Origin of the sequence: Micromonospora sp. BRA006-A (assembly GCF_033433935.1) — a bacterium.
Taxonomy (GTDB): Bacteria; Actinomycetota; Actinomycetes; order Mycobacteriales; family Micromonosporaceae; genus Micromonospora; species Micromonospora aurantiaca.
Genome location: NZ_JANCLW010000001.1, coordinates 6,322,273 through 6,378,959 on the forward strand (window position 1 = coordinate 6,322,273; position 56,687 = coordinate 6,378,959).

The 56,687-nt window shown below is 74.1% G+C and carries 53 protein-coding genes (2 of these 53 only partly in view); 24 read left to right on the forward strand and 29 right to left on the reverse strand.

The genetic code is table 11. From position 1 onward, the window contains the following. The 3 genes in view from panD to NMK34_RS28995 are tightly spaced (at most 30 nt apart) and all read right to left on the reverse strand, a layout consistent with a single transcriptional unit that may run on beyond the window. Nucleotides 1-238: the 5' portion of an aspartate 1-decarboxylase gene (gene panD / locus NMK34_RS28985; protein WP_318335986.1), read on the reverse strand. It extends 188 nt beyond the left edge of the window; only the first 238 of its 426 coding nucleotides appear in the window; its start codon is at nt 236-238; its stop codon lies beyond the left edge, outside the window. 30 nt (nt 239-268) lie between these two features. Then, the gene (gene panC, locus NMK34_RS28990) at nt 269-1,111 is read right to left on the reverse strand and encodes a pantoate--beta-alanine ligase (protein WP_318335987.1); all 843 of its coding nucleotides are present in this window, start codon (nt 1,109-1,111) and stop codon (nt 269-271) included. Next, on the reverse strand, nt 1,111-2,040 hold the full coding sequence (locus NMK34_RS28995) for a Rossmann-like and DUF2520 domain-containing protein (protein WP_318335988.1): 930 nt from the start codon (nt 2,038-2,040) through the stop codon (nt 1,111-1,113). The genes panC and NMK34_RS28995 overlap by 1 nt, the downstream gene beginning before the upstream one ends. A gap of 193 nt (nt 2,041-2,233) precedes the next feature. Here NMK34_RS28995 and NMK34_RS29000 point away from each other — a divergent pair, with 193 nt between their 5' ends. Together NMK34_RS29000 and NMK34_RS29005 are read left to right on the forward strand one after the other, a co-directional pair. Further along, complete coding sequence (locus NMK34_RS29000) at nt 2,234-3,295, forward strand: SAM-dependent methyltransferase (RefSeq protein WP_318336450.1); 1,062 nt, start codon at nt 2,234-2,236, stop codon at nt 3,293-3,295. Further along, on the forward strand, nt 3,292-4,461 hold the full coding sequence (locus NMK34_RS29005; protein ID WP_013288963.1) for an NADH-quinone oxidoreductase subunit D: 1,170 nt from the start codon (nt 3,292-3,294) through the stop codon (nt 4,459-4,461). Before NMK34_RS29000 ends, NMK34_RS29005 begins: the two co-directional genes overlap by 4 nt. Before the next feature lie 9 nt (nt 4,462-4,470). Here the strand turns inward: NMK34_RS29005 and NMK34_RS29010 are convergent, their stop codons facing one another. The 4 genes from NMK34_RS29010 to NMK34_RS29025 all read right to left on the reverse strand — a co-directional run bounded on the left by NMK34_RS29010 (nt 4,471) and on the right by NMK34_RS29025 (nt 8,979). Beyond that, a complete protein-coding gene (locus tag NMK34_RS29010) occupies nt 4,471-6,288 on the reverse strand; it encodes a hypothetical protein (RefSeq protein WP_318335989.1) in 1,818 nt (605 codons plus the stop codon). 124 nt (nt 6,289-6,412) lie between these two features. Then, complete coding sequence (locus tag NMK34_RS29015; protein WP_318335990.1) at nt 6,413-7,417, reverse strand: glycine betaine ABC transporter substrate-binding protein; 1,005 nt, start codon at nt 7,415-7,417, stop codon at nt 6,413-6,415. Between the two features lie 153 nt (nt 7,418-7,570). Then, nucleotides 7,571-8,293, reverse strand: a complete 723-nt coding sequence (locus tag NMK34_RS29020; RefSeq protein ID WP_318335991.1) for an ABC transporter permease — start codon at nt 8,291-8,293, stop codon at nt 7,571-7,573. Beyond that, nucleotides 8,290-8,979, reverse strand: a complete 690-nt coding sequence (locus NMK34_RS29025; RefSeq protein WP_013288967.1) for an ABC transporter permease — start codon at nt 8,977-8,979, stop codon at nt 8,290-8,292. Before NMK34_RS29025 ends, NMK34_RS29020 begins: the two co-directional genes overlap by 4 nt. A gap of 2 nt (nt 8,980-8,981) precedes the next feature. Between NMK34_RS29025 and NMK34_RS29030 the strand changes: the two genes are divergently transcribed. Further along, nucleotides 8,982-9,974 carry an ABC transporter ATP-binding protein gene (locus tag NMK34_RS29030; RefSeq protein ID WP_318335992.1) on the forward strand — a complete coding sequence of 331 codons (993 nt, stop codon included), beginning with the start codon at nt 8,982-8,984 and terminating at the stop codon, nt 9,972-9,974. A 2-nt stretch (nt 9,975-9,976) separates the two neighbouring features. On the opposite strand, the gene NMK34_RS29035 is transcribed toward NMK34_RS29030, so the two are convergent. The 7 genes from NMK34_RS29035 to folP form a co-directional block, all read right to left on the reverse strand. Next, nucleotides 9,977-10,468, reverse strand: a complete 492-nt coding sequence (locus NMK34_RS29035; protein ID WP_013288969.1) for a hypothetical protein — start codon at nt 10,466-10,468, stop codon at nt 9,977-9,979. Between the two features lie 83 nt (nt 10,469-10,551). Next, nucleotides 10,552-10,854 (reverse strand): hypothetical protein, encoded by a 303-nt coding sequence (locus NMK34_RS29040; protein ID WP_135242344.1) that lies wholly within the window; start codon nt 10,852-10,854, stop codon nt 10,552-10,554. Nucleotides 10,855-10,915: 61 nt separating this feature from the next. Next, a complete protein-coding gene (locus tag NMK34_RS29045) occupies nt 10,916-12,142 on the reverse strand; it encodes an ABC transporter permease (RefSeq protein WP_318335993.1) in 1,227 nt (408 codons plus the stop codon). A gap of 114 nt (nt 12,143-12,256) precedes the next feature. Further along, the gene (locus tag NMK34_RS29050) at nt 12,257-12,745 is read right to left on the reverse strand and encodes a DUF3180 domain-containing protein (RefSeq protein WP_120574102.1); all 489 of its coding nucleotides are present in this window, start codon (nt 12,743-12,745) and stop codon (nt 12,257-12,259) included. 85 nt (nt 12,746-12,830) lie between these two features. Further along, nucleotides 12,831-13,358 carry a 2-amino-4-hydroxy-6-hydroxymethyldihydropteridine diphosphokinase gene (gene folK / locus NMK34_RS29055; protein WP_318335994.1) on the reverse strand — a complete coding sequence of 176 codons (528 nt, stop codon included), beginning with the start codon at nt 13,356-13,358 and terminating at the stop codon, nt 12,831-12,833. Continuing rightward, nucleotides 13,355-13,714, reverse strand: a complete 360-nt coding sequence (gene folB, locus NMK34_RS29060; protein ID WP_013288974.1) for a dihydroneopterin aldolase — start codon at nt 13,712-13,714, stop codon at nt 13,355-13,357. Before folB ends, folK begins: the two co-directional genes overlap by 4 nt. Then, nucleotides 13,711-14,652, reverse strand: coding sequence for a dihydropteroate synthase (folP, locus tag NMK34_RS29065; protein WP_318335995.1), 942 nt, complete (start codon nt 14,650-14,652; stop codon nt 13,711-13,713). The genes folB and folP overlap by 4 nt, the downstream gene beginning before the upstream one ends. 358 nt (nt 14,653-15,010) lie before the next feature. On the opposite strand from folP, the gene NMK34_RS29070 reads away from it, so the two are divergent. From NMK34_RS29070 to NMK34_RS29100, 7 genes are read left to right on the forward strand one after another with little or no spacing between them, the layout of a single operon-like run. After that, a complete protein-coding gene (locus tag NMK34_RS29070; protein ID WP_013288976.1) occupies nt 15,011-15,325 on the forward strand; it encodes a hypothetical protein in 315 nt (104 codons plus the stop codon). 14 nt (nt 15,326-15,339) lie between these two features. After that, nucleotides 15,340-15,702, forward strand: a complete 363-nt coding sequence (locus NMK34_RS29075; RefSeq protein WP_013288977.1) for a hypothetical protein — start codon at nt 15,340-15,342, stop codon at nt 15,700-15,702. A 49-nt stretch (nt 15,703-15,751) separates the two neighbouring features. Continuing rightward, nucleotides 15,752-19,120, forward strand: coding sequence for an ATP-binding protein (locus NMK34_RS29080; protein WP_318335996.1), 3,369 nt, complete (start codon nt 15,752-15,754; stop codon nt 19,118-19,120). A gap of 1 nt (nt 19,121) precedes the next feature. Next, nucleotides 19,122-21,065 (forward strand): MFS transporter, encoded by a 1,944-nt coding sequence (locus NMK34_RS29085; protein WP_318335997.1) that lies wholly within the window; start codon nt 19,122-19,124, stop codon nt 21,063-21,065. Beyond that, the gene (locus NMK34_RS29090; protein WP_318335998.1) at nt 21,062-21,622 is read left to right on the forward strand and encodes a hypothetical protein; all 561 of its coding nucleotides are present in this window, start codon (nt 21,062-21,064) and stop codon (nt 21,620-21,622) included. Before NMK34_RS29085 ends, NMK34_RS29090 begins: the two co-directional genes overlap by 4 nt. Then, complete coding sequence (locus NMK34_RS29095; protein ID WP_318335999.1) at nt 21,619-22,794, forward strand: M23 family metallopeptidase; 1,176 nt, start codon at nt 21,619-21,621, stop codon at nt 22,792-22,794. The genes NMK34_RS29090 and NMK34_RS29095 overlap by 4 nt, the downstream gene beginning before the upstream one ends. Nucleotides 22,795-22,804: 10 nt before the next feature. After that, nucleotides 22,805-23,404 (forward strand): hypothetical protein, encoded by a 600-nt coding sequence (locus NMK34_RS29100; protein ID WP_047892064.1) that lies wholly within the window; start codon nt 22,805-22,807, stop codon nt 23,402-23,404. Between the two features lie 7 nt (nt 23,405-23,411). Here NMK34_RS29100 and NMK34_RS29105 read toward each other — a convergent pair whose 3' ends face one another. Beyond that, the gene (locus NMK34_RS29105; protein WP_318336451.1) at nt 23,412-23,969 is read right to left on the reverse strand and encodes a hypothetical protein; all 558 of its coding nucleotides are present in this window, start codon (nt 23,967-23,969) and stop codon (nt 23,412-23,414) included. A gap of 213 nt (nt 23,970-24,182) precedes the next feature. Between NMK34_RS29105 and NMK34_RS29110 the strand changes: the two genes are divergently transcribed. Together NMK34_RS29110 and NMK34_RS29115 are read left to right on the forward strand one after the other, a co-directional pair. After that, entirely contained in the window at nt 24,183-26,765 is a 2,583-nt protein-coding gene (locus NMK34_RS29110) for an FtsK/SpoIIIE domain-containing protein (protein WP_318336452.1), read from the forward strand. After that, complete coding sequence (locus NMK34_RS29115; RefSeq protein WP_318336000.1) at nt 26,762-27,463, forward strand: hypothetical protein; 702 nt, start codon at nt 26,762-26,764, stop codon at nt 27,461-27,463. The genes NMK34_RS29110 and NMK34_RS29115 overlap by 4 nt, the downstream gene beginning before the upstream one ends. A gap of 52 nt (nt 27,464-27,515) precedes the next feature. Here the strand turns inward: NMK34_RS29115 and folE are convergent, their stop codons facing one another. The 4 genes from folE to NMK34_RS29135 form a co-directional block, all read right to left on the reverse strand. Continuing rightward, a complete protein-coding gene (gene folE, locus NMK34_RS29120; RefSeq protein ID WP_013288986.1) occupies nt 27,516-28,133 on the reverse strand; it encodes a GTP cyclohydrolase I FolE in 618 nt (205 codons plus the stop codon). A gap of 86 nt (nt 28,134-28,219) precedes the next feature. Then, a complete protein-coding gene (gene ftsH, locus NMK34_RS29125; protein WP_135242355.1) occupies nt 28,220-30,232 on the reverse strand; it encodes an ATP-dependent zinc metalloprotease FtsH in 2,013 nt (670 codons plus the stop codon). A gap of 378 nt (nt 30,233-30,610) precedes the next feature. Then, nucleotides 30,611-31,186: a hypoxanthine phosphoribosyltransferase gene (hpt, locus tag NMK34_RS29130; RefSeq protein ID WP_013288988.1), complete on the reverse strand. Its 576-nt coding sequence runs from the start codon at nt 31,184-31,186 to the stop codon at nt 30,611-30,613. 99 nt (nt 31,187-31,285) lie between these two features. Continuing rightward, the gene (locus NMK34_RS29135; RefSeq protein WP_167796943.1) at nt 31,286-31,423 is read right to left on the reverse strand and encodes a hypothetical protein; all 138 of its coding nucleotides are present in this window, start codon (nt 31,421-31,423) and stop codon (nt 31,286-31,288) included. A gap of 150 nt (nt 31,424-31,573) precedes the next feature. On the opposite strand from NMK34_RS29135, the gene NMK34_RS29140 reads away from it, so the two are divergent. Continuing rightward, the gene (locus tag NMK34_RS29140; protein ID WP_318336001.1) at nt 31,574-32,533 is read left to right on the forward strand and encodes a GlxA family transcriptional regulator; all 960 of its coding nucleotides are present in this window, start codon (nt 31,574-31,576) and stop codon (nt 32,531-32,533) included. Nucleotides 32,534-32,769: 236 nt separating this feature from the next. Here the strand turns inward: NMK34_RS29140 and tilS are convergent, their stop codons facing one another. From tilS to dacB, 3 genes are all read right to left on the reverse strand, one after another. After that, entirely contained in the window at nt 32,770-33,699 is a 930-nt protein-coding gene (gene tilS / locus NMK34_RS29145; protein ID WP_318336453.1) for a tRNA lysidine(34) synthetase TilS, read from the reverse strand. Between the two features lie 118 nt (nt 33,700-33,817). Then, nucleotides 33,818-34,885: a zinc-dependent metalloprotease gene (locus NMK34_RS29150; protein ID WP_318336002.1), complete on the reverse strand. Its 1,068-nt coding sequence runs from the start codon at nt 34,883-34,885 to the stop codon at nt 33,818-33,820. Between the two features lie 66 nt (nt 34,886-34,951). Next, on the reverse strand, nt 34,952-36,460 hold the full coding sequence (dacB, locus tag NMK34_RS29155) for a D-alanyl-D-alanine carboxypeptidase/D-alanyl-D-alanine-endopeptidase (RefSeq protein WP_412098932.1): 1,509 nt from the start codon (nt 36,458-36,460) through the stop codon (nt 34,952-34,954). 433 nt (nt 36,461-36,893) lie between these two features. On the opposite strand from dacB, the gene NMK34_RS29160 reads away from it, so the two are divergent. Next, nucleotides 36,894-37,400, forward strand: coding sequence for an inorganic diphosphatase (locus NMK34_RS29160; protein WP_318336003.1), 507 nt, complete (start codon nt 36,894-36,896; stop codon nt 37,398-37,400). A 55-nt stretch (nt 37,401-37,455) separates the two neighbouring features. Here the strand turns inward: NMK34_RS29160 and eccD are convergent, their stop codons facing one another. After that, nucleotides 37,456-38,838, reverse strand: coding sequence for a type VII secretion integral membrane protein EccD (gene eccD / locus NMK34_RS29165; protein ID WP_318336004.1), 1,383 nt, complete (start codon nt 38,836-38,838; stop codon nt 37,456-37,458). A 105-nt stretch (nt 38,839-38,943) separates the two neighbouring features. Here eccD and eccCa point away from each other — a divergent pair, with 105 nt between their 5' ends. The 4 genes from eccCa (at nt 38,944) to NMK34_RS29185 (ending at nt 45,872) form a co-directional block, all read left to right on the forward strand. After that, nucleotides 38,944-42,882, forward strand: coding sequence for a type VII secretion protein EccCa (eccCa, locus tag NMK34_RS29170; protein ID WP_318336005.1), 3,939 nt, complete (start codon nt 38,944-38,946; stop codon nt 42,880-42,882). 88 nt (nt 42,883-42,970) lie between these two features. Further along, nucleotides 42,971-44,284 carry a type VII secretion-associated serine protease mycosin gene (mycP, locus tag NMK34_RS29175; RefSeq protein WP_318336006.1) on the forward strand — a complete coding sequence of 438 codons (1,314 nt, stop codon included), beginning with the start codon at nt 42,971-42,973 and terminating at the stop codon, nt 44,282-44,284. A gap of 40 nt (nt 44,285-44,324) precedes the next feature. Further along, complete coding sequence (locus tag NMK34_RS29180; protein WP_318336007.1) at nt 44,325-45,116, forward strand: phosphatase PAP2 family protein; 792 nt, start codon at nt 44,325-44,327, stop codon at nt 45,114-45,116. 30 nt (nt 45,117-45,146) lie between these two features. Continuing rightward, on the forward strand, nt 45,147-45,872 hold the full coding sequence (locus NMK34_RS29185; RefSeq protein ID WP_194801967.1) for a phosphatase PAP2 family protein: 726 nt from the start codon (nt 45,147-45,149) through the stop codon (nt 45,870-45,872). Nucleotides 45,873-45,887: 15 nt separating this feature from the next. On the opposite strand, the gene NMK34_RS29190 is transcribed toward NMK34_RS29185, so the two are convergent. The 6 genes from NMK34_RS29190 to NMK34_RS29215 all read right to left on the reverse strand — a co-directional run bounded on the left by NMK34_RS29190 (nt 45,888) and on the right by NMK34_RS29215 (nt 51,331). After that, a complete protein-coding gene (locus tag NMK34_RS29190) occupies nt 45,888-47,066 on the reverse strand; it encodes a MarP family serine protease (protein WP_135242364.1) in 1,179 nt (392 codons plus the stop codon). A 76-nt stretch (nt 47,067-47,142) separates the two neighbouring features. Further along, nucleotides 47,143-47,835, reverse strand: coding sequence for a CoA pyrophosphatase (locus NMK34_RS29195; protein WP_318336008.1), 693 nt, complete (start codon nt 47,833-47,835; stop codon nt 47,143-47,145). Then, nucleotides 47,832-48,461 carry a TlpA disulfide reductase family protein gene (locus tag NMK34_RS29200; RefSeq protein ID WP_318336009.1) on the reverse strand — a complete coding sequence of 210 codons (630 nt, stop codon included), beginning with the start codon at nt 48,459-48,461 and terminating at the stop codon, nt 47,832-47,834. The genes NMK34_RS29195 and NMK34_RS29200 overlap by 4 nt, the downstream gene beginning before the upstream one ends. Beyond that, the gene (gene nth / locus NMK34_RS29205) at nt 48,461-49,303 is read right to left on the reverse strand and encodes an endonuclease III (protein ID WP_412098970.1); all 843 of its coding nucleotides are present in this window, start codon (nt 49,301-49,303) and stop codon (nt 48,461-48,463) included. The genes NMK34_RS29200 and nth overlap by 1 nt, the downstream gene beginning before the upstream one ends. Further along, nucleotides 49,300-50,520, reverse strand: coding sequence for a CapA family protein (locus NMK34_RS29210; RefSeq protein ID WP_412098933.1), 1,221 nt, complete (start codon nt 50,518-50,520; stop codon nt 49,300-49,302). The genes nth and NMK34_RS29210 overlap by 4 nt, the downstream gene beginning before the upstream one ends. Nucleotides 50,521-50,626: 106 nt before the next feature. Then, nucleotides 50,627-51,331 (reverse strand): adenosylcobinamide amidohydrolase, encoded by a 705-nt coding sequence (locus NMK34_RS29215; protein WP_318336011.1) that lies wholly within the window; start codon nt 51,329-51,331, stop codon nt 50,627-50,629. A gap of 219 nt (nt 51,332-51,550) precedes the next feature. Between NMK34_RS29215 and NMK34_RS29220 the strand changes: the two genes are divergently transcribed. The 6 genes from NMK34_RS29220 to NMK34_RS29245 form a co-directional block, all read left to right on the forward strand. Next, on the forward strand, nt 51,551-52,228 hold the full coding sequence (locus NMK34_RS29220) for a Crp/Fnr family transcriptional regulator (protein WP_007466162.1): 678 nt from the start codon (nt 51,551-51,553) through the stop codon (nt 52,226-52,228). A 228-nt stretch (nt 52,229-52,456) separates the two neighbouring features. Next, nucleotides 52,457-53,200 carry a metallophosphoesterase family protein gene (locus NMK34_RS29225; protein WP_318336012.1) on the forward strand — a complete coding sequence of 248 codons (744 nt, stop codon included), beginning with the start codon at nt 52,457-52,459 and terminating at the stop codon, nt 53,198-53,200. 105 nt (nt 53,201-53,305) lie between these two features. Continuing rightward, a complete protein-coding gene (locus NMK34_RS29230) occupies nt 53,306-53,917 on the forward strand; it encodes a TetR/AcrR family transcriptional regulator (RefSeq protein ID WP_318336013.1) in 612 nt (203 codons plus the stop codon). 32 nt (nt 53,918-53,949) lie between these two features. After that, nucleotides 53,950-54,744, forward strand: coding sequence for a TIGR03084 family metal-binding protein (locus NMK34_RS29235; RefSeq protein ID WP_318336014.1), 795 nt, complete (start codon nt 53,950-53,952; stop codon nt 54,742-54,744). Beyond that, complete coding sequence (locus NMK34_RS29240; protein ID WP_318336015.1) at nt 54,741-56,417, forward strand: acyclic terpene utilization AtuA family protein; 1,677 nt, start codon at nt 54,741-54,743, stop codon at nt 56,415-56,417. The genes NMK34_RS29235 and NMK34_RS29240 overlap by 4 nt, the downstream gene beginning before the upstream one ends. After that, nucleotides 56,414-56,687, forward strand: partial view of an acyl-CoA dehydrogenase family protein gene (locus NMK34_RS29245; protein ID WP_318336016.1) — the beginning only. 866 nt of this gene lie beyond the right edge of the window; the window shows 274 of its 1,140 coding nt (coding positions 1-274); its start codon is at nt 56,414-56,416; its stop codon lies off the right edge, out of view. The genes NMK34_RS29240 and NMK34_RS29245 overlap by 4 nt, the downstream gene beginning before the upstream one ends.

The window sequence follows — 56,687 nt, forward strand, 5'->3', positions numbered from 1 at the left end:
GCACCAGGTGCGCGGCGGCGCCGTTGATGCCGATCACCCCGCTGCCCCGCTGCCCCGGGATCACGTACGTCTCCAGCCGGGCGCCGTTTGTGATGTCCACGATCGCGACCTGCTCGCCGGGGATCAGGTCCGCCGCGTCGAGCAGGTCCTCGTCCACGGTCACCGAGCCGACGTAGTGCAGGTCGGCCTGGGTCACGGTGGCCCGATGGATCTTCGACTTGAGCATGGTCCGCAGCATCGGGGTGCCTTTCCGCATTCGTGGTGGGGTTCAGGGACGCGGCGCGAGGTGGATCGCCGTGTTGTCGATCAGGCGGGTGGCGCCGACCCAGGCCGCGATCAGCAGCCGGGCCGGACCGGCGACCGGGCCGGGTTCCAGCTCGGTGTCGGTGAGCACCAGGTAGTCCAGGCGGGCGTCCGGCGCGTCGAAGGCCCGGTGCGCGGCGGCCAGCACCGCGCCCGCGTCCTCACCCCGCTCGGCCGCCGTCGCGCCGGCCCGCAACGCGGCGGACAGGCTCAGCGCGGTCTCCCGCTCCTCCGCCGACAGGTACCGGTTGCGGCTGGACATGGCCAGCCCGTCCGGTTCCCGTACGGTCGGCACGCCGACGATCTCGGCCGGCACGTCGAGGTCGCGGACCATCCGGCGGACCAGGGTGAGCTGCTGGTAGTCCTTCTCGCCGAAGAACGCCAGGTCGGGGCGGGTGAGCTGGAGCAGCTTCATGACCACGGTGAGCACGCCGTGGAAGAAGCCGGGACGGCTCAGGCCCTCCAGGTCCTCGCCGAGCGGACCCGGGTCGAGCCGCACCGTCGGGCGGCCCTCCGGGTACATCTCGGTCACCGAGGGCGCGAACACCACGTCCACCCCGGCCCGGCGGCAGATCTCCAGGTCGGTGTCGAGCGTGCGCGGGTAGCGGTCGAAGTCCTCGTTCGGGCCGAACTGCAGCGGGTTCACGAAGATCGTGACGATGACGTGGCCGGCGCGCTCGCGGGCGGCCCGCAGCAGCGCCTCGTGCCCGGCGTGCAGCGCGCCCATGGTCATCACCACGCCGACCGGGCCGGCCATCGCCTCGCGGGCCGCCGCCAGTTCCTTGCGCGTGTGCAGCACCTCGGCCATCAGGCCGCCACCTCGATTCCGTCGAGCACGTTGCGCAGCGCGGCCGCGTCCGCCGGGCGAAGGCGGCCGACCGCGACGGCACGATCAGCCGTCCGTCGTGCCAACGCCAGATAAGCGGGTACGGATTCCGGCGCGGTCCGCGCCAGCCGGTCCAGATGCCGGCGTACGGTGCCCGCGTCGCCCCTCGACACCGGGCCGGTCAACGCGTCGTCGCCCAGCCGCAGCGCGTTCTCCAGCGCGGCCCGCAGCAGCGGGGCGAGCACCTTCTCCGGCCGCTCCACCCCGGCGTCGCGCAGCCGGTCGGCGGCCTCGTTGACGAGCGTCACCAGGTGGTTCGCGCCGTGCGCGAGCGCCGCGTGGTAGAGCGGCCGGTCGTTCTCCCCGACCCACTCCGGCACGCCACCCAGGTCGGCCACCAGCCGGGCCGCGAACGGGCGCAGCTCGGCCGGGGCGGTCACCCCGTAGGAGATGCCGGGCAGGCGGGACAGGTCGTCCGGCGTACCGGTGAAGGTCATCGCCGGGTGTAGCGCGAGCGGCCGGGCGCCCGCCTCGACGGCCGGGGCCAGCGCGGCGAGCCCGTGCGCGCCGGACGTGTGCGCCACCACCTGGCCGGGGCGCAGCGCCCCGCTCGCGGCCAGGCCGGCGATCACGCCCGCGAGCGCGTCGTCCGGGACCGCGACGATCAGCAGGTCGGCGGCGGCGCGCGCCACGGCGGACGCGGAACGGTGCGGGGTCTGCGGCAGCAGCAGCGCCATCCGGGCCCGTGTGGCGCCCGAGGCGCCGGATGCGGCGACCACCCGGTGACCGGCGGCGGCGAGAGCCGCGCCCAGCACGGCGCCGACCCGGCCGGCGCCGAGGACGCCGACGGCGAGGGTACGTGGGAAGACGAGCGGGGCAGCGGTGGCCCGGGGGCGCAGCGGTGCGCTCATGGCGGCGATCCAGTCCTCGAAGGGGGTACCGGTCGATGGCAAGTATGCGCCCGGGTGACAGACCCGGAACAAGGAGGTGTGAAAACCTTCACCGACCGCCGGAAGCGGCTGCTGCGCTGGCGGGCAAACCGCCCGTTCGGGTACGTCCCGTAGGGTCGGCCCGGTGACCTCCCCGCTGCGCTGGCGCGACGCGATGGAGCGGGCGCTGTACGGGCCGGACGGCTTCTTCGTCTCCGGCGCCGGGCCCGCCGCGCACTTCCGCACGAGCGTGCACGCCTCGCCCGTCTTCACCGCCTGCGTGCTGCGGCAGCTCGAGACGGTGGACGCGGCGCTGGGGCACCCGGACCGGCTGGACGTGGTGGACGTGGGCGCGGGCCGGGGCGAACTGCTCCGGGCGCTGCTGGCGCAGGCCGCACCCGAGCTTGCCGCCCGGCTCCACCCGGTGGCTGTGGAACGGGCCGCCCGCCCGCCGGACCTGCCACCGCAGATCGACTGGCGCCCCGACATCCCCGACGGCATCACCGGCCTGCTCGTGGCGACGGAATGGCTGGACAACGTCCCCGTGGACGTGGCAGTCCCCACCCCCGAGGGCTGGCGCCTCCTCCTGGTGAACCCGAAGACCGGCGAGGAGACGGTGGGCCCGCCCCCTACCCCCACCGACACCACCTGGCTGACCACCTGGTGGCCCCCCGCCCTCCCCTCGGCTCCCACCCCGGTGATCAAGGAGTTCGGGGCTGCGGAGGGCCCGGATCGGGACACGAACTCCTTGATCACCGACGCCAGGCAGGGCGGTGGGAGGGTGGAGATCGGGTCGGGACGGGATCTGGCCTGGGCGGAGGCTGTCGGGCGGGTGGCGCGCGGGCTGGCGCTCGCGGTGGACTACGGGCATCTGCGGGACTCGCGTCCCCTGGACGGGACGTTGACCGGGTATCGGGGTGGGCGGCAGGTGCCGCCGGTTCCGGACGGGTCGTGCGACGTGACGGCGCACGTCGCCATGGACTCGGTCGCCTCCGCCGGTGAGCGGGTCGCGCGGTGCGCGTACTCCCTGGTCTCTCAGCGGGAGGCGCTGCGGGCGCTCGGGGCCGACGGCGGGCGACCGCCGCTGAGCCTGGCCTCCCGCGACCCGGCCGCCTACCTGCGGGCGCTCGCAGCGGCGTCGGCGGCGGCCGAGCTGACCGACCCGGCCGGGCTCGGCGGGCACCTGTGGCTGCGGCAGCCGGTCGGCGTCGCGCTCGACGCGGTCGTGGCACGATGACGGGCATGACCACGGACGCCGCCGACCTCCGCGAGCTGACAGTCGGCACCGGCGCCGGCGGCGAGCAGCTCGGCACCGACATGGTGCTCAACATCGGGCCGCAGCACCCCTCGACGCACGGCGTGCTGCGGCTGAAGCTGGTGCTCGACGGGGAGCGGGTGGTCGCCGCCGAACCGATCGTCGGCTATATGCACCGGGGGGCGGAGAAGCTCTTCGAGGTACGCGACTACCGGCAGATCATCGTGCTGGCGAACCGGCACGACTGGCTGTCGGCGTTCTCCAACGAGCTGGGTGTGGTGCTCGCCGTCGAACGGCTGATGGGCATGGAGGTGCCGGAGCGCGCCACCTGGCTGCGGATGGCGCTGGCCGAGCTGAACCGGGTGCTCAACCATCTGATGTTCCTCGGCTCGTACCCGCTGGAGATCGGCGCGATCACGCCGATGTTCTACGCGTTCCGGGAACGGGAGACCATCCAGGCCGTGATGGAGGAGGTCTCCGGCGGCCGGATCCACTACATGTTCAACCGGGTCGGCGGCCTGAAGGAGGAGGTGCCGTCCGGCTGGACCGGGCGCGCCCGCGCCGCCATCGCCGAGGTACGCCGCCGCATGCCCGACCTGGACAACCTGATCCGGCGCAACGAGATCTTCCTGGCCCGTACCGTCGGCGTCGGTGTGCTCTCCGCCGCCGACGCCGCCGCGTTCGGCGCGTCCGGGCCGGTCGCCCGCGCCTCCGGGCTCGACCTCGACCTGCGCCGCGACGAGCCGTACCTGGCCTACGACCAGCTCGACGTGCCGGTGGTGACGAAGACCGCCGGGGACTGTCACGCCCGCTTCGAGGTGCTGCTCGACCAGGTGTACGTCTCGCTCGACCTCGCCGAGCAGTGCCTGGACCGGGTGGACCGGATCAGCGGGCCGGTGAACACCCGCCTGCCGAAGGTGCTGAAGGCGCCGGAGGGGCACACGTACGCCTGGACCGAGAACCCGCTCGGCATCAACGGCTACTACCTGGTCTCCCGGGGCGAGAAGACGCCGTGGCGGATGAAGCTCCGCACCGCCTCGTACGCGAACGTGCAGGCGCTGTCGTCGCTGCTGCCCGGCTGCCTGGTGCCGGACCTGATCGCCATCCTCGGCTCGATGTTCTTCGTGGTGGGCGACATCGACAAGTAGCCGGCGGGGTCAGCGCCAGCGGTCGGCGGTGTCCCGATACGGCCGGGCGTGTGCACCGTGCTCCGGGCTGCGCCACTCCGGTTCCGCCGGCCGCCATTCCGGCTCGGGCCGCCGCCAGTGCGACTCGGTCTGCCGCGGCTCCGGCTGACGCCACTCCGGTTCGGCTTCCGGCTGATTCCACTCCGGTTCGGGCCGGCGCCACTCGGGCGGCGGCTGACGCCATTCCGGCTGGCCGCTGCGCTGCGTCGGCGGCCGCCACTCGTCCGGCACCGGCACCCCGCCGGCCGGCAGCGCCGGGTTGCTCTCCCTCTCCCCGGACCAGCGGTCGCCGGTTCCGTCCGGCCCGCTCGCGTCCGGCCTGCCGCCGCGCACCGACGCCCACCGGTCCTCGATCCGGTACTCGGTACCGCCGCCGTCGGCGTGCACTGCGGCCCGCCGTTCCCCGAGCCGGATCTCCCGGCCGTCACCGTCGTCGCGTACCGCTGCCCACCGATTACCGGCACGCATCTCGGACCACTGGTCGCCGCCGGCGCCCGCCCGGTCCGCCGTTTCGCCCGCCGCCGCCGGCCAGGTGCTCGCCGCCCGGCCTGCCCGGTCCTCACCACCGCCGTACCACTGCCGCTGCTCCTCCGCCGCCGCGCGGCCCTGGTCGGTCGACCATCCACCCCCGGCGGTACGCCCCGACCAGCCCTGTTCTCCGGCAGTGGCCCGGCCGACGCCCGCCCACGGATGCTCGGACCCCGGACGTCCGGGGTCGGTCCACGACGGCCCGCCGTCAGCGGATCCGGCGCCCCAGCCGTCGTCGTCAGGTCCGGCCCGACGGCCTGCCCGGTCGTCCCGGCCCGGTTCGCGATGGCCCGCGCGCCACTGGTCGGCCGGATCCGTGCCCCGGGACCGCTCCTCGTCCGACCAGCCGCCGGGGAATCCGCCGTACCGGCTTCCGGCCGGCTCACCGCCGCCGACGATCGTGTGCCGGGTGGTGACGTGCACCGTCTCGGTGTGGTGGACCACGCCGACCGGGCGGGTCTCCGGCCTGGGCATCGGCTCGGACACCCGCGCCGCGCCGTACACCCCGCTCGCCTGCCGGTCCGGCCGTGCGGTGGCCCGCGCCGGCTCGGCGTCGTGCCGCCCGGCCCGCGCCGGTTCGGCGTCGTAGTGGCCGGTCCGGGACGGCTCGGCCCCGTATCGGCCCGTCCAGGACGGGTCGGCGTCGTGATGCCCGGTCCGAGGCGGGTCCGCGTCGTGGTGGCCCGCCCGGGACGAATCGGCATCGGTTCCGTAGCGGCCGCCGGAGTACGCCGGCCGGGCCGGTTCGTCCTCGTCCCGGCCGGCCGGGTGCGCCCGGCCGACGTCGGGGGTGCCGGCGACCGGCACCCTCGCGGCACCACTCGGGCGCTCCGGCACCGACGCGGAGGGGGACGCCGAGGCGGACACGGGCGCGGAGGCCAGCCCGGCGGCGGCCGCGTCGAGCCGATGCCGTACCGCGCCGGCCACCTCCTCGGCCCGTCGTGCCTGGTCGAGCGCCTGGTTGCCGCGCTGGGCGGCGGCCACAATCTCGGCCCGCAACTCCCGCCGGAGCTGCGCCAGCTCCTCGCGCATCTCCTCGGACGCCGCGCCCTCGGAACCGCTCTCCGGCCGCAGCGCGATGGACAGACCGATGAGCACGACCGCGAGGATCGCCAGGACCGCGCCGAACCGGAGCGAGCCGTTTCCGTCGGCGATCAGCAGGATGAGCGCGGCCAGGGGCGCCAGCCCCACACCGACCCAGAACAGGACGGTGAGCAGGGTGGGCGTGCTCTTGTCGGCGGGCGCGACCGAGGCTGGCATGGCTGAGCAGAGTACCGAGAGTTCCACCTGAGGGGAACGGGTCGGCGCCACTCGATGAGCGGCCCGCCGAACGGGCCGCCCGTGCCGCCGGCCGGCACACGAGGCGCCGGCCGGCGGTGCCGCGTCAGCTCGTGGCCAGCGCCGCGTCGGAGGAGAAGACCAGGCCGACGCTCGCCGAGCCGGTCTTCAGCGCGTTCTTGGTCTGCGGGCCGCCCGCGTCCAGCGAGCTGAACGAGCCGGCCTTGAAGTCGTACACCTCGACCAGACCGGCCTGGCACTTCGGCCGCTGCGGGCACTCCGGCGGCCCGGCCAGCACGGTGGCCTGGCCGGAGCACTTGGCGGCCAGCTCGGAGAGCGTGGACACGCCGTACTTGTCGGCGAACGCCTTGGTCACCGCGAACGCGTTCTGGTCCTGCGCCTGGGACGGCTGGCCGAAGACCAGGCCGGCCTTGTCACCCTCGGTCTTCAGCGCCGCGACGGTCTTGTCCAGCTCCGGCGAGGAGACGGGCTGGGCGTCCTTGCCGTTGGCCTTGGTGTTGAGGAACTCCGCCATGGTGGCGGCGTACTCCGGGACGACCTGGATCTGGCCGTTCTCCAGGGCCGGCTCGTAGAGTTCCCGGTTGCCGATGGTCTGCACCTTGACCTGGTAGCCGGCCGCGGTGAGCGCGATCTTGTACAGCTCGGCGATGGTCTGGCTCTCGCTGAAGTTGCCGGCGCCGACGGTGATCTGACCGCCCGGGCCCTTCTCGATGCCGTCGGTCACGCCGTTTGCGGAGGCGAACTCCTGCGCCGCGACCTGCGGCGTCTTGCGGTCGACGTCGACCGCCCGGTTGAGCTGGATCAGCTTCGGGGTGTCGAGCTTCGCGGAGACCTTGTCCAGCGCGGCGACGAGCTGCGGCGTGGCCGCCTTCGCGTTGATCGCCGGGATGACGTTGTCGGTGTTCTGGAGCTTCTTGTCGTCGGTCAGGACGACGAGCTGGTCACCGGCCACCGGAGCACAGCCCGCCCCCGAGGCGCCCTGCTCGGGCGCGTCGGTGCCGGACGAGCCGGCGTCGCCGCAGCCGGTGAGGAGAACAGCCGCGGTGAGTGCGCCGAGCGCCCCCGCGGCCAGTGTCGTACGCGCGCGCATCAGTGCCCGCCTTCCGTGTCCCGGCGCGACCCCCTCGGGCCGGCCGCGTGTCCGACGGGCGATCCGGACGGCCACCCGCGACTCCAGCCAATATCCTCCGGACCCGACCGACAAACTCGGAGCGGTTTTCGTCATCTGATCGTCACCGACGGCTCAACTGCCGGTCGTCGCCGCCGTCGCGCGGCGGTTCGCCCGCGTACGTTCCCGGCGCAGCGGGCGGGGCGTGACCACCCGCTCCACCAGTGCGAGCACCCCCTCGACGAGCAGCGCCAACCCGGCCACCAGGACCCCGCCGGCGATGATCTGACCCCCGCCGGCGGCGATGTCGAGCCCGAACCCGGCCCGGATGATCTGGCCCAGCCCACCGCCGTTGACGAACGAGGCGAGCGCGGCGGTGGCCACCACCTGCACCGCCGCGGTACGGAAGCCGGCCGCCAGGTAGGGCACCGCGAGCGGCAGCTCCACCCGGCGCAGCACCTGCCCGCCGGACAGGCCCATCCCCCGGGCCGCGTCCCGGGCCTCCGGGTCGGCCTGCCGCACCCCGGTGAACGCGTTCGCCAGCAGCGGCGGAATCGCGAAGACCGCGAGCGCCACCACCACGGCCGGGCGGCCGAAGCCGAGGAACGTCAGCGGCAGGATGGTCAGCAGCGCCAGCGTCGGGATCGCCAGTGTGACGTTGGAGACCAGCAGGACCAGCCCGCCGCCCCGGCCGCTGTGCCCGAGCCAGAGCCCGATCGGCCAGGCCACCAGGCAGCCCAGCAGCACCGCCAGCGCGGACATGCTCAGGTGCTCGCCGAGGCGGTCCAGCACGCCGCCGGGGTTGGTCCAGTTCAGCGGGTCGTTCAGCCAGACCACTGCCTGCTCGACGGGGTTCACCGGGCGGACCTCCCGCGCAGCCAGGGGGTGAGCAGGCGGCCCACACCCGCCAGCACCAGGTCGAGCACCAGCGCCAGCAGCACGCACAGCACGGTGCCGGCCATGATCTGCGCCTTGTAGAAGTTGTTCTGGAAGCCCGCGAAGATGAGCTGCCCGAGCCCGCCCCGGCCGACCACCACCCCGACGGTGACGAGCGCGACAGTGGACACGGTCGCCAGCCGTACGCCGGTGAGGATGCCGGGTAGCGCCAGCGGCAGCTCGATCCGGAACAGCCGGCCCCACCTGCCGTACCCCATGCCCTCGGCGGCCTCGCGGACCTCGGGCGGCACCTGGTTCAGCCCGGCCAGCGCGTTGCGCACGATCACCAGCAGCGCGTACAGCGCGACGACGGTGAGCACGGTGATCGCACCGATGCCCAGGTACGGCGCGAGGAACGCGAACAACGCCAGCGACGGGACGGTGTAGAGCACGCCGGTCACCGCAAGGATCGGCGCCGACAGCGACCGGAACCAGTACGCGAGCACCGCGAGGGGCAGTGCCACCAGCGCGGCGATCACCACGGCGCGGGCGGTCAGCCAGGTGTGCTCCCGCAGCGCGGCGAGGATCGTGTCAGAGTTGTCCCGCACGTACTGCCAGGAGAACCACGGATTACCCGGGTCGGCCCGGTAGCTCAGGTGGAGGGACACACGTGGACGGTACCCCGGGAAGCGCCGCCGGAGGCGGCGCGGCGTCGATCACGCTGGAGCGCATCCGCAAGCGCTACCCGGACGGCACCGAGGCGGTACGCGAGCTGAGCCTGGAGGTCGCGGCCGGCGAACTGGTGGTGCTGATCGGCCCGTCCGGCTGCGGCAAGTCGACGGTGCTGCGCATGATCAACCGGCTGATCGAGCCGACCGACGGGCGGATCCTGCTCGGGGACGACGACGTCACCCGGGTCGACCCGGTGGCGCTGCGCCGCCGCATCGGGTACGTCATCCAGAACGTCGGACTGTTCCCGCACCAGACCGTCGCCGCGAACGTGGCGACCGTGCCGGGGCTGCTGGGCTGGCCGAAGCAGCGCACCCGGGACCGGGTCGGCGAGCTGCTGGAACTCGTCGGTCTGGACCCGGCGCAGTTCGGCAGGCGGTACCCGCACGAGCTGTCCGGCGGGCAGCGGCAGCGGGTCGGCGTGGCCCGGGCGCTCGCCGCCGACCCGGTGGTGCTGCTGATGGACGAGCCGTTCTCGGCGGTGGACCCGATCGTCCGGACCCGCCTGCAGGAGGAGTTCCTGCGGTTGCAGGCCGAGGTACGCAAGACGATCGTGCTGGTCACCCACGACCTCGACGAGGCGGTCCGGCTGGGCGGCCGGATCGCGGTGCTGTCCGAGGGCGGCCGGCTGGAGCAGTACGACACGCCGGCCGCGCTGCTCGGCTCGCCCGCCTCGGACTTCGTCCGCGAGTTCGTCGGCGCCGACCGGGGCATCCGGCGGCTCGCGGTGACTCCGGTGACCCGCGCGGTGCTCGACCCGCTCCCGGCCGACGGCGGCACCGGCCTGCCCACTGTCGCGCTCGGCGACTCGGCGTACGACGCGCTCGGCGCGCTGCTCACCTCCGGTGCCGAGCACGCGGTGGTGACCGAGGAGGGCCGGGCGGTGGGGCTGCTCACGCGCACCCGGGTGCTGGCGCTCGGTGCTGTGGACTGAGGTCAGGCCCGGCCGCCGAGGCTGGCCAGTCCGACGATCCAGCCGGCGAAGAAGCCGTACGTGACCCCGGTGCTGGCGGCCTGGAACGCGGCGAACAGCGAACCGTGCGGGCCGAGGAGCGTGGCGAGCAGGGCACTGAGCCCGCCCGCGAGCGCGTACGCGCCCCAGCCGGAGAGGAACTGGCTGCCCGAGGACGTCACGCGGTCGACCTGCGGGCCGGGCAGCAGGTACAGCAGTGCCGCCGCCAGCACGAGCAACAGGATCGCCCGCAGGTTGGTGGCGAACACGCCCTCGTCGGCCTGCCACCGCCAGGACGGCCAGGCGAGCAGCCGCAGGAACCAGCCACCCGCGCCGGTCGGGTCGGTGCCGCGCTGCGCCCAGTCCACGTACATCGGACTGCCGCCGACGGCGACGAGCAGGAACGCGGCGAGCGTGCCGGTGCCGGCGGCCGTACCGTACCGGGGGACGGTGCGGGGGCGGTTGCTCAGAGCCATGCGGCGGTCAGTTCCCGGCCGGTCCCGCCGGGCAAACCTGCGCAACCGGTCGGCCGCCGTCGGCCGACGGGCGGTCATCGACCTCAGTGCTTCATCAGGTAGTCGATGAAGGCGGCGCGCAGCAGCGGCGCGGACTCGTCGTAGCCGTGCCCGGTCAGCTCACGCCAGAGCGCGTTCGCCTCGTCGATGGTCGGGCCGATCGAGTTCGGCGCGCCGTCCAGCGCGGCGGCCTCGTCGGCGTTGGGCAGGTGCCGCAGGACCGACCAGAAGAAGCCCACGTCGCGGCGGTCGCGCGCCAGGTTGAACGCCTGCTCGCGCAGCTCCTCGGTGGAGAGCTTGTCGAGCTCGTCGAAGGTGCGGCCACCGGGGGCAGGAGTATCGGTCATGCCGCCGAGCCTAACCGGAGAGATCAGTCCGGGCGCGCCGGACGCACGGCCACCGCCGGGGTCAGCGGTCGTCGGCGTCCCAGCGCCGGGGTTCGTTGTCCCAGCGCGGGGCCTCCCATGCCTCGACGGGGGTGTCGTGCTGGCGTACCGGGAGCACCGAGGGCCAGGCGTCGGCCGGTTCGGGCGGCGGGGTCATCGTCCAGCCGCCGCTCAGCGCGCCGTCCCGGGCGGGGCGGACCGGGCCGAGCGGACCCGGCGGTGCCGGGCGGGGACGGCCGAACGTCTCGACCAGCCGGGTGACGAGCAGGCCGGCGCCGAGCACGGCGCCGCCGAGCGCCCACCGGCTGACCGTCCAGCCGTGCGGCACGGTCCAGGCCAGGAACACCACCACCAGGCAGACCGCGAACAGGGTGCCGAAGATGCCGCCGCGCCGCCCGTACGCGCTGGTGCCGGCGAGCATCACCGTGCCGACCGCCAGCACGGTCCAGTCCAGTCCGGTACCGGGCGCGACCTGACCGTCCCCGTTCGCCGCGATCAGCACGCCGCCCAGCATCGCCAGCACGGTGGACCCGACGAGAGCCAGCGCGGTCACCGTGGCGGCCGCCACGCCGCGCCGCCGGGCCGGGTCGGCGACCGGGCGGAAACGGCCGATCAGCCGGCGTACCGGTTTCATCGCGGCGAACAGGCCACCGAGGACGGCGACCGCGGCGAAGCCGACGAAGAAGTACAGCGCGCTGCCGCGCGGGTCGTAGTCGCCCTGCACCGTCACCGGCGCGGTCCGCCGTTCCAGGTAGACGATCACGCCGGCCGCCCCGGCCAGGCTCGCCGCCCATCCGGGCACGTGCAGCACCACCACGGCCAGGGCGAGCGCCAGCCCGGCCGCGGCCGCGATCGCCAGCGCCGGCAGCAGCGCCTCCCGCATGCCCCGGTCGCCCTGCTCGGCGAAGTGCAGCGCGGCGGCCAGCGCGACCGGCCCGATCGCCAGGTTCACCGCGCCGGCCCGCAGGCTCAGGCCGGCGGCGAGGGTGAGCAGGCCGAGCGCCGCCACGTCGACGAGCAGCGTCTTCAGGGAGCCGCCGCGCAGCGCGTCCGAGTCCTCCCGCCAGAGCAGCCAGGCCATCGCGACCAGACCGGCGAGCAGCGCGAACTCCCAGAACACGTGTACCGCGATCCGGTCCCGGCCGGGTTCGCCGTGCGCCGGGTCGTCGAAGACGTTCTCCAGTACGGCAGCGGGCACCCCGGACGACGTCTCCGGCGGCGCTGTCCGGCCCGCATCGTCGTACGCCATTGGCTCGCGCCTCCCCCAGGCGGCCGCGTCCGGCCCACGGGCGGGCGGACCGGTGGCGGCCGTCGCTCTCCGGTCGCCAGGGACGGTACCGCCGGGCCGGGATGGGGGGAACCCTCAGAGACGCCCGCGGGGCGTCTCCCGGTCACCGGGCTCGCGGTCCTCGTCGTCCTCCTGCTCCGGCACCCGGCAGGAGCGTTCCAGCCAGAGCGCGGCCGCGACCAGCGCCAGCGCGGCGATGAGGCCGCCGAGCGCGGCCGGTCGATCGCCCACCGCGGCGTTCGTGCGTTCCACGAACAACCAGCCGGTCAGCCCGGCGTAGAAGCCGGCGAAGATGGCCCCGGCCAGCGCCGACGCCTTGGCCAGTACGACGAACCGGGCGACCAGCAGCGGGTTGACCGGCTCCCGGCCGGGCCGCCGCTCGATCCGGCCCCGGGTGTTGACCGCCGCGTAGCCCTCCAGCACGGCCAGCCCGGCCAGCGTGATCACCGGCAGCCAGGGCAGGTCGGGCGCGAAGTCGTAGTAGAAGCCGCTGATCAGCAGCCAGGCCACCGCGGCGGCGGCCAGGCCGGCCACCACGAGCGTGGAGGCCCGGGTCGGCCCCATCCGGAAGCGGTCGGGCCCCTGCGGGGAGCGGTCGGTGCTCACCGCACCTCCTCAGCTCGCCACTGCCGGGCCACGATCCACCGGGTCATGTGTCCGACTCTAGCGCCAGATCGGGTCGCGGGCTCAGTTCCAGGGCGTCCCCGGCGAGCGGCTCGGCGTTGAGCAAGTCGGTCAGCCAGCCGTGCCCGGGCAGCCGGCCGTGCGGCTCGATGTCGATCCACGGGCGCAGCACGAAGGCGCGCAGGTGGGCCCGGGGGTGCGGCAGGATCAGCTCGGGGTCGTCGCGGAGCACCGGCTCGCCGGCGTCGTCCCAGACCGCGATCACGTCCACGTCCAGCGTGCGCGGCCCGTACCGTCGTTGCGGGTCGCGGTCGCGCCCGGCCGCCGCCTCCGCGGCCCGGGCGCGGGCCAGCCAGTCCTCCGGCGCCGCCGCCGGGTCCGCGGCCATCACCGCGGCGTTCAGGTACGCGGGCTGGTCGGCGTCCCCCCACGGTGGAGTCTCGTAGACGCCGGAGACCACGAGCACCCGGTCGCCGAGCGCGGCCACCGCGCCGCGCAGGTGGCCGAGGCGGTCGCCCAGGTTGCTGCCGATCGACAGCACGGCCCGGGTCATCGGGTACGCCGCATCGTGACGGCGACGTCCCGGAAGGCGTGCGGGATCGGGGCCTCCGGCTTGTGCACGGTCACCGTCGCGGCGGCCACCAGCGGCTCGGCCAGGCAGACCGCGAGCAGCCGGTCGGCGAGTGTCTCGATGAGGTTCACCGGTTCGCCGGTGATCACCGCGACCAGGCGTTCGGCGAGTTCGCCGTAGTGCACGGTGTCGGTCACCTCGTCCGAGCGCGCGGCCGGGCCCAGGTCCAGTTCGAGCACCGCGTCGACCACGAACTCCTGACCCTGGGCGCGCTCGAAGTCGTAGACGCCGTGGCGGCCGTGCGCGCGCAGGCCGGTCAGCTCGATCCGGTCGCTCATCCGTCGCCTCCGCTCGTGCCGGTGGACGCTTCCGCCGGCCGGGTGCCGCCGGTGGCCGCCGCGGTCCGCGGCACGGTCGCCGGTCGTACGCCGGTCGCGCCGGCGAGCCGGGGGCTGCCGGTGGCGCGCCAGACGGCGAGCGCGTCGGCGGTGCCGCGGACGTCGTGCACGCGTACCCCCCAGGCGCCGGCCGCGACGGCGAGCACGCTCGTCGCGACGGTCGCGGCCTCCCGCCCGGCGGTGGGGCGGGGTTCGCCGGCCGGGTCGGCGAGCAGCCGGCCCAGGTAGGACTTGCGGCTGGCCCCGAACAGCACCGGGAAGCCCAGGTCGACCAGTTCGGGCAGGCGGGCGCTCAGCGCCCAGTTGTGCGCGGCGGTCTTCGCGAAGCCCAGGCCCGGGTCCACGATGATCCGGTCGGCGGCCACCCCGGCGGCGAGCGCGGCGTCGACGCGCCGGCTCAGCTCGTCGCGGACCTCGGCCACCACGTCGGTGTACGTGGCCAGCTCCCGCATCCCCCGCGAGTGCCCCCGCCAGTGCATGAGCACCCAGGGGCAGCCGGCGTCGCGGACCACCCGGGCCATGTCCGGGTCGGCGAGGCCGCCGGAGACGTCGTTGACGACGTACGCGCCGGCGGCGAGTACGGCCTCGGCGACCCGGGCGCGGCTGGTGTCGATGCTGACGAGGATGCCGGCGGCGCTCAGTTCGCGGACCACGGGCAGCACCCGGACGGTCTCCGTCTCCGCGTCGACCCGCTCGGCGCCGGGCCGGGTGGACTCGCCACCCACGTCGATCAGGTCGGCGCCGTCGGAGCGCAGTCGCACCCCGTGTGCGACTGCCGCGTCCAGATCGGCGTATCTGCCGCCGTCGGAGAAGGAGTCGGGCGTGACGTTGAGGACGCCCATCACCACCGGGGTCTCCGCCCGTACCAGATCGGTCACGGACCCGACAGTACCGTTCGCCGGCAGGGCTTCCGGCCACCGGGCGAGCGCCCGACGCGGCACCCCTGACGTGCGCATTGGAACAGGTGTACGATCGGTCATCCGGGCCGTCGGAGGTCGACTCTTCACGGCTTGTCGCAAAGGTGGCCGGGCCGTACGCTTTGGAATTGCCCAGCATCGAGATGGCGAAGCCTGGAGGGAGGGCCGAAGCGGGAAGAATCCCCCCAAAACTCACCACTCTGCGTGGTGGGTGACGGACTCAGCGTTGACGGCGCTGTCTCTGACGAGCACCATCCCGCCAGGCTTGCCTACTTGCACCAACGCGGCGCCGCCGGCCGCGACCTTGGGGAGGTTTCCAGTGATCGCCATCGAGCTCATGGCAACGGCGTCCAGTGCCGTGGACCACGCGCTCCACACCCTGGCGTCGACTCCACTCGCCGAGCCGGCCCCGAAGGGCATCGACACCGACAACGTCGTCACCTTCTTCGCCAGCAAGATCGCGCCGATCCTGCTCGCGGTCCTCGGGGTGATCTTCATCGGCCGGGCCAGCCGGGGTGAGATCTCCAAGGTGCTGACCAGCTCGGCCATCGCCATCATCGGCCTGGCCTTCATCGCCGGCGCGGCAACACTCTTCTTCGTCGGCGACTACCTGATCAACCTGATCTTCGAGTAGGGCACTGGGCGACGATGCGGCTGCGCACCGACGACGACATCTACCGGGCACGCCTCGTCTACCTGGGGCCGCCCGGGTACACCCTTCCCGTCCACCTGCCGTACGCCCAGTACGGCCTGTTCATGCTGCTCGTACCCCTCTACATGTTCATCCACTGGTTGTTCACGCTCCAGGTCGAGCTGTTCCCCGCCTGGGAGATCTCGCTGGCGATCGTGACGACCTCGTTCATCTTCCGGTACGTCGACCCGGACCGGCCCGCGCGCATGGTGATCCGGACCGCGCTGACCGACTGGCGACGCACCCGGGAACCGGCCACCGAGCAGCGGGATCCGCGGCTCGTCGCGAGCCGGATCAGGATCCGGGAGGAACTGGCATGACCGGGCGTACGACAACCGTGCAGACGAACGACGCGGGTGAGGCGGTCGCATGAGTCGCTCTTCCACGCCGGGTTCCCCGGCCGGGCGCCCGGCCGGGCCCAACGGTAACCGTGCGCGATCGTTCGACTACCCGCCGGACGAGGATCTGGACGAGGTCGTCCTCGACAGCGCGCTCGTCACCAGCCCCGGGCACAGCCGCGTCGGCGTGTTCCAGCCGCCGCGACCGATGACCCCGCGCGAGCCGGTACGCCCCGACGGCGACATCGACTCCCCGTTCCTCGACCTGTTCGGCGGCGCGCAGCCCCGGCGGCGGCCCGCCGCGTCCACACCGCTCCCTCCGGTCGAGCCGGTGGTGGCGCCGCCACGTCGTGGCGTCGGCCGGGAGCCCCTGCCGATCCCGCACCAGCCCGCCGTGCCGGTCGAGCCGGCGCCCCGGGCCGAACCGGAACCGCCGGTCCGCGAGCAGACCCCTGGGGTACGCGCGGTCGGACACCCCCGGCCCGAGCCCGCGCCGCTGCCGGTCGAGCCCTCCCTGCCCGACCCGCCCGCCGCGCTCGCACCGCCACCGCCACCGCCGTCCCGGAGCCGGGTGCCGCAGCAGGCCGGTGACCGGCTGCCGGCGCTCCGCCCCCCGGCCGAGCCCGAGCCGGCGCTCCCGCCTCCCCCGCCGATCCCCGCGCCCGCGCCCGCCGACCACCGGGAACCGCATGTCAGTCCGGCGGAGCCGATCGCGACCGGCGCGGCACCGTCGCGTGATGTCGGCCGTCCGGCGCACCGCGAGGTGACACCGCCCCGGCAACGCACGCCGGAACGCCGCAACCGGCCGACGAAGCCGGTCCGGGTCCGCGCCCCGAAGATCAAGTTCGGTGACCGGGATCCGTCGGTCGAGCTGGCCATCACCGAGATCGCCGGCCACCTCACCTTCACCCCGAACACCGTCACCGCCTGGTACTGGCTGCCCGAGGTGCGATGGGCGTTCCGGCCGGACGCCGAACGCGAGGCGCTGCTCTCGGCGATCTCCGAGCAGTACGCCGGACTCGCCGGGTTCCGGCTGCACCTGCGCCGCACCACCCGGCCCTTCCCGGCCGACGAGTGGGCCCGCACCATCGACGCGCACACCGCCGCCCCGCTGCCCGACGTACCGGGCACCACCGGCTGGGCCGATCACCTGGTCGCCGCCCAGCGGCACCTGATGGCGGTCAACCACGCCGAGGGCCAGACCTACCTCGGTGTCACCTTCGCCCGCCGGTCGCTCGGCGACTCGCTCACCGAACGACTCCTGCGCACGTTCGGCCGGGGCACCGCCGACGGCGAGCGGCGCCGGCTGAGCCGTACCGTCGAGCAGTTCGACGAGGTCCTCGGCGCGTTCGGCATGCGCGGGCGCCGGGTCACCGCACCCGAACTGGAATGGCTGCTCTACCGCTCGGTGGCACTGTGCATGGCGCCACCCGGCGTCCTGTCCCCGATCACCGACGGCCGGTGGGAACGCGGCGACCTGCTGGCCCTCACCGAGCAGGTCGAGCGCTACCGCACCCCGTACGGCTCGACGGTGAAGCTGGTCAACCGGATGACCGGCGAGGAACGCCACGTCGCCGTGCTCGCGGTCGGCCGGATGGAGCCGCTGGAGATCCCCGAGCGGCACGAGCCCTGGCTGCACTTCCACGAGCGGCTCCCGTGGCCGATGGAGCTGTCCACCCGGGTCGACATCCTCGGCCCCAACGACTCCTTCCGGAACCTCGAACACCGGCTCCGGATGATCCGCTCCCAGCAGCTCGACTACGCCGAGCACGGCATCGACGCACCGCCCGAACTGGAACGACTGGCCAAGCGCGCGCTGGTGATCGGCGACGAGATGACCACCGGCCTGCCCGTCGACTCGGCCCGGGCACACGGCTGGCACCGGATCGCGGTCGGTGGCCGTACCCGGGAGGAGTGCCTGGAACGGGCCCGGCGGCTCATCCAGCTCTACTCCCGCGAACTGCGGATCTCGCTCCAGCACCCGAAGAACCAGGACTGGCTGGCCCGCGAGTTCATCCCCGGCGAGCCGATCGCCAACACCGGCTACGTCCGGCGGATGCCGGTCAACCTGCTCGCCGCCGCGCTGCCGCAGGCCGCGTCCACAGTCGGTGACCGGCGCGGCGACCTGATCGGGCGTACCGCCGGCACCTGCCGCCGGCCGGTCTTCCTCGACCTGCACTTCCCGATGGAGGTACGCGAACGCTCCGGCCTCGCCGTCTTCGTCGCCGAGCCCGGCGGTGGCAAGTCGACGCTGCTCGGCGCGCTCGGCTACCTGGCCGCGCGGCGCGGCGTGCAGGTGACGCTGCTCGACCCGTCCGGCCCGCTGGCCCGGCTCTGCGCCATGCCCGAGCTGGCGCCGTACTCGCGGGTGCTCAACCTGACCGGCTCGGAGCAGGGCACGCTGGCGCCGTACGCGCTGATCCCGACGCCGCTGCGCAGCGAGTTCGGCGCCGGCCCGGCGGGCGACCGCGAGTTCGAGATCGCCGTGTCGAACGCCCGCGCCGAGCGCCGGATGCTGGTGCAGGACATCTGCATGATGCTGGTGCCGCCGCAGGTGGCCCGGGAGGCGTCCACCGCCACGCTGTTCCGGCACGCCGTACGCCAGGTGCCCGCCGAGGAGACCTCCACGCTCGACGACGTGGTGACCTGCCTGCAGGGGCTCGACGACGACGCCGGTCGCGAACTGGCACACCTGCTGCTCGACACCGCCGAGATGCCGCTGGCCATGCTCTTCTTCGGCCGGCCGCCCGAGGGCCTGCTCGGCGCCGACGCCGCGCTCACCGTCATCACCATGGCCGGTCTGCGACTCCCCGACCTCAAGATCGAGCGGGAGTACTGGTCGGCCGAGGAGGCGCTCGCGCTGCCGATGCTGCACACCGCGCACCGGCTCGCCGTCCGCCGCTGCTACGGCGGGTCGATGTCCTCCCGGAAGCTGGTCGGCCTCGACGAGGCGCACTTCATGGAGGGCTGGCGGTCCGGGCGCTCGTTCCTGGTCCGGCTCGCCCGCGACTCCCGCAAGTGGAACCTCGCCGCGCTCGTCGCGTCGCAGAACCCGAAGGACATCCTCGGGCTCGACGTGCAGAACCTCGTCTCCACCGTCTTCGTCGGCCGGATCGCCGAGGACAGCGAGATCGCCTCCGAGGCGCTGCGCCTGCTGCGGGTGCCTGTCGACGACGGTTACGAGGCCACACTCGCCTCGCTCTCCCAGGCGGACAGCGGATCGGCCAACCGGCTCGGCTTCCGCGAGTTCGTCATGCGCGACGTCGACGGGCGCGTGCAGAAGGTCCGGGTCGACGTGTCGTACGTCGACGGGCTGCTGGAGCACCTGGACACCACCCCCGCCGCGGTCGCCCAGGCCGCCGGGATACTGCCGACCGTCCTGGCTGATCTGGAGGCGTGACATGGCGAGGGCCCGGGCACGGATCGCGGCGCTCCTCCTCGCGCTCGGCGTACTCGCCGGGGCCACGATCTCCTGGCCGGTGATCGGGGCGGCCACACCCGCGTACGCCGCCGCGCCAGTCGCCCAGGCGCGCGCCGAGCTGTGCAGCACCAAGGAGTGGCAGGCCGACTTCCGGTCCTGCGTCGGCAAGCTCAAGGCGGTCAGCGAGGACCAGGTCGAGTGCCGCAACGCGCCGGTGCCCGCCGCACCGGACTCGGGCCTGGCCGGCTGGTTCGCGTCCCGGCCCGACTCGGCGAAGGAGCCCGGCCCGAAGGGCCTCTACAGCGACTACGGGTACGCCGGATACAGCTACAACACGTACGACGTGGACGGCGGCTGTGCCTCCTCGGTACTGCATCCGGACTACCGCTTCACCACGATGGTCGCCAACGGCGAGTTCATGTTCGCCAACGCGGTGATCGGCGCCTCGAACGCGCTGCGCGAGCGCGCCTGGGACCCGCGCACGATGTGGAGCTGGGCCGACCCGCTGGTGGAGCAGGCCACGAAGGCCGTCTACCAGAAGGTGTTCAGCGTCTTCGGCATCATCACCGTCTGTGTGGTCGGCCTCTACCTGCTCTGGCGGTCCCGCCAGTCGGACATGAGCAACGCGATGACCACTGCGGGCTGGGCGCTGCTGGTGATGGTGGCGGTGACCGCGCTGGCAGCGTGGCCGGTCAAGTCCGCGAACATCGCCGACAACACGCTGATCAGCACGCTGGGCGTGGTGCACGACGCGGTCGGCCCCTCCTCCAAGACCGTCCCGCCGGACAAGTGCGCGCTGCCGAACCCGAGTGCCTGTGTCGACAAGCGGCCACCCGCCGTGCGTGCCAGCGACACGGCGACCGAGACGATGCTCTACCGGAACTGGCTGCGCGGTGTGCTCGGTTCGGCGGACAGCGAGACCGCGAAGAAGTACGGCCAAGCGCTCTACGACGCGAAGTCGCTCACCTGGGACGAGGCGGCGTCGATCCGGTCCAACCCGGCCACCCGCGACGTGGTCATCAAGGCCAAGCAGCAGCAGTGGGCCAAGGTCGCCGAGCAGATCAAGACCGAGGACCCGGAGGCGTACGAGTACCTCCAGGGCACCCGGGACATGGACCGGATCGGCGCCGGGTTCATCGCGGTGCTTGCCTCGGTGTTGTTCGCCATGTTCGACCTCACCGCGTCGCTGCTGGTGCTGCTCGGCTTCCTGATCTTCCGCTGGGCGGTGATCGCCGCGCCGATCCTCGGCACTGTCGGCCTGATGCGCCCGGCCAGCGCCGGCCTCCGGCGGCTGGCGAACGCGGTGGTCGCCGCCGTCTTCAACATCGCCATCTTCGGCACCGGCGCGGCCATCTACCTCTTCGCCGTCGACCTGATCATGAACACCGCCACGCTGCCCGGCTGGCTCCAGGTGGTCCTGGTCTGGCTCTGCGGTGTGGTCGGCTGGTTGCTGCTGCGGCCGTACCGCCGGATCACCCAGCTCGGCGGCAAGGACAGCAGCGAGGCGGTCAGCTCGGCCGGCTCCTGGCACCGCCGGTTCTTCCGGGACATGCGGATCGCCGCACGGCTGGACGTGGCCGAGCCCGGCGGCACCAACGAACCGGCGATCGGCAAGCGCCGCACCGCCACGGCCGACCAGCGCAGCCTCCGGCCGGAGGCCCGGCACGAGGATCCGGCGCACAGCGCCACACCCGCCGAGCGGGAACGACCGGACGGGCGGGAACGGCCGGAGGAGGCGCCCGCGAGCGGACGACCCGGTGAGCGTCCCGGCGGCACTCCCCGCCCCCGGCGCGCACAGTCGACCTGGACCGAGCCGGACGTGCCGGAGGAGGCGCCCTCCTACGCCGTCTACCGGCCGGACTCGGCGGGCCGCGGCACCGCACCGGCCCGGCCGGCGCCGCGCATCCGCTCCGAGGCCCGGTGAGTCCGGTGCGACGCGCGCTGGAATTCCTCTTCACCCGGATCCTCCGGTCCCGGATCGGGGTCGCCCTCATGATCGCCGTGCTGGTCTTCGGGGTGATCGGCGCGGCCCGCCTCGTCGCCGGCCCCGGCGATCCGGGCCTCGGCCTGACCAGCCGCCCCACCCAGCCGATCAGCACCGCGGACCCGGAGGCCGGTGACGACGGCGTACTCGCCAGCCCGCCGACTGCGGTCGCCCCGAAGACCCGGCCGGGCGAGGACACGCCGGAGCAGGTCGCCGGTCGCTTCACCACCGCGTGGCTGAGCGGCCCGGGCAGCAGCGGCGACGCGTGGCAGGCCCGCCTGCGGCCGCTCTCCACACCGGCGCTGGCCGAGAAGATGACTGACGCCGACCCGGAGACCGTGCCCGCACGGAGGACCACAGGCACCCCGGCGCTCCGGCCCCGAACCGAGTCCTTCGTGGAGGCGGTGGTTCCGCTGGACAACGGCACGCTCCGGCTCGAACTCGTCGCACCGGGCGGACCCTGGCTGGTGGACGCGATCGACTGGGAGCGGTCGTGACCGCCGGCCCGGCCGTCGCCGGACAGGTCCGCCGGAAGCTGCGCCTGGGCGTGGTCGCCACCGCCGTCACGAGCGTGCTCGCCCTGCTCTGCTGCGTCGGCGGGGCCGGCGCCTTCCTCCTCACCGAACTCGGCGGCGACGAGGACGACCCGAAGCTCGCGGCCCTGAACTGCGACCCCACCTACCAGGTGAACCTAACCGGCGACATGCCGCGCTTCGCCGAGTACGGCGAGCGTCAGCTGCGCAACGCCGCGGTCATCATCAAGGTCGGCCAGGACATGAAGCTTCCCGCCCGCGGCTGGGTGATCGCGCTGGCCACCGCGATGCAGGAATCAGCGTTGCGCAACCTCGCCAACAGCACGGTGCCGGCGTCGCTCGCGCTGCCGCACGAGGGGGTCGGCGCCGACCACGACTCGCTGGGCCTGTTCCAGCAGCGGCCCGGGTGGGGCAGCGTCGAGCAGCGGATGACGCCCTCGTACGCGGCCCGCAAGTTCTACCAGAAGATGGAAAAGGTGCCGAACTGGCAGCAGCGCCCGCTCACTGTGGTCGCCCAGAAGGTCCAGGTCAGCGCCTACCCCGACGCCTACGCCAAGCACGAGGAACTGGCCGGAGCCATCGTCGACGCGCTGGCCGGCGGCGCCGCCCGGACCGTGGAGATCGCCGGCAAGGCGGTGTGCGACGCCGCGGCCGGAGACCGGATCGCCGCCTCCGGCTGGACCGCGCCGCTGCCCGGCGGTGTGGTCTCCGGTTTCCGCACCACGGCCCGCCCCAGCCACCACGGCGTGGACCTGGCCGCCTCGAAGGGCACGCCGATCCACGCCGCCTCGGCGGGCCGGGTGCTGGTGGCCCGCTGCGACCCCGACCGCTCCGGGCGGCGGGACTGCGACCGGGACGGCTGGCCGAACAAGGGCGGCTGCGGATGGTTCGTGGACATCCTGCACGCCGGCGGATTCATCACCCGCTACTGCCACATGGTCGAACGACCTCGCGTGGTGCCGGGTCAGGCGGTCGAGGCGGGCGAGGTCATCGGGATCTCCGGCAGCAGCGGCAACTCGTCCGGCCCGCACCTCCACTTCGAGGTGCACAAGAACGGCGACCGGTCCAGCAACGGGGCGGAGAACCCGGTGCCCTTCATGCGCAAGCGGGGCGCGCCCCTCGGCGAGACCGGGTGAGGCCGGGCTGATGAGCAACCCCTTGCCCGACCCGTTCGCCGACCGGCCCGACTGGGCGCCGCTGCCGCCCCGGCCGGTGGAGACAGTGCCCGCCACCGGCGGCACCGAGCTGCGCGGCCGCCGCGTGCTGGTCGGCCTGCCCGGCCTCGGCTGGCGTGGCGACCTGCGGGCCGACGAGCGGGTGGTGCAGGGCAGCCGCACCTACGTACCGGTGATCCCGGAACACGAGTGGTACCGGGCCGAGGCCGAGCAGGTGGAGGTGTTCGCGCCGCTGGTACCTGTGGAACGGGTCTGGGTGGAGACCATCGGCGAGCGGCGGCCGGCTGCCGGGGCGAGCGCCCCGGGTCTCCGGCTGGTCTCGCTGGACGTGCCGGAACGCCGGCCACCCACGCCGGTGTTCGAGGCCGACGCGGTGACCGGGCGGCGCGTGGTGCACGTGGACAACGGTGTGGAACGGCGCGACCTGCGAGCCGTCACCGAGACCTACTCCGGCGCGGACGGCGACATCTGCGTGCGGGTGGCCCCGGAACTGGAGTGGTACCGATGGGCATGGCGCGGCCAGGCGCCGACCACGTTGGAGGTGCCGGTGCACCTGCTCTGGCTGGAGTAGCCGGGAGTCAGTCGGCGCGCTGCGCCGAGCAGACGCCCCAGCCGTCGTCGCGTCTCGTCTCGAAACGCCACCTCTGCCGCTCACTCTGCGTGATGCCCTCGACGGAGGCGGAGATGATGAGGTCGACCTCGACCACCGCGACCTCGCCGGACTCCTGAACGGCCAGCGGGCCCCAGCTCACCGAGATCGTCGTGTTGAAGCGCTGTTCCCGGGATACGAGGTCGTCGCGAAGCGCTCGCAGTCCATCCAGGCTGGCCCCCCTTGCGCAGATGAACTCTTCCGCCTTTGTGTCATTTCGGTCATCCAGAAATGTCTGAATGTAGTTGGCCACCACGACGTCGGGGGCGCTTCGGTCCGGGGCGGTCGCGCGGTCGTACAGCACGAACCCGACCACACCGCCCACGGTGCAGAGCACCGCCAGCACCCCCGCGACGACAGCGAGCACTGTGCGCACCGGACGCTTGGGGCGTACCGGGGCGGGAGCGGGCGCGAGGGGCGCCAACTGCTCCGGCGGGGTCCGCTGCGCCGGTACTCGGGACACCTGGGAACCGGCGGGGGGCTGCACTGATTCCACCTCCTGAGGCTATCGGCTGCGCCGCGCGTACCCAATGCCTGGAACCGGCGGATCGTGGCGAACCGCCGGGCGGACGCCGACCGGCGGCGGGGTGAGGCTGCTCACCGCCGACCAGCTCACCGCGCCGACCGACATCCCGGTGGACGGCCGCCGCCTGGGTTACCGTCACACCTCGGGGAGGACATGTCGGCCTCGGAAAGAGAGGTGGACGCGGTGGCGACTCCGAAGGCGCGCGCCGGCCGGGCCGCCGCGCTGCACCGCCGGGCCGAGGCCGCCGCGACGGCGGCGGCGGGCATCCTCGACGAGATCCGGCCCGCGCCGGCCGACCACCACCGGCAGTACGAGCTGGCCGAGCGCCTGCGGGCGGCGGCCGACGTGGCGGCGCCCGGCTGGGCAGGCGGCCCGCTGGAATCGCTGAGCGCGACGACGCCTCCCGGTGACGGCCTGCCGCCGCTGGTCCGGGTGGGTGTCGCCGCGCCGCTCGACGACGCCCGTTTCCCCGCGCTGGTGCCGCTGCTCGGCAGCGGCCACCTGAGCCTCGACGCCGACGCCTCGGACGCCCGGGTGGCCGGGCTGCTCCGCGCGCTGCTGCTGCGCGTGTTCGCCGCCACGCCGGCAGGGGCGCTGCTGGCCCGCGCGGTGGACGGCGGTTCCGGTGACACCTTCGCCGGGTACGCGCCGCTCGCCGACGCCGGCCTGCTGCCCCCGCCCGCCACCGACCTCGCCGGGATGCGTGCGGTGCTGGCCGAGGCGGAGCAGTGGGTCGCGGCCGGGACGGCCCGGCAGCGCGGGCACGACCGGACGCTGCTGCTCCTGGTCGCCGCGCTGCCCGACGGTACGACCACCGCCGACCTGGACCGGCTCATCGGACTGGCCGAGGGCGGGCCGCGCGCCGGGCTGCATCTGGTGCTCGCCGGCTGGCCGGACGGCAGCCCGCTGCCACGCGCCACAGCGGTCACTGTTCGCACCGCGTACGCGCTGCTCGGTGACCCGCCCGGCGCCGGCTTCAGCAGTCCGGGCGCAGAGCCGCCGGGCGGCTTGAACTCGCCCGTGTTTCTCGACGAGGATCCGCCCGCCGACCTGGTCGCAGCTGTCTGCGCGCGGTTGGCCCGGCAGATCGAGGACGGCTCCCGTCTCTCCCTGCGTGACCTGCTGCCTGCCGAGGGCTTCTGGACGGCCGGCTCGGCCGACGGACTGAGCACCACTGTGGGTGACGCGGCCGGGCGGCCGGTCGGCCTGGGCTTCACCGAGCTGACCCCGCACTGGCTGGTCAGCGGCCGGGGTCAGGCGGGCCGGTCGGCGTTCCTGACCGACGCGTTGTTCGGCCTCGCCGCCCGGTACGGCCCAGACGAGCTGGCGCTCTACCTGGCCGACCTGGCCGACGGAGAGTCGTTCGTGGAGTTCCTCCAGACCGAGCGGGACCGCTCCTGGGTGCCGCAGGTGCGTGCCGCCGGAATGGCCGCCGACCGGGAGTACGTGGCCGACCTGTTCGGTGAGCTGGAGGCGGAGCTGCGCCGGCGCGAGGAGGCGTCCCGGCGGGCCGGTGGGCAGCGCTACGCCGAGCTGCGGGAGCACCAGCCACTCCCCCGGATCGTCTGCGTGGTCGACAACTTCCCGCTGGCGCTGCGCGAGCGGGACCGGCTCGCCGCCGACCTGCTGGCCCGGCTGGACGCGCTCGCCCGCGCCGGCCGGTCGTACGGGATCCACCTGGTGCTGGCCGGCGAGGGTGACCTGGGTATCGGCGGTCCACGTGACCCGCTGCTCGGCCGGTTCCCGGTGCGGGTGGCGCTGCCCGGCGGCTCGGCGGTGCTGGAACCGGCGAACGACTCGGCGGCCGGGCTGCCGGTGGGCAGCGCGGTGGTGAACACCGCGGGTGGCCTGGGCGGTCCGCGCGGCGCGACCCGGGGGCACGAGCGGATGATCCGCTTCCCGGATCCGTACGAGGATCCCGAGGTCCTGACCGACCTGCGGCGACGGCTCTGGGAGGCGCGGGGCGAGTCGGCGACGCCGCCTGTGGTCTTCGCCGGGTACGCCCGCCCGCTGCTCGCCAACGACCCGCGGCACCGGGCCGCGCTCGCCGGGCGGACCCACGCGCCCGCCGCGCTGCTGGGCCGGGCGGTGGACGTGCGGCGGTCCACGGTGACGGTGCCGCTGGGGCCGGGTGCGGGGCGGAACCTGGCCGTCCTGGGCCGCGACGAGGAGGCCGAGCGCCTGCTGGTGACTGCGGTACGCAGCGCGGCGGCGGCGCATCCGGGCTCGGCCCGGTTCGTGCTGGCGCCGCTGGCGAACGGGTCTGCCGAGCCGGCCGGGGTGCTCGCCGCCGAGCTGGCCGGACGGCACCGGGTGGAGACCGTCGACGCGGCCGGGCTGCGGACCGCTATGGAGTCGGACGAGCCGGGTTATCTCGTCGTGTTCGGGCTGGACGTGCCGGACGCCACCGAGCTGCCGCCGGACCTGCTGCGGACGCTGCTGCTGGAGGGCCCGCCGGCCGGTCGGCACCTGCTCGGCTGGTGGCGGACACCGGCGCCGCTGGCCGGACTGCTCGGTCCGGAGGGCGAGGTGGACAAGCTCACCGCCGTGGCGGTCACCGACGTGCCGGGCGGCCGGCTGGAGCAGCTCTTCGACCGTCCGGTCTGGTGGCGGCCCCGCCCGGGTCGCGCGGTGCTCTGGGACGGCCCGGACGAGCAGGGCACGGTCTTCGTGCCGTTCGGCACGGCCGAAGTGGCGACCGCGCGGGTCGAGCCGGACCCGCGGGCGGCGGAGCGCACCAGGGAGGGGGCCGCATGAGCGAGACCGGCACGACCGTACCGGGGCCCCGCGCGGGTGGGCCGACCACAGTGGCGGACCCCGCCGAGTCGGCCTGGGCGGAGTACGTCGCCGCCGCGCGGGCGCTCGACGGCGTACGCCGGGCGGCGGCCACCGCCGCCGGGGAGCAGGCGCGGTCGGTGGCCGCGGCCCGCGAGGAGCTGACAGCGGTACGGGAACGACTGGCGCCGCAGCAGTCCCGGCTGCGTGAGCTGGGCGTACCGGCGATGTCGCTGGTTCCGACGCCGCCGGAGGTGACCGAGTCGGCCCGGTCGATGGCGGGCGGGCCGTCGGCGGTGCTGGCGGCGCTGCGCGCGGCCGGGGACTGGGCGGACGCGGCGGACGACACGTTGAGCGCGCGCGGCCTGCCGCGGCTCGCCCGGTGGCCGGCCCGGCCCCGCAACCTTCTGGTGTACGGGCCGCTGGCGCTCGTGGTGCCGCTGCTCCAGTTGCTGTTGTACGCGATCGCCGGCCCGGGGCCGGTGACGGTGCTGGCGCTGCTCGTGGGGCTGCCGCTGCCGGCTGTCGCGTTCATGCTGGGCTGGCTCGCGGTGGGACGCGTCTTCCGCCCGCGGCCCACCGACCGGGTGGACCGGACGCCCCGCTTCGGCGCCCTGGTCTGCCTGGTCCCGGCGGTGCTCACCGCCGCCGGTCTGTTGCTCGCCATGCTGTCCGACTGACGACGGCCGCGCCTCCCTGGCGGGAGTACGCGGCCGTCGGTGCCGGTCGAGGTCAGCGGGCCATGATCAGTGCCATCGCCTCGGCCCGCGACTTCGCGTCGTTCTGCAGTCCGCCGCGCACGGCGGACGTGATGGTCTTCGCGCCCGACTTCTGGATGCCGCGCATCGCCATGCACATGTGCTCGCACTCCAGCACCACGATCACGCCGCGCGGGGCGAGGCTGGACATCAGCAGGTCGGCGATCTGCGAGGTGAGCCGCTCCTGCACCTGCGGCCGGCGGGCGAACACCTCGACCAGCCGGGCAAGCTTCGACAGGCCGGTGATCCGGCCGTCCGGGCCGGGGATGTAGCCGATGTGCGCGCTGCCCCGGAACGGCAGCAGATGGTGCTCGCAGAGGCTCATCACGTCGATGTCCCGGACGAGCACCAGCTCCTCGTGGTTGGCCTCGAACGTGGTGCGGAGCACCTGGGCCGGATCGACGCGCAGGCCGGCGAAGAGTTCGGCGTACGCGCGGGCCACCCGGGCCGGCGTCTGCTGAAGGCCGTCGCGGTCCGGGTCCTCACCGACCGCGATGAGGATCTCGCGGACCGCCTTCTCGATCCGGGCGAGGTCGACGCTGTCCTCCACCGGGCCGCCGGTGAGCTTGCCGCTGATCAGGCGTGCGGCCACGTAGTCGAGCGCGTCGTCCCCGTCGGGCTCGGTCGCGGAGACGGCCGACTCCCTGTGGTGGGAGCCGGCCGTCGTCGGATCGCTGTTCAGTGCGTACCGTCCGAGTTGTTGCTGGAACCACCGATCGAGGCGGCGGCGTCGGCGCGGGCCTGCGCGGCCAGCGCCTCCTTCTCGGCCGGGGTGAGCACCGGCGGCTCGGTGGAGGGCTGACGCTTGCCGAAGCCGTGGTACGGCGCCATCGGCGGGCGCTTGACCACGCGCGCGCAGATCCGGGCCATATCGGCGGTGGAGAGGGTCTCCTTCTCCATCAGCTCCAGGACCATGTTGTCCAGGACGTCCCGGTATTCCACCAGGATCTCCCAGGCCTCGTCGTGGGCCAGCTCGATCAGCGCACGCATCTCGCCGTCGATCTCGGCCGCCACCGCGTCGGAGTAGTCCCGCTCGTGGCCCATGTTGCGGCCGAGGAACGGCTCGTCGCCGCTGGTGCCGTACTTGATCGCACCGAGCTTGGAGCTCATGCCGTACTGCGTGATCATCGCGCGGGCCAGCTGCGTGGCCTTCTCGATGTCGTTGCCGGCGCCGGTGGTCGGCTCGTGGAAGACCAGTTCCTCGGCCGCCCGGCCACCCAGCGCGTACGCCAGGGTGTCGATCATCTCGGCCCGGGTCTGGGTGTACTTGTCCTCCGTGGGGAGCACGAGCGTGTGACCCAGCGAGCGACCCCGGGACAGGATGGTCACCTTGTGCACCGGCGCGGCGTGCGGCAGCGCCCAGGCGACAAGCGCGTGCCCACCCTCGTGGTACGCGGTGATCTTCTTCTCCTGGTCGCTCATCACCCGGGTCCGGCGCTGCGGGCCGGCGATCACCCGGTCGATCGACTCCTCCAGGGAGTCGTTGGTGATCGCCCGCTGCTCCTTACGAGCGGTGAGCAGCGCAGCCTCGTTGATCACGTTGGCCAGGTCGGCGCCGCTGAAGCCCGGGGTACGCCGGGCGACCGCGTCGAGGTCGACGTCGGGCGTGAACGGCTTGCCCTTGGCGTGCACCCGCAGGATGGCCTTGCGGCCCTCCATGTCGGGGGCGTCCACCGGGATCTGCCGATCGAACCGGCCCGGGCGCAGCAGCGCCGGGTCGAGGATGTCCGGCCGGTTGGTGGCGGCGATCAGGATGACCCCGCCCTTGGTGTCGAAGCCGTCCATCTCGACAAGCAGCTGGTTGAGCGTCTGCTCCCGCTCGTCGTGACCGCCACCCATGCCGGCGCCACGGTGGCGGCCGACAGCGTCGATCTCGTCGACGAAGACGATCGCCGGGGCGTTCGACTTGGCCTGCTCGAACAGGTCGCGGACGCGGCTGGCGCCGACACCGACGAACATCTCGACGAAGTCGGAGCCGGAGATGGAGTAGAAGGGCACCCCGGCCTCGCCGGCGACCGCGCGGGCCAGCAGCGTCTTACCGGTACCGGGCGGGCCGAACAGCAGCACGCCCTTCGGGATCTTGGCGCCCAGGGCCTGGTACTTAGCCGGGTTCTGCAGGAAGTCCTTGATCTCGTGCAGTTCCTCGACGGCCTCGTCCGCACCCGCGACATCAGCGAAGGTGGTCTTCGGCGTGTCCTTGGTGATCATCTTCGCCTTGGACTTGCCGAAGTTGAGCACCCGGGAGCCGCCGCCCTGCATCTGCGACATGAAGAACAGCAGCAGAAGCACGAGCAGCGCGATGGGAAGCAGGTTGACCAGCAGGCTGACCCAGATGCTGTCCGACGACACCTTGGTGTCGACCGGGCCGGTGATGCGGTCCGCCGCCTCGGCCTCGCGTACCTGGTTCCAGACCTGGCCGCCGACCTCGTACGGGAACTGCGCCTCGATCTTGTCAGTGGTGGTGTCGCCGTCGAACTTGGCCTTGTCCTTCAGGTCGAGCTGGAGCGTCTGCTCCTTGTCCTGGAAGACGACCTTCTCGATGCCACCCTTGTTGAGCTGGTCGAGCGCGACGGACGTGTCCACCCGGTGGTAGCTGGGACCAGCGGTGAACAGTTGACTGAGCACAACGGCGCCGAGGATGACCAGGATGATCCAGACCACCGGTCGGCGGAAGAAACGCGTACGTTCCATGCTGTAGTCGGGTGCCGAGGCGCCCGCATCCTCCTGATCGACGTCCTGACCGTCTGAATGGTGTCGCCGCCTTGAGCGGCGGCCGGGGCCGCCGTGCGGGCCGGCCCGACCCCCGGGGCACGCAAACTGCCGCACCACGGTCATTCGACGGTACACCGTACGCGCGACGAGTGAGCTTGCGAGCCCGGCACTTACGCGTAGGGCGAACCCGGGTTTGAGCCGGCGTGGCGGGGAGCTCCCACCCGGCCCGCCCACACCGCACGGTCACGCGGTTCGAGGGGCCGGGCGTGGAGGGTGCCTCCACGTCACCGGCTCCTACCGTAGACCGGAAGACTGAGAGCCCGCTGAATGTCAGCTGACGAAGGGCTCGGCAAAGCCTCAGGCCCGCGCGTACACCTCGGGCTTGAGCACCCCGACGTAGGGCACCTCGCGGTACCGCTCGCCGAAGTCGAGCCCGTAGCCCACGACGAACTCGGTGGGGATGTCGAACCCGACGTACTTGACCGGGACCTGCACCTTGACCGCGTCCGGCTTGCGGAACAGCGCGACCACCTCGACGCTCGCCGCGGAGCGCGACTCCAGGTAGCGCAGCAGCCAGGACAGCGTCAGACCGGAGTCGACGATGTCCTCGACGACCACCACGTGGCGGCCGGCGATGTCCCGGTCCAGGTCCTTGAGGATGCGGACCACGCCGGACGAGGTGGTGCCCTGGCCGTAGGACGAGACGGCCATGAACTCCAGCTCGGCGGGCGGGCCCTGGCGGCCCAGCGCGCGGGCGAAGTCGGCCATGAACATGACCGCTCCCTTGAGCACACACACGAGCAGCAGGCCGTCCTCGACGTGGGCGTAGTCCGCCGAGACCTGCTTGGCCAGCTCCGCGGTCTTGTCGCGGATCTGCGCCTCCGAGATGATCACGTGGTCGATGTCGGCGTCGTACCAGGAGCCGTCAGCCATGCTCCTAGCCTGCCGTACGCCCCCGCGCCGCCGTCGGCGGGGCCGCCCCTTTTGGCGCGGTCCCGCCGGGGATTTTCGGCGCGAACTGAATAAATCACCTCAGCAGGTACGGGAGCGCCAGCGCTGCCCGTCGTCGCTCGGCTTCCAGTCGGCCGAGTCGCGGGTGTCGGCGGTGAACCCGAGGGCGCTGGCGCCGACGAGGAGGAGCAGGAAGAGCAGAAGCAGCAGAACGGTCATGGCGGCGCTCGCTTTCGCATGGTTGAGACTGTTTTCGCCGCCGATGCGCACCGGACACCATTGATTCTGCGAGCCACCGACCGATCCGGACAGTGGCAGGAATGTCATCGGGCATCGATTTCCTGCCACATGTCGGGTTACCCTCGTCACATGCTCCGCTCGGTCGCCGTCATCGCCATGGACCAGGTCGCCGCGTTCGAACTCGGCGTGCTCGCCGAGGTCTTCGGCACCGACCGCACCGCCGACGACTTCCCCGGATACCGGTTCGACGTCTGCACCGCCGACGGCGGCGCGGTCCGCAGCCGCTCCGGGTTCCTGCTCACCCCCACCGCCGGCCTGGGCGCGGTCGAGGACGCCGACCTGGTGGCGGTGCCCGCGCACGCCGACGGCACCCCGGTACCCGAGCCGGTGCTCGCCGCGCTGCGCCGCGCCGCCGAGCGAGGCGCCTGGCTGCTCAGCGTCTGCGCCGGCGCGTTCGTCCTTGGCGAGGCGGGTGTGCTCGACGGGCGCGACTGCACCACTCACTGGCGGTACACCGACGAACTCCAGCGGCGCTTCCCGGCCGCCCGGGTCCAGTGCGACTCGCTCTACGTGCAGGACGACCGGCTGCTCACCAGCGCCGGCACCGCCGCCGGCATCGACGCCTGCCTGCATCTGGTACGCCAGGAGCACGGCTCCGCGGTGGCGACCCGGCTGGCCCGCCGGATGGTGGTGCCGCCGCACCGCGACGGCGGCCAGTCGCAGTACGTCGAGGCGCCGATCCCCAAGGCGCCGGAGGCACCCACGCTGGAACCGGTGCTGGAGTGGCTGATGGGACACCTGCGTCGGCAGGTGACAGTGGACGAGCTGGCGGCACGCGCCGGGATGGCGCCGCGCACGTTCGCCCGCCGGTTCCGCGCCGAGACCGGCACCACCCCGCACGACTGGGTGACCAACCAGCGGGTGCTGCTGGCCCGGCACCTGCTGGAGGACACCTCGCTGAGCGTGGAGGGCGTGGCCGAGCAGGCCGGCTTCGGCGACGCTGCGGCGCTGCGGCACCACTTCACCCGCCGGGTGGGCACCACCCCGCTGGCCTACCGCACGACTTTCCGAGACCGCCAGACCACCTGACACCCCCACCCCACCCCCACCCCCGCCCCGCCCGGGTCTGCCCCGTCGATCATGAAGTTGACCGCACTTTCCGCCCGTTTTCTCCCCGTCAACCTCATGATCGACGCCGTCGGTCGCACCCCTGGAGCGGTGATCAGGGAGTTTGCGGGCTCGAGAGGGGCGGATCGGGACCAAAAGTCCTTGATCAACGGGGCGGGGATGAGTGGGCAGGGCGAGGCGGAGGGCGGCCGCGCGGGTCAGGGCAGGAGGTGGCCTGTGTGGCGGCGGACCTGATGGTTGCCGGGTAGGTGCACCGGGCCCTGTCCGTGCCACGCCGTGACCAGGGCGTCCAGCGCCGCCACGTGACTGTGGGACAGCGCGGCCGGCGTCGCGCCCAGCTCGCGGGCCCAGGCGTGCAGCACCCGGGTACGGACGGCGGCCGGCAACTCGGCGAGCCCGGCGACACAGAGCCCGCCGTCAGCGGTGCGGACGTCGGCGAGCGCGGCGTCGGCGAGCGCGTCGAGCGCGGCGTTGTCGGCGGCGAGCAGGTGAGCGGTACGGGCCAGGTTCGCCACCACCCCCGGCCCCAGCGCGTCGACGAGTGCGGGCAACGCGTCGACCCGGACCCGGGCGCGGGCGTACGCCGGATCGGCGTTGTGCGGGTCCGCCCACGGGTCGAGCCCGAGCGCGGCGCAGGCGGCCCGGGTGTCGGCGCGCGTGACGTCGAGCAGCGGGCGCAACAGGGGCACCCCGTCGACGTCGCGCCGCTCCGGCATCCCGGACAGCCCGCGCGGTCCGGCGCCCCGGGCCAGCGCCAGCAGGACGGTCTCGGCCTGGTCGTCGCGCGTGTGCCCGAGCAGCACCCCGGCTGCGTCGTAGCGGCGGGCGGCGGCGATCAGCGCCTCGTACCGGGCCTCGCGGGCGGCCGCCTCGGGTCCGCCGGGCCGGCCGTCCACACGTACCGGAAGCACCTCGACCGGGTCGAGCCCGGCGGCGCGGGCCCAGCCGGCGACCGCCTCGGCCCGTTCCGCGGATCCGGGTTGCAGGCCGTGGTCGACTGTCACCAGGCCGGCCGGGCGCCCGAGCCGGGGGGCCACGAACGCGGTGGCGGCGGCGAGCGCGAGCGAGTCGGCACCGCCGGAGCAGGCCACCAGCACCGGGCCGCCGCCGGGCAGGCCGGTCAGCATCCGGCGGACGGCGAGCCGCACGGCGGCGACGGCGGGAGCGGGCGACGGCGAGCGGCGCGACCGAGCGCCGGAATCAGTCCGCCCCGCGGAAGAAGCCGGGCCGAGCGGACCGGCCGGATCAGCCGACGGGCGGGGTGGCACCGGCGGGCCCGTGTACCCGTGACACCCAGGCGTCCGGGTCGCCCAGCTCGTCGAGGCGGGGCAGCGTCAGCGGGGACGAGAAGATCTTGTTGAAGCCCTGCATCCCCACCCGGTCGACCACGCCGTGCACGAACTTGCGGCCCTCGGCGTACTGGCGCATCTTGACCTCGATGCCGAGCAGCCGCCGGATCGCCTTCTCCAGCGGGTTGCCGGACTCGCGGCGCCGGTTGAACGCCGCCCGGATCGACTCGACGCTGGGGATGACCTGCGGGCCGACGCCGTCCATCACGAACTCGGCGTGGCCCTCGAGCAGCGTCATCAGCGCGGTCAGCCGGTCCAGCACGGCGCGCTGGGCCGGGGTCTGCACGATGTCCAGCACGCTGGCCCGGCTCTCCGGGTCCTTCACCGCGTCGGAGAGCGTCGCGACGCCGCGGCGGAGCCGTTCCAGCAGGTGCTCGCCGCCCTGGGAGGCGTCCACGAAGGCCTGCACCTCGCCGAGGAAGTACGCGCGCATCCACGGCACGGCGGTGAACTGGGTGCGGTGGGTGACCTCGTGCAGGCACACCCAGAGCCGGAAGTCGCGCGAGTCGGCGCCGAGCTTCCGCTCGACCTCGAGGATGTTCGGCGCCACCAGCAGCAGCTGGCCGGGGTCTCCGGCGAAGACCTCGTACTGGCCGAGCACGCGGCCGGAGAGGTACGCCAGCACGGTGCCGGCCTGCACACCTGTCACCCGGGAGCCGATCGCCTCGATGAGCGCGCCCGGCCGCTTGTCGCCGGAGAGGCGCTCGACCAGCGGGGAGACGACCTCACGCAGCCCGGCGATGTTCGCCGCCGCCCAGTCCCGGCGGTCGACCACGCGTACCGGCGGGTGCGCGACCTGCGCACGCAGGCCGGTGTAGTCGGCGACGTGACCGGCCGCCTCGTCGGTCAGCCGGCGCAGATCGCCGACCACGTCGGTGGCCTCGGCGTACGACACCCGAGGGCCCGACTTGCTCAGCGCCCCCGCTGTCGCGGCGGCCAGATCCCAGTCCACGAACTGCGCCATGAACCCACCGTACCCGCGCCGGAACACCCCCACCCGGGCTCGCGCCGGCCGATCGACGCCCGTCGGTCAGCGGCAGCCGCACCCGGCCAGCGCGGAGCTGATCCGGTCCAGCGCCGCCCGGGTCTCGTCCAGCGAGCCCTGGGTCCGGTCGGTGAGAACGGCGAACGTGAGCAGCCGGCCGTCGGCTGTGGTCACCGTGCCGGCGATCGCGTTGACGCCGCTCAGCGTGCCGGTCTTGGCCCGGACGACGCCCGCTCCGGCGCGGGTCGCCGCCGCCCGGTAGCGCTCGTCGAGCGTGCCGGACCAGCCGCCGACCGGCAGTCCGCCGAAGATCGCGGCGAGTTCGGGGTGGCTGCCGTTGCCGGCGAGCGTGATCAGGTCGGTGAGCAGCGAAGGGCTGATCCGGTTGGTGCGGGACAGCCCGCTGCCGTCGGCGAGGCTGATCTCGCCGGCGGGCAGGCCCAGCTCGCCGAGCACCTGGTCGGTGGCGGCCGCGCCGCCGACGAACGAGCCCGGCTTGCCCTTGGCGAGCGCCACCTGGCGGGCCATCGCCTCGGCGATCACGTTGTCGCTGTCGCTGATCATGATGTCGACCAGCCGGATCATCGGCAGGGACTCGACAGTGCCCAGCTCGGCGCCGGGGGCCGTACCCGTGGCGCCGGACGCGGCCGGCGCGGTGCCCCGGCTCACCTGGGCGGCGCCGCCGGTCAGGCCGAGCAGCTTGGCGAACTGCCGGCCGGCGGTCAGGTCGGGCTGCGGCACCCGCTCGGCGGCGTGGTTGGTCTCCTCGGCGGTGCGCCGCGCCTCCGCCGCGTTCTTCCGGGCGCCGTCGGTCATCAGCGCGGTGATCGCCGCGCCGAAGCCGCCGGTCGGGATGTCCGCGTCCCAGCCGGGCTCGAAGACCGGGCCGCTGAACAGCGACGAGTCGACGATCACCTTGGTCGGGGCGGTGCCGCCGAGCGCGTCGCGCACCTGGGCGGCGAGGTCGTCCAGCCGGGCCGCGCCGGGGTAGAAGCCGTTCTTGTCCACGGCGAGCGTGGGGTCACCGCCGCCGACCAGGACCACCTCGCCCGGGTTGGCGCCGGCCACGGCCCGGGTCGGGATCCGGTAGGCCGGGCCGCGCGCCGCGAGCACCGCCACCCCGGTAGCCAGCTTGGTCACCGAGGCGGGCACGGTGGGCGTGTCCTGGCCGCTGCCGTAGAGCGCCTGGCCGGTGCTCACGTCGGCCACCGACACGTGCACCCGGTCGCCGAGCGCGGCGGCGCGGACCAGCGGGTCGAGGGCGGAGCGGATGCCGGCCTCGGTGGGCAGCGGGGCGTTGCCGTCCGGTCCGGCCAGCACGGCCGGCGGCGTGGGCTCGGGCGGCGCGGCGACCGCCGTACCCGTGCTGTCGTCGTCGCCCAGCCACCCGGCGACCGGGCCGGGGCGCAGCACCGCGAGCCCGGCCACCGCCAGGGCCAGCACGAGCACGCAGGCGAGCGCCGCGACGAGCTGCAGGCGGCGTCGCGGCCGGCCCGGGGGCGGCCCGGAGGGTACGGGCGGCGCGGCGCCGACCGGCGGGACCGGCGGGCTCACCGGGATCGAGTCCGGCGCGCCGGGCCGGTTCAGCGCGGCCGTGGGATCGTGCGGCGGGCCGACGCGGGCCGAGCCGCTCGCCGGGCCGTGACCGTAGTGCGGCGGGCCGGAGCCGTGGTGCGGCGGGCCGACGCGGGCGGAGCCGGCAGCCGGAGCCGGACGATGAGGGACGTTGGCACCCGGGACGGACACCCGCCCGGTGGCCCCGCCGGAACCGGAACCGGCGGACCCGCGCCCGTCAACCCTCTCGGGGCGGTAGTGTGAATCTTCCCTCCCCACGGCCCCCTCCTCCCCGCTCGAAATCGCCTTGGGCGACACTACTTCGGTCCGAACACTATGCGGCGGCCGGAGCCGGCGGGGGGCGTTCACCCCGCGCCGGGGGTGAGCCGCTGGTTTCCGTTAGCCAGCGTGGGCAAACGAGGGAGCGTGGAAGATGGATTTCGACGTCACGGTTGAGATCCCCAAGGGTCACCGGAACAAGTACGAGGTAGACCACGCGACCGGCCGCATCCGGCTGGACCGCACCCTCTTCACCTCCACGCAGTACCCGGCCGACTACGGGTTCATCGAGGGCACCCTGGGCGAGGACGGCGACCCGCTGGACGCGCTGGTGCTGGTGCCGGAGCCGACGTTCCCGGGCTGCCTGATCCGCTGCCGCACCATCGGCATGTTCCGGATGACGGACGAGAAGGGCGGCGACGACAAGGTCCTCTGCGTGCCCTACGAGGATCCGCGTCAGGAGCACCTGCGCGACATCCACCACCTGGGCGAGTTCGACCGGCTGGAGATCCAGCACTTCTTCGAGGTCTACAAGGACCTGGAGCCGGGCAAGTCGGTCGAGGGCGCGACCTGGGTGGGCCGGGTCGAGGCCGAGGCGGAGATCGCCGCGTCGTACCGGCGCGCCAAGGAGGCCGAGGCGCGCGGCGAGACGCTGCACTGACGATCATGCTTGCCGGGGGCCCGGGTCGCGCGTCGCGACCCAGGCCCCCGCGTGTTCAGGCGAGCAGGTCGCGGGCCCGGTCGTAGAGGCCGAGCACCGCGCAGGCCACCGGCACCACAGCGACCACGAGCGCGGTGTCGGTCAGGTCGGCCAGCCGGCCGAGGTACGGGGAGACGGGCCGCCTGGCGTACGTGGCCCCGGCGGTGACCGCCGTCAGGGCCAGGGCCAGCCCGCCCACCGTCAGCGCGAGCCGGGCACCCGGACCGGCCCCGTCGGCCAGCACCACGCCCAGCAGGGCGAACCCGGTCAGCCCGGCGACGATCGCGGGCACCCGGTGCCGTACCGCCACGAACAGGCGGGAGCGCAGCAGCAGCACCCCGCAGGCGACGGCGGCGAGCAGCAGCCCGGCGGTCCGGCCGACGGAGACGAGCACCGCGACCGCACCGACGGCGAGCACCGCGTGGCCGAGCAGCATCCCGGTGAGCACCTCCTCGGCGCGGGCCACCGCCGCGTGCACCCGGCCCCGGTCCGGCAGATCCCGGGTGCCGGCCGGGCTGGGCAGGGTGAGCGGCGGCAGCGGCAGCTTGCCGACCCGGATCGCCAGCAGCGGCAGCCCGCCGAGCGCGAACACCAGCACGGCGAGCAGGACGGCGGCGGTGCCGTCCGGGTCGAGCAGGAGCCCGCCGAGCGCTGCCGCCACGCCCGCCAGGCCGACTGTCACCCCGGCCACGAAGACGCGGGACCGGCTGGCCACGCCGAGCAGGCCGAGCACCGCCCCCAGCAGCAGCGCCACCGAGCCGACCAGCAGTTCCGGGGCACCCACCCAGCGCAGGCCGGGGATCGGGCCGACCGGGTCGCCGGAGGCGACAGCGAGCGCACCGGCCACCGCGGCCCAGGGCAGCGCGTACCCGCCGAGCGTGGCGCCGACCGGGCCGTCGCCGTACGCCCGGGACGCCGCGGTGGCGGTGAGCACCAGGATCAGGGCGACCGCCGCGGCGACCGGCCAGCCGCGCGCGCCCGGACCGTCCGCGACCACGGCGACCAAACCGACGGCCAGGGGTACGGCGGCACCGGCGAGCGCGGCGGCCCGGGTGGCCCGGCCGGACCAGGCAGCGCCCCGGCGCCGGGCACCGTCCACGATCGCCTCGACCACGTCGTCGTATTCCAGCTCGGGCCACTGCGCGCGGGCCGGCACCAGGTGCAGCACCTCGCCGTCGCGCACTCCTTGCGGCAGCAGCGCCTGGGCGGTGGCGAGCACCGCCCCGTCGGTCCGGCGCAGCACCCATCCGCCGTGCCGCTCCCCGTCGTCGGCCAGCCCCTCCCCGGCGTGCCGGAGCACCTCGGGCAGCAGCTCGGCCAGGGGCACCTGCTCCGGGAGGGCCACGTCGACCCGCCGCCTGGGCGCGCTGATCGTGACCCGGGCGAGCCCGCTTGTCATCGAGGCATCTCCATATCGGGCGGAGGGAGTGGGCTGACGGACGAGAGGACTTTACCTACGATGAGCCAGGCTCGGGTTACCCAGAGCCACTTCCGGGGAGGGTGAGTGTCCACTGTCGTCATCAAGCGGCCGCCACGCCGCCCGGCACCGGAGATCCCGGTCGGTGAGCTGCCCGTCGAGGCGCCGCCGGAGATCCCCGCCGCCGCCGGTGGGCGCTGGCAGCAGGCGCTGATGGTGCTGCCGATGCTCGGCGGGACGGTGGCCATGGCGATGATGTTCGGCCGCGGCGGCGGTGCCTACTCGTACGTGGTGGGCGGCATGTTCGGCCTCTCCTCGCTGGCGATGCTGGTGACCACTTGGGGCAGCGCCGGGCCGAAGAAGTCCGAGCTGATGGCCGCCCGCCGGGAGTACCTGCGCCACCTGGCCACGCTCCGGCGCCGGGTGCGGGAGACCGCCGGAGCCCAGCGGGCCGGGCTGTCCTACCGCCATCCCGAGCCGGGGCGGCTCTGGTCGACTGTCGACAGTCACCGGGTCTGGGAGCGCCGGCCGGGCGACCCGGACTTCGCCGTGGTCCGGGTCGGTGTGGGGCCGCAGACGCTCGCCACCCCGCTGGTCCCGCCGGTCACCCGCCCGCTGGAGGAGCTGGAGCCGATGACGGCCGGGGCGCTGCGGCGCTTCCTGGACGCGTACTCGGTGGTGCCGGACCTGCCGGTGGCGCTGTCGCTGCGCAGTTTCGCCCGGGTCTTCGTGCGCGGCCCGGCCGGCCCGGTACGCGGCGCCGGCTCGCCCGCCGCGCAGGCGCTGGCCCGGGCGGTGCTCACCCAGCTCGCCGTCTTCCACGCGCCGGACGAACTGCTGATCGCGGTCTGCGCCGGGCCGGAACGCCGCAGCGCCTGGGAGTGGGTGAAGTGGCTGCCGCACGCCCACCATCCGGCGCGCACCGACGCGCTGGGCCCGGTGCGGCTGGTCACCAGCTCCGCCGCTGACCTGGAACGGCTGCTCGACGACGTACTCGGTGCCCGGTCCCGGTTCAGCCCGCACGGCACCGCCACCGACGGACCGCACGTCGTGGTGGTGCTCGACGGCGGCGACCTGACCGGCGCGACCGACCTGGCCGGCGACGGCGGCATCGACGCGGTCACCGTGCTCGACCTGGACACTCCGCCGCCCCGGCTGCTCGACCGGTACGCGCTCCTGCTCGACCTGGTCGACGGCCGGTTGCACTCGCACTCCGCGGAGGGGCACGCCGAGGTGGGCGCCGCCGACGCGCTGGCGCCCGCCGACGCGGAGGCGGTGGCCCGGCGGCTCGCGCCGCTGCGGCTGGCCGGCACGGTACGCGGACCGGACGCGCCGCCCGGCGCCGAGCTGGGCCTGCCCGAGCTGCTCGGTCTCGGTGACCCGGAGAGCTTCACCGCCGAGCAGGGCTGGGCGCCCCGGGCCGCGCGGGACCGGCTGCGGGTGCCGATCGGGGTGGGCGCCGACGGAGGGGCGATCGACCTCGACCTGAAGGAGTCGGCGCAGGACGGCATGGGCCCGCACGGCCTGCTGATCGGCGCGACCGGGTCGGGCAAGTCGGAGCTGCTGCGCACGCTGGTGCTGGGGCTGGCCGCCACGCACAGCTCGGAGCAGCTCAACTTCGTGCTCGTCGACTTCAAGGGCGGCGCCACGTTCGCGTCGTTCGAGCGGCTGCCGCACACCGCCGCCGTGATCACCAACCTGGCCGACGCGCTGCCGCTGGTGGACCGGATGGTGGACGCGATAAACGGGGAGCTGATGCGCCGGCAGGAGTTGCTGCGCCGGGCCGGCAACTTCGCGAGCGTGCGCGACTACGAGCGGGCCCGGGCGGCGGGCTCGCCGCTGGCCCCGCTGCCGTCGCTGCTGCTGATCTGCGACGAGTTCTCCGAGCTGCTGTCCGCCAAGCCCGACTTCATCGACCTGTTCGTGCAGATCGGCCGGCTGGGCCGGTCGCTGGGTGTGCACCTGCTGCTGGCGAGCCAGCGGCTGGAGGAGGGGCGGCTGCGCGGGCTGGACACGCACCTGTCGTACCGGATCGGGTTGCGGACGTTCTCGGCGCTGGAGTCCCGGACGGTGCTGGGCGTGCCGGACGCGCACGAGCTGCCGCGCAGCCCGGGGCACGGTTACCTGCGCTCGGGCACCGACCCGCTGGTCCGGTTCAAGGCCGCGTACGTCTCCGGGGCGGTCCGCCGTCGCGGCGGGGCGGCGGGCGCGTCCGGCGCCGGCGAGGCACGGGTGCTCGCGTTCTCCACCCACCTGGTCCCGGTGCCCGAGCCGCCGATGCCGGTCGCTCCGCCGGCCGAGGACGACAGCGGCGAGACGCTGCTGGACCTGCTCGTGGACCGGCTGGCCGGGCAGGGTCCGCCCGCGCACCAGGTGTGGCTGCCGCCGCTGGACGCCTCGCCCGCCCTGGACGAGCTGCTCGGCCCGGTCGGCGCCGACCCGGTCCGCGGGCTCACGGTGGCGAATCCGGAGCTGCACGGTGCGCTCCAGGTGCCGGTGGCGGTGGTGGACAAGCCGTTCGAGCAGCGGCGCGACCTGCTCTGGCTGGCGCTGGACGGCGCGGCCGGGCACGTCGCGGTGGTCGGCACCACCCGCAGTGGCCGGTCCAGTCTGCTGCGCACCCTGGTCTGCGCGCTCGCGCTCACCCACACCCCGACCGAGGTGCAGGTCTACTGCCTCGACTTCGGCAGCGGGACGCTCGGCACGCTGCGCGACCTGCCGCACGTGGGCGGTGTCAGCGGGCGGACCGACGGCACCGCCGTGCGCCGTACTGTCGGTGAGGTCGCCGGTCTGCTGGCCGAGCGGGAGCGGCGTTTCGCCGAGGCCGGGGTGGAGTCGATGGCCGCGTGGCGACGGCGGCGGGCGGCGGGCGCGCCGGACCCGTTCGGGGACGTGTTCCTGGTGGTCGACGGCTGGAACACGCTGCGCGGCGAGTACGAGGATCTGGAACCCCTGGTCACCGAGCTCGCCACCCGGGGCCTGGCGTACGGGGTGCACGTGGTGGCGAGCGCGCTGCGCTGGTCGGACTTCCGCCCGGCGATCCGTGACCTGTTCGGCTCCCGTCTGGAGTTGCGTCTCGGCGACCCGGCCGACTCGGTGGTGGTCAAGCGCGCGCTCGCGGCCACCGTGCCGGAGGAGCGGCCGGGTCGCGGCATGACCGCGGGCGGCCTGCACTTCCTCACCGCCGAACCGCGCGTCGAGGCGCTGGGCGCGGAGACCGCCGACCTGGTCAAGGCGGTCGCCGGCGCGTGGAGCGGTCCGCCCGCGCCCCGGGTGCGGCTGCTCCCGCCGGTGCTGCCGTACGCCGAACTGGACCACAGCACGACGAGCGGGCCGGCGTTCCCGATCGGCGTGGCCGAGGCGGATCTGTCCCAGGTGGTGCTGGATTTCGCCACCGAGCCGAACTTCCTGGTCTTCGGCGACGCCGAGTGCGGCAAGTCGTCGTTCCTGCGGGCGCTCGCCACCTCGATCGTCAACCGGTTCACGCCGGAGCAGGCCCGGGTGATGCTCGTGGACTACCGGCGCAGCCTGATGGGCGTGATCGAGACGCCGCACCTGATCGGGTACGGCACCGCCGCGCCGCACACCGCCGAGCTGATCGAGTCGGCCGCCGGTTATCTCCAGGGGCGGCAGCCGGGGCCGGAGGTGACACCGGCGCAGTTGCGCAGCCGGTCGTGGTGGACGGGACCGGAGCTGTTCGTGCTCGTGGACGACTACGACCTGGTGGCGGGCGGGCCGACGAACCCGTTGCGGGCGCTGGAGGACCACCTGCCGCACGCGCGGGACGTCGGGCTGCACCTGGTGCTGGCGCGGCGGACCGGCGGTGCCGGGCGGACCGCGTACGAGCCGATCGTGCAGCGGTTGCGCGAGCTGTCCACGGCCGGGCTGGTGATGTCGGGCGGTCCGGAGGAGGGCGCGCTCGTCGGCCAGGTGAAGGCAGGGCCGCTGCCGCCGGGCCGGGCGCGTCTGGTCACCCGCCGGGAGGGGGTGCGCCTGGTGCAGTTGGCGTATCTCCCGCCCGGGTGATCGGGGTGGCCGAGTTGCCCCGTGACGGCCGGGGCAACCGGTAATCTCCGTGCAGCATGTGTCTGACGCGACCGAACGGCTGGGGAATGTGACAGGGGATCGGCAGGGACCGCCCGGTGGGCCGCCCCGGCGTCGCGCCGGACGCGCGCTGCTCGCCGCCGCCTCGGCACTGGTCACCGTGGCCGGTCCGCTGGCACCGCCGGCACACGCCGCGCCCGCCGCCTCGGCCGCCGTGGCGCGGCCATGGGTGGCTCCCGACCGTCCGCTGCGCACCGACCAGGTGCGCGACGAGCAGTGGCAGCTGGAGGAGTTGCGGGCGAAGACCGCGTGGCGCACGTCGACCGGGCGCGGCGTGGTGGTCGCGGTGATCGACTCCGGTGTGGACGGCTCCCACCCCGACCTGGCCGGGCAGGTGCTGCCCGGCCTCGATCTGGTGACACCGGACGGCTCGGACGGCCCGGACCCGGTGGGGCACGGCACCACTGTCGCCGGGCTGATCGCCGGGCGGTCCGACGACGACCGGGGCGTGGTGGGGCTCGCGCCGGACGCCAAGATCCTTCCGGTCCGGGTGCTCGACGCCGAGAACCGCTACGACGACGCGCTGATCATCGCCAAGGCGGTGCGCTGGGCGGTCGACAACGGCGCCCAGGTGGTCAACCTGTCGCTCGGCGGCAGCAGCGACAACCCGGCCCTGGCCGCGGCGCTCGACTACGCGTTCGCCCGGGACGTGGTGGTGGTCGCCTGCACCGGCAACCTGGCCACCTCGACGACCACGGACGTCTGGTACCCGGCCCGGGAACCGGGCGTGCTCGCGGTCACCGGGCTGGAGCGGACCAGCGAGAACCTCTGGTCCGGCTCGATCACGGGGCACGAGACGGTGCTCAGCGCCCCGGCCACCGGGCTCTACGGCGCCCGCCCGGAGGGCTACTGGCGGGTGCAGGGTACGAGCTTCGCCGCGCCGCTCGTCGCCGCGACGGCGGCCCTGGTCCGCTCGCGGTACCCGAAGATGTCGGCCGGCGACGTGGTCAACCGGCTGATCAGCACCGCCCGCGATCTGGGCCCGACCGGGCGGGACGACAGGTTCGGCTACGGCCTGGTCGACCCGGTGGCCGCGCTCACCGGCGACGTGCCGTCGGTGGTCCACAACCCGCTCGACGACAACGCCTCCCCCGGCGTGGTGGGCTTCGGGCCGGCACCCGGCGACGGACCGGACACCCGGGCCGCCGCGGCGGGCCGCGGCGGCGACCCGCTCGGGCGTACGGCGGAGGGCTGGACCGCCCGGCCGGCCGGACAGACGGACGTCTCCGCCCCGGAGCGGCTCTGGACCGGCCTGGCCCTGTTCGTCGCGCTCGTCACCGGCACCGCGCTGATGGTTCGCCGGTTCCGGCAGACCCGGCGCTGAACCGGTCTGACCCTGCCCTCCGGTGGGTAGGGGAATGCCCATGGACACCACCGGGGCCACGGTCACGCACCGGTCGTGGCGGCACCGCCGCCTCGACCGCGATCACTCGCTGGGGCTGCGGCTCACCCTGACGGTGGTCGCGGCGTTCCTGGTGCTGGTGCCGTTCGCCCTGATCGCCCTGCTGGTGCTCGGCGCCTGGCCGCCCCTGCTGCGGCTGGACGCCTCGATCACCGACGCGTTCCACGGGTACGCGCAGGATCATCCCGCCTGGGTCGCGGTGATGACGGTCTGGACGCACGTGTTCGGCCCCGGCCCGCTGCGGGTGGCAGCGGTCGTGGTGGTGGTCTGGCTGGTCCGGCGTGGCGCGCCCCGGCTCGCGGTCTGGGTGGTGGTCACCATGGTCGCCGGCGGGCTGCTCGGCGCGCTGCTCAAGCTGCTCGTCGGCCGGGACCGGCCGGATCTGCTCGACCCGGTGGCCCGGGCCGCCGGCTACTCCTTCCCGTCCGGCCACGCGCTCAACGCCACGCTCGCCGCGGGTGTGCTGCTGCTGGTGTTCCTGCCGTTCGTGCGGGACAGCCGCCCGGGCCGGATCGCGCTGTGGACCGCCGCCCTGCTGGTGACGGTGGTGACCGGGATCAGCCGGATCGCGCTCGGCGTGCACTGGACCAGCGACGTGGCGGGCGGCTGGGTGCTCGGGACCGCAGTGGTGGCCGCGACAGCGGCGGCGTTCGCCACCTGGCGCAGCGGGTCCGGACGGCCGTCCGCGCGTCCGCTGCGCGAGGGGGTCGAGCCGGAGCTGGCCGACCAGCGGCCGGAGGGCGGCCGGGCGTAGCCGGGCCCGCATCGGGGTACAGGCGAGCCCATGTCCGATGTCGTGATCCGAGTCACCCGGCGTGTCCTGCTGCCGCTGGCCCTGCTCTTCGCGCTGATGGTGGGCCTGGGCCTGCTGGTGACCCGGGTACTGGCGCACACCTGGCCGTTCACCGTGGAGGACACGGTCAACCGGGAGTTGGCCGGCGACCGGACGCCGGGGTGGAACGACGTCTCGCTGGTGTTCAGCACGCTCGCCAGCACCCAGATGATCGTCGTGGTCACCGTGCTGGCGGCGTTGGTGCTGCGGCTGGTGCTGCACCGCTGGCGGGAGCCGCTGTTCCTGTGCGCGGCGGTGACCGCGCAGGCGCTTATCTTCCTGTTCACCACGATGGTCATCGACCGGAACCGCCCGGCCGTGGCGCACATGGACGCCTCGCCGCCCACGTCCAGCTTCCCGTCCGGGCACACCTCGGCGGCGACGGCGCTCTACGTCGGCCTCGCGGTGCTGCTGGCGCTGCGGGCGCGCAGCACCCCGGCCAAGATCGGCTGGTGGACGCTGCTGGTGCTGGTGCCGATCGGCGTGGCCCTCACCCGGATGTACCGGGGCATGCACCACCCCAGCGACGTGGTCGCCTCGTTCCTCAACGGCGGCGTCTGCGTGGCGATCATGGCCCGGGCGGTCCTCGACCGCACGCTCACCTGGGGCCGCGCCCATCTGCCGCTGTCCCGCTCCGGTGACGAGGCGACACCGGCGGGAGCGTCCGCGGGCGGCTGAGCGCCGCCGGCCGGCTCAGGTGCAGTCGCCGGTGTCCACTCCCCGGGTACGCTCCGCGCCCGCCAGCGCCACCGGTCGCGCCTCGGCGGCGGTCACCGCGAAGCCGGTGTTCGGGTCGTCCGCCGCCGCCGCGAAGATCACGCCGAGCACCAGACCGTTCGAGGAGACCAGCGGGCCGCCGGAGTTGCCGCTGCGCACCAGCGCCCGGATCGTGTAGATCTCCCGGTTGACGTCACCGGCCGAGTAGATGTCCGGGCCGGTGATCCGGTCGACGTCGCGGATCCGGGCCGGGCGGGCGTCGTACGGGCCGTCGAGCGGGAAGCCGAGCACGATCGCGTCGGCGCCGGTGGCGGCCGGTCCGGCGGCGAAGCGCAGCGACGGCCCGGGCAGCCCCGGTACGTAGAGCACCGCCAGATCCCGGTCCGGGTCGTAGACGACGACCTCGCCGTCGTACCGCTCGCCGCGCAACTCCACAGCCACCGAGCGGGTGCCGGCCACCACGTGCGCGTTCGTCATCACCCGGTCGTCCGCGTACACGAAACCGGAGCCCTCGATGCGGCGTGAGCAGCTCGGCGCGGAGCCGAGCACCTTCACCACCGACCGCCTGCTGTTCTGCACCACCTGGGAGTTGGCCAGCGCCGGGTCGGGCGGCGCGACCTGCCGGGCCCGGGTCGGCGCGAGGTCGCCGAACACGTCCGGGAAGCCGTTGGTGTCGACCGTGTCGCGCAGCGCGGTGGACAGATCCTGCGCCTTGTCCGGCAGCACCTGGTCGACGACGGTGAGCAGCGCGCTGTTGCGGACCGAGGACGCCAGCCACGGCACCGAGGAGGAGCCGAGCGGCACGGCGACCAGCCACGCCACGAGCATGACCGCGATGACCGAGATGAACGCGCCGCCGACGTCGTCGATCTTCCGGCCGGCCGGGCCGGTGATGGCGGCCCGCAGGTTCGAGCCGAGCCAGCCGGCCAGCGCCTGCCCCAGCACCGCGAGCCCGAAGATCGCCACCAGGGAGATCAGCACGCGTGTGCCGCTCGCCGCGAACTGCTGCGCGATCAGCGGCCCGACCTGGAGGCCGAGCAGCGCTCCGAGGAAGAAGCCGGAGAACGACAGGGCCCCGATGACGAAACCCTGGCGGTATCCGCTGATCGCGAACACGAGCATGAGCAGAAGAAGGACGAGATCCACGGCGGACACGCCCCAAGGGTACGGGCACGGGGCCCGTGCTCGGCTCAGCGCTCGCGGAACGTGACCCGGGGATGCGTACGGGTGATCACCGCACCGGGCTCTCGTCGGCCGCCTCGGTGCCCGCCGACGGAGCGGGCGCGGCGTCGACAGGCGGCAGGTCCACCACACGCGAGTGCGGCCAGGGCCGGGACCAGCCGCCCATCTCCAGCAGCCGGTCGATCACGCCCGCGGTGAAGCCCCAGACGAGCATGCCGCGTGCGGAGAAGGCGGGACCGATCCAGCCGCTCGGATGGCGTACCCGCATGCGGTTGTCCGGGTCGACCAGTTCGGTGACGGGCAGCCGGGCCACGTGGGCGACCTCGGCCGGCTCGCGCGGGTGCACCGGGTGCGGGTCGTGCCACCAGGCGAGCACCGGGGTGACCACGAAGTCGCTGACCGGGATCCAGAGCCGGGGCAGCTCGGCCAGCACTGTGACGCTGCCCGGGTCGAGGCCGACCTCCTCGTTCGCCTCGCGCAGCGCGGTGGCGCGGGCGTCCGCGTCCTCCGGGTCGGCCGCCCCGCCCGGGAAGGCCGGCTGCCCGGCGTGGTTGCGCAGCGTCGCGGCGCGCTGGAGGACGAGCACGTCCGGCCCGGCACCGGGCTCCTCGCCGAGCAGCACCAGCACGGCACTCTCCCGGCCGCCGCTCTCCGGCGTGACGATTCGGGTGAAGTCCTCCGCCCGCGCGGTGCCGAGCCGGCCCAGCAGCGGGTCGAACCACCCCGGCGGCCGTCGGGTCATACCCGCACCCCGAGGTGACGTTCCAGCAGCGCGGCGAGGCGGGCGTCGTCGAGCGCGCCGGTCGCGTCGGTGTGCCGGATCCGGCCGTCGGCGTCGACGAGCACGGTGAGCGGGAACGCGTTGCGTTCCAGCGCGCGCTGGAACGCGTCGCCCTGGTCGAGCAGCATCGGGAAGTCGACGCCGTAGTCCTCGCCGATGGACTGCGCGCCGCCGCGGCTGTCCCGGCTGTTCACGCCGATCACCTGGAACCGGCCGTCGGCCCGCTCGCTGAGCCGCTGGAACGCGGGCAGCTCCTTGCGGCACGGCGGGCACCAGGACGCCCACACGTTGATCACCGCCGGGCCCTTGACGTCGCGCAGGTTCACCGGCGCGCCGCCGGTGAAGCAGTTCAGCGTCAGGTCGGGGAGCTGGTCCCCGGACTTCCCGGCGGATGTCGGAGACGCGGCCTTACCGGAGGGCGTCGGGGACACGGCGGCGGGCGCGACGGTCAGCGGGGCGCAGTCGGCGAACGGCGAGGGGCGCTCGGCCCGGGTCGCCGGCGCCGGACGTTCCGGCTCCTCGGTCGTGGCGGTGCAGCCCGCTGCTGCCAGCAGCAGCGGGACGAGAAGGTACGCGAACCGGCGCATCACGGCACGTCCGCCGCTGCCGCCTGCTGCGGCACCAGGTCGGGATCGAGGCCGACTGCGATCGCCAGGTCGCGGGCCCGGGGGCCCTTCAGCAGCTTGGCCGCGGCGGCCGGCTCGGTCGGCCCGGTGCCGTACGCGGGACACAGCTTCGCCAGCGTGCACGCGCCGCAGGCGGGCTTGCGGGCGTGGCAGACCCGGCGGCCGTGGAAGATCACCCGGTGCGACAGCATCGTCCAGTCGCGCTTCGGGTAGAGCGCGCCGATCGCGTGCTCGATCTTCACCGGGTCGGTCTCGGTGGTGAGCTGCCACCGCTGCACCAGCCGCTGGAAGTGGGTGTCGACGGTGATGCCGGGGACGCCGAAGGCGTTGCCGAGGATGACGTTGGCGGTCTTGCGGCCGATCCCCGGCAGGGTCACCAGGTCGTCGAGCCGCCCGGGCACCTCGCCGTCGTACCGCTCGCAGAGCGCCCGCCCCAGGTTGATCAGGGAGCTGGTCTTGTTGCGGTAGAACCCGGTGGGCCGGATCAGCTCCTCCAGCTCGGCGCGGTCCGCCGCCGCGTAGTCGGCTGCGGAGCGGTAGCGGGCGAACAGCTTCGGCGTGACCTCGTTGACCTTCTTGTCGGTGCACTGGGCGGACAGGATCGTCGCCACCGCCAGCTCCAGCGCGTTGGCGTGGTCGAGCTCACAGTGCGCGTCGGGGTGCGTCTCGGTCAGCACGCGGCCGATGCGCCGGGCGCGGCGCGTACGACCGAGGTCGGTCTCGGGGGAACGCGTGGTCACGTCGGCCAGCCTACGTCGCGGGGCCGACGCTCCGGCGGCTCGGCGCGGCCGGGGTGCGCTCAGCCACCCGCCGGTGCGGTGATCTTGCCGGTCCCGTCGAGCTTCGCGCCGGTGTCCGGGAAGTCGGACCGGTTCAGGTCACGGACCAGTCCGAGGCCGCGGTTCTGCCGGTCCACGGACGGACGGCCCACGCCGTTCATCACGGTGGAGGTGAACGTGCCGCCGGCGAACGTCCCCTCGGCGGTGAGCGACACCTTGAGCACGCCGCCCCAGCCGAGCCGGCCCGAGCTGTTCAGCGACTTCCCGCCACCGGCGAAGTTGCCCAGGCTGTACGCGATCAGCCGCCCCTTGTAGAACTCCAACCCGCGCAGCACGTGCGGGCCGTGCCCGATGACCAGGTCGGCGCCCGCGTCGATGACGGTGCGGGAGAAGCGGATCGGGTCGCCGCGGTTCTCGCCGAAGAACATCTCGGTGCCCGGCTTGACCCGGGTCTTGTCCGACCCCTCGGCGCCCATGTGCACCTGCACCACCACGATCTGGGCCTGCTCCTTGGCCATCTCGATCACCTGCTTGGCGGCGTTCAGGTCGACCAGGCTGTTGGACCAGGGGTACGACGAGAAGCCGACCACGGCGACCTTGATGCCCTTGACGTCCACCACGGTGATCTCGCCCGGCGCGCCGGTGTGCTTGAGCCCGTGCGCCTCCAGCGCCGACTGGGTGTTCTCGTAGCCCTGCCGGCCGTAGTCGTAGCCGTGGTTGTTTGCCTGGTTGAGCAGCTGGAACCCGGCCGAGCGCAGGTGCGCGGCGTAGCCGGGCGGCGCGCGGAACTGGTAGCAGTTCTTCGGCTCCGGGCCGCACTTGCCGGCGCCGGTGTCGTCGGTGAGCGGCTCCTCCAGGTTGCCCATCACCAGGTCGCCCTTGAGCGCCGACTTCACGTCGTCGAAGAAGCCCTTGCCGCCGTTCGGGGGCAGCCGGTCCGGCGCGTTGCCCATGATGACGTCACCGGTCGCGGTGAGCGAGATCGACGGCTCCTTCGACGCGTCCGGCGCGGCCGGCTGGTCACCCGTCTCCGGCCCGGCCGAGCCGGTCGATCCGCCGCCCTGTCCCGCCTGCCACCGGGGGTCGCCGCCGGACCCGCCGGCGTCGCCGCCGCAGCCGGCGACGAACAGGACGGCGACGAGCGCGGCGAACACGGCCAGGCGCCGGCCGAGCACCGCGCGACGCGGGCCGGGCACGGCAGCGGGCGGTCCGGCGACGACGGCGCGGAGGGTACGGGGCACAGAGCGGGCGGAAGCGTACATCGTCGGCGACGCTACCGTCCCCGGAACGCCGCGACGAGGGCCGATCGGTCGGAAAACCCGGCGTGTCGCGTGTGCGGGGCCCACGTCAGCCCGCCCGCCGGTCGGACCAGGGGACCACGGTCCCGGCGCCGCCCGAGCGGACGGCGGCGTGCACGGCCCTGGCCAGCGGTGCGCCCCAGGCCGACCGGGGACCGCCGTACGGGGCCGGATCGCCGTCGGCCGGGCAGAGCACTGTCACCGCGTCGGTGGGGGTGCCGGTGGCGGGCAGTCCGAGTTCCCAGATCGCCTGCGCCTTCGCCTCGGTGGCGGTGGCCACGGCGTTGACCAGTGCGGCGTCGCCGAGCCGCGCCGGGACGTACACGACGATGTTGACGGTGCCGACGTGCTGCGCGGGCCGGGCCGGCTCGCTCGCGGCCGACGGCGCCGGCCCGGGTGCGGCGGCGGGCTCGGGGGCGGCGGCCCAGACCGGCGTGCCCAGGCCGACAGTCGCCCAGACCCGGACACCGCCGTCGGTGCGGCGGACCACCTCGCTCACGTCCACGCCGGTCAGCAGCCCGACCCCGGGCCCGTCCAGGTCGAGGCCGTGCGCCAGCTCGGCCAGGTGCGCGGCGGGGTCGTCCCGGTCGTACGACATGGGGACCGTCGCGTTCAGCACCCACCGGCGGACGCCGATCCCCCCGCCCAGCGGCGCGGAGCCGACCGCGAGCAGCGGCGACTCGGCCCGCCAGGCCAGCAGCGGGATGTCCCAGCCGGATTCGGACCGGCTGGTCAGGAACGGCTCACACAGCACGCCGGTCACCCTACGATCACAGGTGGGAACGGGTGGCGCCGACCCGGGCCGGGGGCGGGATCTTAGCCGCTCCCCAGGTCGGGTGGGTTACGCCCAACGATCAAGATTCCAGGGGTGCACCTCTGATTCCTGCTCATGTGCGCCTAGACTGGCGGCGCGCGAGGGATCAGCGGACGGCGGACCCGGCCGACGGACGGCACGCGCAGGCGGAGGTGCGCGATGGACGAGGTACTGGCCCGCAGCGGGATCTTCCAGGGTGTCGACCCGGAGGCTGCCGAGGCGCTCGCCAAGGAGATGGAGACGATCGAGGTCCGCAAGGGCGAGATCGTGTTCAACGAGGGCGAGCCCGGCGACAGTCTCTACATCCTCCTGTCCGGCAAGATCAAGGTGGGTCGCCGCGCGGCGGACGGCCGGCAGAACCTGATCGCCGTGATGGGCCCGTCGGACATGGTGGGTGAGCTGTCGCTCTTCGACCCCGGTCCGCGTACGGCGACGGCCACGGCGGTCACCGACACCCGCCTGGTCCGGCTGCGCAAGCAGGCGCTGCGGCCGTGGCTGAACAACCGGCCCGAGATCGCCGAGCAGCTGCTGCGGGTGCTCGCCCGCCGGCTGCGCCGGACCAACGACTCGCTCGCCGACCTGATCTTCACCGACGTGCCCGGCCGGGTCGCCAAGAACCTGCTCCAGATGGCCGGCCGGTTCGGCACCCGCGACGGCGGCGTGCTGCGCGTGACGCACGACCTCACCCAGGAGGAGATCGCCCAGCTCGTCGGCGCCTCCCGGGAGACCGTCAACAAGGCGCTGGCCGACTTCGCCTCGCGCGGGTGGCTGCGGCTGGACGGCAAGAGCATCATCATCCTCGACCCGGAGCGCCTGGCCCGCCGCGCGCGGGTCTGATCCTCCGTACCGGCTTCCCGGCCCGGCCCGCCACCGCGCGGAGCCGGGCCGATGCCGTCTTCTGCTGCCGTTCTGCTGCGCAGGCCGGGCCGGATGCCGTCTCCTGCTGCCGTTCTGCTGCGCAGGCCGGGCCGATGCGTCTGCTGCGCAAGCCGGGCCGGCCGGTGCCGGCTCTGCCCGCCGCAGAATCGCTTGGTGCTCCCGGGCCGGTGTCGCCAGGCTGGGACGATGCCTGATCGCGTCGCCGTCCTCTCCGACATCCACGGTGTGCTGCCCGCGCTGGAAGCGGTGCTGGCCGAGCCGGACGTGGCAGCCGCCGACCTGATCGTCCTCACCGGTGATCTGGCGGCCGGTCCGCAGCCGGTCGAGGTGCTGGACCGGCTGGCCGCCCTCGGCGACCGGGCCTGCTGGGTCGGCGGGAACGCCGACCGGGAGCTGGTGCAGGCGCGGGCCGGCAGGTCCTCCCCGATCGCCGTCTCCAACTGGGCCGCCGAGCAGCTCCGCGACGACCAGGCGGCCCGGCTGGCTGCGCTGCCGCCGTCCGTCACGCTGCCGGTCACCGGTCTGGGCGACGTGCTGTTCTGCCACGCCACCCCGCGTGACGACGAGGAGGTCGTGCTCGTCGACTCGCGGCTGGACCGGTGGGCCGAGGTCTTCGCCGGCCTGCCGGCCGAGGTCGGCACGGTGGTCTGCGGGCACACGCACATGCCGTTCACCCGGCTGGTCGACCGTCGCCTGGTGGTGAACCCCGGCAGCGTCGGCATGCCGTACGGGGGCGCGGGCGCCTGGTGGGCACTGCTCGGCCCGGGCGTGCAGTTGCGCCGGACCCGCTTCGACGTGGACGCCGCCTGCGCCCGGGTCGCCGCCGAGTCCACGTTCCCGGATGCGGCGGCCTGGGCCGACGAGTACGTCCGCTCCCGCCACTCCGACGCCGACGCGCTCACCGTCTTCGGTCCGCGCGACGGCCGCTGAGGCGTTAACAAGGGGCCCTTCCTCTACCGCAGGCGTTAACAAGGGCCCCCTCCTTTAAAAAAAGTCAGGCTTGACTGTTTGTTTTGGGCGGGGCACGCTGTCTGCGTGTCGAGCCGAGTTCCGCAGCAGGAGCGCAGCCGTGCCACCCAGGCCCGGCTGCTGGAGGCGACCGTCGAGTGCCTGGTGGAGCACGGCTGGTCGGGCACCACGACGACTGTGGTGGCGGCCCACGCCGGCGTCTCCCGGGGCGCCCAGCTGCACCACTACCCCACCAAGGCCGCGCTGGTGACCGCCGCCGTCACCCACCTGACCGAGCGCCGGGCGGCCGAGCTGCGCGCCGAGGCGGCGCACCTGCCGGTCGGCCCGAAGCGGCTCGACGGCGTTGTCGACCTGCTCGCCGCCTCGTTCACCGGCCCGCTGTTCATGGCCGCGCTGGAGCTGTGGGTGGCCGCGCGTACCGACGCCGAGCTGCGGGCCGCGCTGGTGCCGCTGGAGGCGCGGATCGGCCGCGAGATGCATCGGCTCACCGTCGAGCTGCTCGGTGTGGACGAGCGCAGGCCGGGCGTACGCGAGTCGGTGCAGGCCACCCTCGACCTGCTCCGCGGCCTCGGCGTGGCCAACCTGCTCAGCGACGACTCGCCCCGCCGCGCCGCCCTGCTGCACACCTGGAAACGCCAGCTCGCCGCGCTGCTCACCCCCGAGAGCGAGCGGCACTGATCCCCTGACGCCCCACCCCCGCCGGAGGCACAATGGTCGACCTGACAGCCCTGCTCGCGGATCTGGCCGCCGAGTCCGAACAGCTCGACGCGCTCGTCGCGGATCTGCCGCCGGACGGATGGGAGCGGCTGACGCCGGCCCCCGGCTGGACCGTCGCACACCAGGTCGCGCACCTGGCCTGGACCGACCACGTCGCCTACCTGGCGGCCACCGACGAGTCCGCGTTCTTCGCCTCGGTGATGGCCGCGCCGGACCCGTCGCGCCTGGTCGAGGACGGCGCCGAGTCCTTCCTCGCACCGCCGGGCGCGCTGCTGGCCCGCTGGCGCGCCGGCCGGTCGGCGCTCGCCGGTGCGCTCGCCGCCGTTCCGGCCGGGCAGAAGATCCCCTGGTACGGCACCAGCATGTCGCCCACGTCGATGGTGACGGCCCGGCTCATGGAGACGTGGGCGCACGGCGAGGACGTGGCAGACGCGCTGGGCGTCAGCCGTACCCCGACCGCGCGCCTGCGGCACGTCGCGCACCTCGGCTTCCGTACCCTCGGGCACGGCTTCTCGGCCCACGGCCGCGACGTGCCCACGACGCCGGTGCGGGTCGAGCTGACCGCACCCGCGGACGGCGAGGTGTGGGAGTTCGGTCCGGCCGACGCGGCCGACCGGGTGACCGGCCCGGCACTCGACTTCTGCCTGCTCGTCACGCAGCGCCGGCATCGCGCGGACCTGGCCCTGACCGCCACCGGGCCGGTGGCCGACGAGTGGCTGGACGTGGCCCAGGCGTTCGCCGGCCCGCCCGGCGCCAAGCGCGAGCCGACGGACGGAACCTCCTCATGAGCGTGCTGCGGATCGGGAACGGGTCGGGCTTCTACGGCGACCGCTTCGCCGCCTGGCGGGAGATGCTCGACGGCGGCGAGCTGGACGTGCTGACCGGTGACTACCTGGCCGAGCTGACCATGCTCATCCTCGGCCGGGACCGGATGCGCGACCCGTCGCTCGGCTACGCGAAGACGTTCCTGCGTCAGGCGGAGGGTGTGCTCGGCACCGCGCTGGAGCGCGGCGTCACGCTGGTCACCAACGCGGGCGGCCTCAACCCGGCGGGGCTGGCCGACGCGATCCGGTCGCTCGGCGACCGGCTCGGCCTCCAGGTCCGGGTCGGGTACGTCGAGGGCGACGCGATCCAGCGGCCGGACGCGCTGACCGCGAACGCCTACCTGGGCGCGTTCGGGATCGCGGCCTGCCTCGACGCGGGCGCGGACGTGGTGGTCACCGGGCGGGTCACCGACGCCTCGCTGGCCGTCGGACCGGCGATCGCCCGCTTCGGGTGGACCCACGACGACCTCGACGCGCTGGCCGGCGCGACCGTCGCCGGGCACCTGATCGAGTGCGGCGCGCAGGTCACCGGTGGCAACTTCAGCTTCTTCACCGAACTGCCGGACGGCGGGCACCGGCCCGGCTTCCCGATCGCGGAGCTGCACGCGGACGGCTCGTCGGTGCTCACCAAGCACGCCGGCACCGGCGGCGCGGTGACGGTCGAGACGGTCACCGCCCAGCTGCTGTACGAGGTGGGCGGGCCGGACTACCTCGGGCCGGACGTGGTGACCCGGCTGGACACGGTACGGCTGGAGCAGGAGGGCCCGGACCGGGTACGCGTCTGCGGGGTGCGCGGCACGCCGCCGCCGGACACGCTCAAGGTGGGCGTCAACAACCTGGGCGGCTTCCGCAACTCGATGACGTTCGTCCTGTGCGGGCTGGACATCCCGGCCAAGGCGGCACTGGTCCGCGCCCAGATCGAGGAGTCGGTCGGCACGGAAGGGCTGGAGTTCACGCTGGCCCGTACCGACCACCCGGACACCGGCGACACCGAGGCGGCGAGCGCGCTGCTGCACGTACACCTGCGCGACGGCGACAAGTCGCGGGCCGGGCGGGCGTTCTCGGCGGCGGCGGTGGAGCTGGCGCTGGCCTCCTACCCGGGCTGCACGCTGACCACCCTGCCCGGCGACGCGACGCCGTACGGGGTGTTCACCGCCGACACGATCGCGCAGGACGCTGTCGAGCACGTGGCGGTGCTCCCGTCCGGCGAGCGGGTGCCGATCCCGCCGCCGACGGTGACGGGCGGTTTGCAGGGGGCCCCTGTACAACACGAGGCGTTAACAGGGAGCCCTTCCTTGCACGGAACGCGGCGGGGGCCGCTCGGTGAGCTGGTCGGCGCGCGGTCCGGCGACAAGGGCGGCGACGCCAACCTGGGCGTCTGGGCGCGTACCGACGCGACCTGGCCGTGGCTGCGCGGCTGGCTGACCGTGGAGCGGCTGGCCGAGCTGCTGCCGGAGACGGCGTCGCTCACCGTCGAGCGGTACGAGCTGCCGAACCTGCGCGCTGTCAACTTCGTGATCCGGGGACTGCTCGGGCAGGGCGTGGCCGCGTCCACCCGGTTCGACCCCCAGGCCAAGGCACTCGGCGAGCTGCTGCGCTCGCGAATCGTCGATCTTCCGACGGAGGTTCCGGCATGACCATCGTGGACACTCCGGAACGCCGGCAACTGCGCGAGCTGACCCGCTCGTTCGTGACCCGGGAGGTGCTGCCGCACCTGTCCGACTGGGAACGGGCGGGCGAGGTACCCCGGTCGCTGCACGAGACCGCAGCCAAGATCGGCCTGCTCGGCATCGGCTTCCCGGAGGCGGTCGGCGGCAGCGGCGGTGACCTGCTCGACTCGATGATCGTCACCGAGGAGATCATCCGCTCGGGTGGGTCGTCCGGGCTGGTCGCGGCGCTGTTCACGC

Bases quoted from the DNA above. Each gene is read 5' to 3' on its own strand.
- NMK34_RS29080 (WP_318335996.1), top strand. From the start codon at position 15,752: ATGAGTCGCTCTTCCACGCCGGGTTCCCCGGCCGGGCGCCCGGCCGGG.
- NMK34_RS29220 (WP_007466162.1), top strand. From the start codon at position 51,551: ATGGACGAGGTACTGGCCCGCAGCGGGATCTTCCAGGGTGTCGACCCG.
- NMK34_RS29015 (WP_318335990.1), bottom strand. From the start codon at position 7,417: ATGCGCGCGCGTACGACACTGGCCGCGGGGGCGCTCGGCGCACTCACC.
- NMK34_RS29115 (WP_318336000.1), top strand. From the start codon at position 26,762: ATGAGCGAGACCGGCACGACCGTACCGGGGCCCCGCGCGGGTGGGCCG.
- NMK34_RS29035 (WP_013288969.1), bottom strand. From the start codon at position 10,468: ATGGCTCTGAGCAACCGCCCCCGCACCGTCCCCCGGTACGGTACGGCC.
- ftsH (WP_135242355.1), bottom strand. From the start codon at position 30,232: ATGGAACGTACGCGTTTCTTCCGCCGACCGGTGGTCTGGATCATCCTG.
- NMK34_RS29100 (WP_047892064.1), top strand. From the start codon at position 22,805: ATGAGCAACCCCTTGCCCGACCCGTTCGCCGACCGGCCCGACTGGGCG.
- folK (WP_318335994.1), bottom strand. From the start codon at position 13,358: ATGACCCGGGCCGTGCTGTCGATCGGCAGCAACCTGGGCGACCGCCTC.
- NMK34_RS29180 (WP_318336007.1), top strand. From the start codon at position 44,325: ATGGACACCACCGGGGCCACGGTCACGCACCGGTCGTGGCGGCACCGC.
- NMK34_RS28995 (WP_318335988.1), bottom strand. From the start codon at position 2,040: ATGAGCGCACCGCTGCGCCCCCGGGCCACCGCTGCCCCGCTCGTCTTC.
- tilS (WP_318336453.1), bottom strand. From the start codon at position 33,699: ATGCTGACCGGCCTGCCCGGCGGCGGCCCGGTGCTGGTGGCCTGCTCC.
- NMK34_RS29040 (WP_135242344.1), bottom strand. From the start codon at position 10,854: ATGACCGATACTCCTGCCCCCGGTGGCCGCACCTTCGACGAGCTCGAC.
- NMK34_RS29045 (WP_318335993.1), bottom strand. From the start codon at position 12,142: ATGGCGTACGACGATGCGGGCCGGACAGCGCCGCCGGAGACGTCGTCC.
- NMK34_RS29010 (WP_318335989.1), bottom strand. From the start codon at position 6,288: ATGCCAGCCTCGGTCGCGCCCGCCGACAAGAGCACGCCCACCCTGCTC.
- panC (WP_318335987.1), bottom strand. From the start codon at position 1,111: ATGGCCGAGGTGCTGCACACGCGCAAGGAACTGGCGGCGGCCCGCGAG.
- NMK34_RS29135 (WP_167796943.1), bottom strand. From the start codon at position 31,423: ATGACCGTTCTGCTGCTTCTGCTCTTCCTGCTCCTCCTCGTCGGCGCC.
- NMK34_RS29150 (WP_318336002.1), bottom strand. From the start codon at position 34,885: ATGGCGCAGTTCGTGGACTGGGATCTGGCCGCCGCGACAGCGGGGGCG.
- NMK34_RS29005 (WP_013288963.1), top strand. From the start codon at position 3,292: ATGACGGGCATGACCACGGACGCCGCCGACCTCCGCGAGCTGACAGTC.
- NMK34_RS29050 (WP_120574102.1), bottom strand. From the start codon at position 12,745: ATGGGGCCGACCCGGGCCTCCACGCTCGTGGTGGCCGGCCTGGCCGCC.
- NMK34_RS29185 (WP_194801967.1), top strand. From the start codon at position 45,147: ATGTCCGATGTCGTGATCCGAGTCACCCGGCGTGTCCTGCTGCCGCTG.
- NMK34_RS29225 (WP_318336012.1), top strand. From the start codon at position 52,457: ATGCCTGATCGCGTCGCCGTCCTCTCCGACATCCACGGTGTGCTGCCC.
- NMK34_RS29235 (WP_318336014.1), top strand. From the start codon at position 53,950: ATGGTCGACCTGACAGCCCTGCTCGCGGATCTGGCCGCCGAGTCCGAA.
- eccD (WP_318336004.1), bottom strand. From the start codon at position 38,838: ATGACAAGCGGGCTCGCCCGGGTCACGATCAGCGCGCCCAGGCGGCGG.
- folB (WP_013288974.1), bottom strand. From the start codon at position 13,714: ATGAGCGACCGGATCGAGCTGACCGGCCTGCGCGCGCACGGCCGCCAC.
- NMK34_RS29195 (WP_318336008.1), bottom strand. From the start codon at position 47,835: ATGACCCGACGGCCGCCGGGGTGGTTCGACCCGCTGCTGGGCCGGCTC.
- NMK34_RS29000 (WP_318336450.1), top strand. From the start codon at position 2,234: ATGGAGCGGGCGCTGTACGGGCCGGACGGCTTCTTCGTCTCCGGCGCC.
- hpt (WP_013288988.1), bottom strand. From the start codon at position 31,186: ATGGCTGACGGCTCCTGGTACGACGCCGACATCGACCACGTGATCATC.
- NMK34_RS29140 (WP_318336001.1), top strand. From the start codon at position 31,574: ATGCTCCGCTCGGTCGCCGTCATCGCCATGGACCAGGTCGCCGCGTTC.
- NMK34_RS29085 (WP_318335997.1), top strand. From the start codon at position 19,122: ATGGCGAGGGCCCGGGCACGGATCGCGGCGCTCCTCCTCGCGCTCGGC.
- NMK34_RS29200 (WP_318336009.1), bottom strand. From the start codon at position 48,461: ATGCGCCGGTTCGCGTACCTTCTCGTCCCGCTGCTGCTGGCAGCAGCG.
- NMK34_RS29075 (WP_013288977.1), top strand. From the start codon at position 15,340: ATGCGGCTGCGCACCGACGACGACATCTACCGGGCACGCCTCGTCTAC.
- NMK34_RS29160 (WP_318336003.1), top strand. From the start codon at position 36,894: ATGGATTTCGACGTCACGGTTGAGATCCCCAAGGGTCACCGGAACAAG.
- NMK34_RS29240 (WP_318336015.1), top strand. From the start codon at position 54,741: ATGAGCGTGCTGCGGATCGGGAACGGGTCGGGCTTCTACGGCGACCGC.